This window comes from Vibrio rotiferianus CAIM 577 = LMG 21460, assembly GCF_002741985.1.
GTDB lineage: Bacteria > Pseudomonadota > Gammaproteobacteria > Enterobacterales > Vibrionaceae > Vibrio > Vibrio rotiferianus.
Genome location: NZ_APHW01000111.1, coordinates 57,672 through 115,342, shown reverse-complemented (window position 1 = coordinate 115,342; position 57,671 = coordinate 57,672). Strand labels below are relative to the sequence as shown.

At 45.1% G+C, this 57,671-nt stretch carries 45 protein-coding genes and 2 pseudogenes (2 of these 47 cut by a window edge); 16 read left to right on the top strand and 31 right to left on the bottom strand.

The genetic code is table 11. The features are described 5' to 3' along the window. From fusA to B853_RS25150, 5 genes and pseudogenes are all read right to left on the bottom strand, one after another. Window positions 1–107: the 5' end (the start) of an elongation factor G gene (fusA, locus tag B853_RS25175; protein ID WP_038882851.1), read on the bottom strand. 1,918 nt of this gene lie to the left of the window's left edge; 107 of the gene's 2,025 nt are visible here — the first part of the coding sequence; its start codon is at window positions 105–107; its stop codon lies beyond the left edge, outside the window. A gap of 306 nt (window positions 108–413) precedes the next feature. Continuing rightward, window positions 414–1,400 carry an N-acetyl-D-Glu racemase DgcA gene (gene dgcA, locus B853_RS25165; RefSeq protein ID WP_038882850.1) on the bottom strand — a complete coding sequence of 329 codons (987 nt, stop codon included), beginning with the start codon at window positions 1,398–1,400 and terminating at the stop codon, window positions 414–416. 14 nt (window positions 1,401–1,414) lie between these two features. Beyond that, window positions 1,415–2,418 (bottom strand): annotated as a pseudogene (gene dgcN, locus B853_RS25160) (N-acetyltransferase DgcN). A gap of 120 nt (window positions 2,419–2,538) precedes the next feature. Beyond that, window positions 2,539–3,423 (bottom strand): LysR family transcriptional regulator, encoded by an 885-nt coding sequence (locus B853_RS25155; protein ID WP_038882848.1) that lies wholly within the window; start codon window positions 3,421–3,423, stop codon window positions 2,539–2,541. Between the two features lie 37 nt (window positions 3,424–3,460). Continuing rightward, complete coding sequence (locus B853_RS25150) at window positions 3,461–4,684, bottom strand: MFS transporter (RefSeq protein ID WP_038882847.1); 1,224 nt, start codon at window positions 4,682–4,684, stop codon at window positions 3,461–3,463. A gap of 93 nt (window positions 4,685–4,777) precedes the next feature. Between B853_RS25150 and soxR the strand changes: the two genes are divergently transcribed. Continuing rightward, window positions 4,778–5,218, top strand: a complete 441-nt coding sequence (gene soxR / locus B853_RS25145; protein ID WP_010453044.1) for a redox-sensitive transcriptional activator SoxR — start codon at window positions 4,778–4,780, stop codon at window positions 5,216–5,218. 15 nt (window positions 5,219–5,233) lie between these two features. Here the strand turns inward: soxR and B853_RS25140 are convergent, their stop codons facing one another. Both B853_RS25140 and B853_RS25135 read right to left on the bottom strand, forming a co-directional pair. Continuing rightward, window positions 5,234–5,629, bottom strand: a complete 396-nt coding sequence (locus B853_RS25140; protein ID WP_038882846.1) for a DUF2391 family protein — start codon at window positions 5,627–5,629, stop codon at window positions 5,234–5,236. 2 nt (window positions 5,630–5,631) lie between these two features. Continuing rightward, window positions 5,632–6,483, bottom strand: a complete 852-nt coding sequence (locus B853_RS25135) for a tetratricopeptide repeat protein (protein WP_038882845.1) — start codon at window positions 6,481–6,483, stop codon at window positions 5,632–5,634. A gap of 179 nt (window positions 6,484–6,662) precedes the next feature. On the opposite strand from B853_RS25135, the gene B853_RS25130 reads away from it, so the two are divergent. Further along, window positions 6,663–7,136 carry an ASCH domain-containing protein gene (locus B853_RS25130; protein ID WP_038882853.1) on the top strand — a complete coding sequence of 158 codons (474 nt, stop codon included), beginning with the start codon at window positions 6,663–6,665 and terminating at the stop codon, window positions 7,134–7,136. Window positions 7,137–7,191: 55 nt separating this feature from the next. On the opposite strand, the gene B853_RS25125 is transcribed toward B853_RS25130, so the two are convergent. The 3 genes from B853_RS25125 to B853_RS25115 all read right to left on the bottom strand — a co-directional run bounded on the left by B853_RS25125 (window position 7,192) and on the right by B853_RS25115 (window position 9,999). Further along, window positions 7,192–7,755 carry a GNAT family N-acetyltransferase gene (locus tag B853_RS25125; RefSeq protein WP_038882844.1) on the bottom strand — a complete coding sequence of 188 codons (564 nt, stop codon included), beginning with the start codon at window positions 7,753–7,755 and terminating at the stop codon, window positions 7,192–7,194. Window positions 7,756–7,776: 21 nt separating this feature from the next. Then, a complete protein-coding gene (locus B853_RS25120) occupies window positions 7,777–8,364 on the bottom strand; it encodes a class I SAM-dependent methyltransferase (protein WP_038882843.1) in 588 nt (195 codons plus the stop codon). 117 nt (window positions 8,365–8,481) lie between these two features. Then, window positions 8,482–9,999, bottom strand: coding sequence for a phospholipase D family protein (locus B853_RS25115; RefSeq protein WP_038882842.1), 1,518 nt, complete (start codon window positions 9,997–9,999; stop codon window positions 8,482–8,484). Between the two features lie 585 nt (window positions 10,000–10,584). Here B853_RS25115 and B853_RS25110 point away from each other — a divergent pair. From B853_RS25110 to B853_RS26645, 4 genes are all read left to right on the top strand, one after another. Next, window positions 10,585–11,742, top strand: a complete 1,158-nt coding sequence (locus B853_RS25110; protein ID WP_038882841.1) for an efflux RND transporter periplasmic adaptor subunit — start codon at window positions 10,585–10,587, stop codon at window positions 11,740–11,742. Window positions 11,743–11,755: 13 nt separating this feature from the next. After that, on the top strand, window positions 11,756–14,914 hold the full coding sequence (locus tag B853_RS25105) for an efflux RND transporter permease subunit (protein WP_038882840.1): 3,159 nt from the start codon (window positions 11,756–11,758) through the stop codon (window positions 14,912–14,914). A gap of 281 nt (window positions 14,915–15,195) precedes the next feature. Next, window positions 15,196–15,462, top strand: a complete 267-nt coding sequence (locus tag B853_RS25100) for a hypothetical protein (RefSeq protein WP_010453008.1) — start codon at window positions 15,196–15,198, stop codon at window positions 15,460–15,462. Between the two features lie 198 nt (window positions 15,463–15,660). Further along, the gene (locus B853_RS26645) at window positions 15,661–16,032 is read left to right on the top strand and encodes a hypothetical protein (protein ID WP_227741870.1); all 372 of its coding nucleotides are present in this window, start codon (window positions 15,661–15,663) and stop codon (window positions 16,030–16,032) included. 121 nt (window positions 16,033–16,153) lie between these two features. Here B853_RS26645 and B853_RS25090 read toward each other — a convergent pair whose 3' ends face one another. The 3 genes from B853_RS25090 to B853_RS25080 are packed head-to-tail and all read right to left on the bottom strand — an operon-like array spanning window position 16,154 to window position 21,223. After that, window positions 16,154–19,255, bottom strand: a complete 3,102-nt coding sequence (locus B853_RS25090; RefSeq protein WP_038882839.1) for an efflux RND transporter permease subunit — start codon at window positions 19,253–19,255, stop codon at window positions 16,154–16,156. Beyond that, on the bottom strand, window positions 19,252–20,580 hold the full coding sequence (locus tag B853_RS25085) for an efflux RND transporter periplasmic adaptor subunit (RefSeq protein ID WP_038882838.1): 1,329 nt from the start codon (window positions 20,578–20,580) through the stop codon (window positions 19,252–19,254). The genes B853_RS25090 and B853_RS25085 overlap by 4 nt, the downstream gene beginning before the upstream one ends. Beyond that, entirely contained in the window at window positions 20,567–21,223 is a 657-nt protein-coding gene (locus B853_RS25080) for a TetR/AcrR family transcriptional regulator (protein ID WP_038882837.1), read from the bottom strand. The genes B853_RS25085 and B853_RS25080 overlap by 14 nt, the downstream gene beginning before the upstream one ends. A 300-nt stretch (window positions 21,224–21,523) precedes the next feature. On the opposite strand from B853_RS25080, the gene B853_RS25075 reads away from it, so the two are divergent. The 4 genes from B853_RS25075 (at window position 21,524) to B853_RS25060 (ending at window position 26,209) form a co-directional block, all read left to right on the top strand. After that, window positions 21,524–22,006 carry a DUF3015 family protein gene (locus tag B853_RS25075; RefSeq protein ID WP_038884464.1) on the top strand — a complete coding sequence of 161 codons (483 nt, stop codon included), beginning with the start codon at window positions 21,524–21,526 and terminating at the stop codon, window positions 22,004–22,006. Between the two features lie 74 nt (window positions 22,007–22,080). After that, window positions 22,081–23,955, top strand: coding sequence for an Lnb N-terminal periplasmic domain-containing protein (locus B853_RS25070; RefSeq protein ID WP_038884458.1), 1,875 nt, complete (start codon window positions 22,081–22,083; stop codon window positions 23,953–23,955). A 176-nt stretch (window positions 23,956–24,131) separates the two neighbouring features. After that, on the top strand, window positions 24,132–25,355 hold the full coding sequence (locus B853_RS25065; RefSeq protein WP_038884460.1) for a hypothetical protein: 1,224 nt from the start codon (window positions 24,132–24,134) through the stop codon (window positions 25,353–25,355). Next, window positions 25,355–26,209 carry a DNAase gene (locus B853_RS25060; protein WP_128827051.1) on the top strand — a complete coding sequence of 285 codons (855 nt, stop codon included), beginning with the start codon at window positions 25,355–25,357 and terminating at the stop codon, window positions 26,207–26,209. The genes B853_RS25065 and B853_RS25060 overlap by 1 nt, the downstream gene beginning before the upstream one ends. A gap of 158 nt (window positions 26,210–26,367) precedes the next feature. On the opposite strand, the gene B853_RS25055 is transcribed toward B853_RS25060, so the two are convergent. Then, a complete protein-coding gene (locus B853_RS25055; RefSeq protein ID WP_038886523.1) occupies window positions 26,368–27,027 on the bottom strand; it encodes an HAD family hydrolase in 660 nt (219 codons plus the stop codon). Between the two features lie 303 nt (window positions 27,028–27,330). Here B853_RS25055 and B853_RS25050 point away from each other — a divergent pair, with 303 nt between their 5' ends. Next, the gene (locus B853_RS25050) at window positions 27,331–28,932 is read left to right on the top strand and encodes a long-chain fatty acid--CoA ligase (protein ID WP_038886522.1); all 1,602 of its coding nucleotides are present in this window, start codon (window positions 27,331–27,333) and stop codon (window positions 28,930–28,932) included. 106 nt (window positions 28,933–29,038) lie between these two features. On the opposite strand, the pseudogene B853_RS25045 reads toward B853_RS25050, so the two are convergent. After that, a pseudogene (locus B853_RS25045) lies at window positions 29,039–30,623 on the bottom strand (BCCT family transporter). A gap of 292 nt (window positions 30,624–30,915) precedes the next feature. Between B853_RS25045 and B853_RS25040 the strand changes: the two are divergent. After that, window positions 30,916–33,324, top strand: a complete 2,409-nt coding sequence (locus tag B853_RS25040) for a beta-mannosidase (RefSeq protein WP_038886520.1) — start codon at window positions 30,916–30,918, stop codon at window positions 33,322–33,324. 54 nt (window positions 33,325–33,378) lie between these two features. On the opposite strand, the gene B853_RS25035 is transcribed toward B853_RS25040, so the two are convergent. The 8 genes from B853_RS25035 to B853_RS25000 all read right to left on the bottom strand — a co-directional run bounded on the left by B853_RS25035 (window position 33,379) and on the right by B853_RS25000 (window position 44,163). After that, entirely contained in the window at window positions 33,379–34,203 is an 825-nt protein-coding gene (locus B853_RS25035) for a helix-turn-helix transcriptional regulator (RefSeq protein WP_010452983.1), read from the bottom strand. A gap of 67 nt (window positions 34,204–34,270) precedes the next feature. Next, window positions 34,271–35,299: a GGDEF domain-containing protein gene (locus B853_RS25030; protein WP_010452981.1), complete on the bottom strand. Its 1,029-nt coding sequence runs from the start codon at window positions 35,297–35,299 to the stop codon at window positions 34,271–34,273. A gap of 400 nt (window positions 35,300–35,699) precedes the next feature. Beyond that, window positions 35,700–35,954, bottom strand: coding sequence for a hypothetical protein (locus B853_RS25025; protein ID WP_038886516.1), 255 nt, complete (start codon window positions 35,952–35,954; stop codon window positions 35,700–35,702). A gap of 148 nt (window positions 35,955–36,102) precedes the next feature. After that, window positions 36,103–37,329 carry a sodium/glutamate symporter gene (gltS, locus tag B853_RS25020; RefSeq protein WP_010452977.1) on the bottom strand — a complete coding sequence of 409 codons (1,227 nt, stop codon included), beginning with the start codon at window positions 37,327–37,329 and terminating at the stop codon, window positions 36,103–36,105. Window positions 37,330–37,536: 207 nt separating this feature from the next. Further along, window positions 37,537–39,027, bottom strand: a complete 1,491-nt coding sequence (locus B853_RS25015) for an efflux transporter outer membrane subunit (protein WP_038886515.1) — start codon at window positions 39,025–39,027, stop codon at window positions 37,537–37,539. A gap of 2 nt (window positions 39,028–39,029) precedes the next feature. Beyond that, entirely contained in the window at window positions 39,030–42,086 is a 3,057-nt protein-coding gene (locus B853_RS25010; RefSeq protein WP_038886513.1) for an efflux RND transporter permease subunit, read from the bottom strand. A 9-nt stretch (window positions 42,087–42,095) separates the two neighbouring features. Beyond that, window positions 42,096–43,178 (bottom strand): efflux RND transporter periplasmic adaptor subunit, encoded by a 1,083-nt coding sequence (locus B853_RS25005; RefSeq protein ID WP_038886512.1) that lies wholly within the window; start codon window positions 43,176–43,178, stop codon window positions 42,096–42,098. 103 nt (window positions 43,179–43,281) lie between these two features. Continuing rightward, on the bottom strand, window positions 43,282–44,163 hold the full coding sequence (locus B853_RS25000) for a LysR family transcriptional regulator (RefSeq protein ID WP_038886510.1): 882 nt from the start codon (window positions 44,161–44,163) through the stop codon (window positions 43,282–43,284). 113 nt (window positions 44,164–44,276) lie between these two features. On the opposite strand from B853_RS25000, the gene B853_RS24995 reads away from it, so the two are divergent. Both B853_RS24995 and B853_RS24990 read left to right on the top strand, forming a co-directional pair. Then, window positions 44,277–44,636 carry a DUF6559 family protein gene (locus B853_RS24995; RefSeq protein ID WP_038886509.1) on the top strand — a complete coding sequence of 120 codons (360 nt, stop codon included), beginning with the start codon at window positions 44,277–44,279 and terminating at the stop codon, window positions 44,634–44,636. A gap of 29 nt (window positions 44,637–44,665) precedes the next feature. Continuing rightward, window positions 44,666–45,592 carry a LysR family transcriptional regulator gene (locus B853_RS24990; RefSeq protein WP_038886507.1) on the top strand — a complete coding sequence of 309 codons (927 nt, stop codon included), beginning with the start codon at window positions 44,666–44,668 and terminating at the stop codon, window positions 45,590–45,592. Window positions 45,593–45,645: 53 nt separating this feature from the next. Here the strand turns inward: B853_RS24990 and B853_RS24985 are convergent, their stop codons facing one another. Both B853_RS24985 and B853_RS24980 read right to left on the bottom strand, forming a co-directional pair. Beyond that, on the bottom strand, window positions 45,646–46,650 hold the full coding sequence (locus tag B853_RS24985) for a DUF1214 domain-containing protein (RefSeq protein WP_050568992.1): 1,005 nt from the start codon (window positions 46,648–46,650) through the stop codon (window positions 45,646–45,648). Between the two features lie 125 nt (window positions 46,651–46,775). After that, window positions 46,776–47,801: an AraC family transcriptional regulator gene (locus B853_RS24980; RefSeq protein ID WP_038886502.1), complete on the bottom strand. Its 1,026-nt coding sequence runs from the start codon at window positions 47,799–47,801 to the stop codon at window positions 46,776–46,778. Between the two features lie 129 nt (window positions 47,802–47,930). Here B853_RS24980 and B853_RS24975 point away from each other — a divergent pair, with 129 nt between their 5' ends. After that, window positions 47,931–49,403 (top strand): DUF1214 domain-containing protein, encoded by a 1,473-nt coding sequence (locus B853_RS24975; RefSeq protein WP_038886500.1) that lies wholly within the window; start codon window positions 47,931–47,933, stop codon window positions 49,401–49,403. 69 nt (window positions 49,404–49,472) lie between these two features. On the opposite strand, the gene B853_RS24970 is transcribed toward B853_RS24975, so the two are convergent. The 5 genes from B853_RS24970 to ppsA all read right to left on the bottom strand — a co-directional run bounded on the left by B853_RS24970 (window position 49,473) and on the right by ppsA (window position 55,550). Beyond that, the gene (locus tag B853_RS24970) at window positions 49,473–49,769 is read right to left on the bottom strand and encodes a Dabb family protein (protein ID WP_038886499.1); all 297 of its coding nucleotides are present in this window, start codon (window positions 49,767–49,769) and stop codon (window positions 49,473–49,475) included. Window positions 49,770–49,933: 164 nt separating this feature from the next. Further along, window positions 49,934–51,190 (bottom strand): tyrosine--tRNA ligase, encoded by a 1,257-nt coding sequence (gene tyrS / locus B853_RS24965; RefSeq protein ID WP_038886497.1) that lies wholly within the window; start codon window positions 51,188–51,190, stop codon window positions 49,934–49,936. Between the two features lie 81 nt (window positions 51,191–51,271). Beyond that, on the bottom strand, window positions 51,272–52,093 hold the full coding sequence (locus B853_RS24960; protein ID WP_038886496.1) for a LuxR family transcriptional regulator: 822 nt from the start codon (window positions 52,091–52,093) through the stop codon (window positions 51,272–51,274). 121 nt (window positions 52,094–52,214) lie between these two features. Next, entirely contained in the window at window positions 52,215–52,994 is a 780-nt protein-coding gene (locus B853_RS24955) for a lipid-binding SYLF domain-containing protein (protein ID WP_038886495.1), read from the bottom strand. A 186-nt stretch (window positions 52,995–53,180) separates the two neighbouring features. After that, window positions 53,181–55,550, bottom strand: coding sequence for a phosphoenolpyruvate synthase (gene ppsA / locus B853_RS24950; protein WP_038886527.1), 2,370 nt, complete (start codon window positions 55,548–55,550; stop codon window positions 53,181–53,183). A gap of 349 nt (window positions 55,551–55,899) precedes the next feature. Here ppsA and ppsR point away from each other — a divergent pair, with 349 nt between their 5' ends. Beyond that, on the top strand, window positions 55,900–56,736 hold the full coding sequence (ppsR, locus tag B853_RS24945; protein ID WP_038886493.1) for a posphoenolpyruvate synthetase regulatory kinase/phosphorylase PpsR: 837 nt from the start codon (window positions 55,900–55,902) through the stop codon (window positions 56,734–56,736). Between the two features lie 40 nt (window positions 56,737–56,776). Here ppsR and B853_RS24940 read toward each other — a convergent pair whose 3' ends face one another. Next, window positions 56,777–57,671, bottom strand: partial view of an EAL domain-containing protein gene (locus tag B853_RS24940; RefSeq protein ID WP_428843304.1) — the 3' portion only. 236 nt of this gene lie beyond the right edge of the window; 895 of the gene's 1,131 nt are visible here — the last part of the coding sequence; the start codon falls outside the window, past its right edge; it ends in the stop codon at window positions 56,777–56,779.

Genomic DNA, 57,671 nt, shown 5'->3' with positions numbered 1-57,671 from the left:
AAATGGTTGGTGGCTTGGCAGGTGTAGAGCAGTTTTTCTATCAGAGTGGTTTTGCCGGTACCCGTTTGACCGACAAAAGCGACGTTGCGGATCTTATTGATAGGCATAGAGCCTCCTTGCAAATGACTTGCGAAACCGAACATGTCTTTGTAGACATCAACGATTCCAAAGCAAACCTGATATCAGGCCATGAACTGCATTGGAGTAGGGCGGGTTTACCGCCTTTTCGTCTTCCATGTCATTTTTCGGATGACTCTATACATACAACCACCACCTTGCTGAAATAAGATAAGGGGTTACTACAACACTAGCATGCCGTAATAGCAGTATAATTTATGTGACTTATTTCATGCTGGAAGTGATTGTTTTTTAATCTGGATCATGAAATGGGGAATGCGATGATCGCCTACTCATTAGAGAATAATTTTACCCTGTTCATAAACCAGAGCTGAGTCGACGTCTTGACCAAGTAAGACTGGGCCATCTAAGTCGACCACTTTCGATTGTGCCGCTATGGGTAGCGCTGCACGCATTGCTAATGAAGTGCCTAGCATGCAGCCAGACATCAAGGTAAAGCCAAGGCGTTTCGCCTCTTCTGCAAGCAGCAGGGCTTCAGTCAAGCCTCCGGTTTTGTCGAGCTTGATGTTCACCATTTCGTATTTACCCACTAACTCATGCAATTGCTGACGTGTATGACAACTTTCGTCAGCACAAAGTGGAATAGGATGCAAAATGTCTTTCAGCTTATCATCGTCACTCGAGGGCAAAGGTTGCTCAATCATTGCAATATTCAGTGGCGCTAGCGCAGCAAAAGTGGCGCCTAAGTCGAGATCTTGCCACGCTTCGTTTGCATCCAGCACTATCATCGCCTCGCCAACTGCTTCGCGAACAGCGCTCACACGCTCAATCACTTGTTCGCCATCAAGCTTTACTTTAAGCAATTTAGCGCCCTGTTCTATGTAACTGCGGGTCTGGTTTGCCATCGCCTCTGGTGTGTTAATCGACACGGTCATCGCCGTGACAATCGACGTCGGTAACTCAAACAATTCTTGAGCATGTTGCTTGCCAGCTAGCTTGGCCTGTAAGTTCCACATCGCGCAGTCGAGTGCATTGCGCGCAGCGCCACCAGGGAGAAGGGTTTGCAGCTTTTCTCTTAGGGAGGCAATGTTAATGCCCCCTTGGGTAAACAGAGCTTGTAGTTCATTAGCCGTTTGAGAAATGGCTTTAAGAACCGATTCCACTGACTCTCCGTAACGTGGGTATGGCGTACATTCACCTTGGGCACTGATGCCACTCTGCTCTATGGTCACTCGCACCACATGACATTCTGTTCGACTGCCACGGGAGATACGGAAAGGTGTCGCCATCGCAATGGTGACGGGCTCTACATGAATTTTCATTGCGTCTACAACCCTTAAATCGCAATAATGTGTTGAGCAATTTGCTCTACGCCAAAACGCACAGGGTCGGTGACAGGTACTTGGTATTTCTCAGCCCAGTAGCGGCAAAGCTGTGCGGCACCACCTTCATCGATTGCCGAGGTATTCAAGCAGATCCCAACAAGTTGTGCGTTAGGGTTTGTTAAACGTGCTGCTTGCAAATTTGCCTCGATGGTTTGCTCAATCGTTGGCAATTTAGCATGAGGAAGGTTGCGAATGTGCGGGCGCCCGATCTCGTGACACAATACCAAAGCGTCAGCTTGTGCACCGTGAAGCAAACCTAAACTCACGCCCGCAAAAGAGGGGTTAAACAGCGAACCTTGTCCTTCAATGATGTCCCATTCGTGGTTAGTAAACTCAGGCTGATAGTTTCAACCGCGCCAGAGATAAAGTCCGCGACGACCGCATCAATGGAAATACCGCTGCCAGCGACTAAGATGCCAGTTTGACCTGTGGCTTTGAATTCGGCTCTACAGCCAGATTGTTGCAGTGCTTTCTCGATCGCGAGGGCTGAGAACATCTTGCCAACCGAGCAGTCAGTACCCACAGTAAGCAGGCGTTTACCCGAGCGCGCTTTACCATTGCCTACTTTCAGCGGTTCATCATAATGGCGTACATCGTGCAATTCGGTTAGGCCACGTTGCTGTAAGTCATTCAAAGGCGCAAATTCAGAAAGACGTTGATGCATACCTGAGGCAATTTCAAACCCCATTTCCGCCGCTTCTAGTAACGTCGCCTGCCATGATTCAGGAATAACACCGCCAGGGTTTGCTGTACCGATGATGAGCGTTTTCGCGCCTAGCTGCTGAGCCTGCTGCAGCGTCATGTCGGTTAAACCTAAGGAAACGGTTTCTGATGTTAGACGGAGCTGGCCTAAACAAATCTCTGGGCGCCATTGATGAATACCACGCGCGGTTTTTGCTGCGAGTGGGTCGGTGACGTCGCCAAGAAAAAGTAGGTACGGCTGAGCGATTTGCATGATGGTTCCCTTATTCATTCAATACGTTTTCAGACAATGTAGTCAGTTTGAAGAGGGAAGCCGAATGCCTATTTGTTGTACGCCTATAACTTGAAGTTATAGGTGAGCATGAGTGCTAACTTACTGATTCACATGCTGCTTTAGCGACGCTATAAGCAGCTTGGTAGAAATGGATTGCGGCGTGTGTTCAGCAAACATGATAGAGATAGAAAATGACAGCGCTGGAGAAAGTGAGCGCACGCTTACTGATGTATCATTTTGATATTGTTTTGCTGTCCATGGATCGACAATCGCAAAGCCGGAGTGGTGCTTGACGAGTTCAGCGGCGGCGGCGTAACTGCGTACTGTGATCCCATGGTGATAATGCTCATTACGTGCAGAGAGTGTTTGATGAAGCAATAAACCGAGCGGATCACGACTGTCCAAGCCGATGATTGGCAACTCGTGCTGAATCAAATCATCAAACGAAATTGTGTCGTCATTCGAATTGAGCGCCTCTTTTGGCGCAATCAGGACAAGTTGCTGCTTGAGTAAAACCTCACTCAAGATTGCGGGTGGAGCTTCTTCACCAAAGGCAATCGCCACATCTAATTCGTGCTTAAGTAAGCCTGAACACAGCTCATCACGGTTTGCAGTTAACAGTTCAAATGAGATGCCTTGCTGCTTAGACAGTTTCGCAACCGTCGGAACAAGCAACTGGGAAGCCAATACTGGTGGAGCTCCGACTCTCAAGTGCTGAGTGCCTTGTTTCACCTTATTGGTGAGAGAGCGAAATTGCCCAAGTTGTTGATAGACTTTCTCTGCTTCTGGAAGCAGGGCTTTGGCTTCTTGGGTCGGTACTAAGCGGCCTTTGATGCGCTCAAATAGGGCGAAGCTAAGTTGCTGTTCCGTATGAGCAAGTACCCGAGTGACATTGGGTTGCGAGACATGCAGTAGACGTGCGGCACCAGAAACAGTTCCGGTTTGCATGATTGCGTAAAAGACTTCCAACTGCCTTAAATTCACTGCGGTTTCCTTCGCTGTTTGAGGTTGAGGGGAGCCTCTAATTTACTTCATTGCAGTCTCTAACTCTATACCCATATATGTTGTCGTGTTGGTTTAGTTTTCCTTGCAAATGCCACATAAAGAAGACTGCTAACAGTACGGTGGCAGCCGCGAGCGTGAAACCGTACTGAGTCAAGCCATAGTGACTTAGCATCGCAATGAGGACATAGCTAAGAGACTGTACTGTCGCTGCAAACATACTGATGCCACCATCCACTCGTCCTCTTTGGTGTACAGATACGGAATGGTGCATCCAATTGATTCTTGCTATTCGATTGAGCGCATTAAAGGTGCCAAATAGTGCCGTAAACATCAGGATGGTGACTGGACTTGCGGATAAGCTCATACCAATCAGGGCAAATGCTAAAACACTCATCGATACGACAATGATGTTGGTATGAGAAAACTGACGCAGTATCTTGGTGACAACAAGCCCAGTAAGTAGGGAGCCTAATCCAAAGCTGATGTTAAACCCTGCGTACCAATCGCCGGAGATACCTTGTTGTGAGAACCAAATCGGCACCAGTTTTCCAAGATAAGTTAAGATCGGATACGACAAGCAAGATAGCAGAATAAAGGCGTAAAACGTCGGTTCTCTTGCAAAGATCTGTTTGCTCTCTTTCAATTGAGTCATGAATGCAATTGAGTGGGATTCTCTGATTTGCTGTACGTAAGGCGTTACCATGTAGAAAAGTGCTGCGATGGAAGATGCTGAGGCAGCAAATAAGGCGAACTCCAACATTCCCCACATCTCTAGCAATATGATACCCAACGCCCCTGCGCCTAAAGTGGTTGATTGCATGATGATTTCTTGCTGACCTGAAATCTTAGCGTATTCATGAGGTTGGTAGTTTTCTTGGGTGAATGCGTTGTTGGTTGTCCATGCGAAATTACTGGATACCCAATAAACCATTTGCGCAAAAGCTAAAAGCCAATGTGAGCCAAGTTCAAGCCAGTAAGCGATAAAAATGATAAATGCCATGCCCGCTTGTAGCCATTGATTGAGTACCAGGAGCTGCTTTCTTGAATGGCGGTCGATAAAAGTGGAAAAGAAAGGGGTCGCCAAGAAGGAAATAGCGGTACAAGAGAGAGCGACCAATGCGACGAAGGTCCCCATGTCTGGTTCAGCCAACATAACCCATGGCAGCGCCATCATAAATAATCCGGAAGAAATGCCATCAAAGAAGCGTCCAGCCAAGTAGGGAATTGTTTTATTTTTCATCGTTTTTATCTGCTTAATTTGTTAACGTGGTGTAACTTTAAAACCTCAAGTAAACTTGAGGTAAAGCACTTTGTTGGATAAAAGAGGCTAGAAATGGAAATCAGCGTAGGCGAGGTAGCAAAGCGTTCTGGAGTGAAGGTATCAGCGCTGCACTTTTATGAGCAAAAGGGATTGATTTCAAGTTGGAGAAATCAAGGTAATCAACGTCGCTACCATCGCAGCGTGCTTCGCCGCGTGGCCGTCATCAAAGCAGCACAGCAAGTTGGATTATCGTTAGAAGAGATCAAAGTGGCATTAGAAGAACTGCCCAAGCATCAAGCGCCAAACAAGCAGCAATGGGAAACCATGGCCAGTCATTGGCATGAGCAGTTAGAACAAAAGATTCAAAAGCTCAAAGCGCTACAAAACGATTTGGGTAGTTGCATTGGTTGCGGGTGTCTCTCACTAGAAACTTGTGCATTAAGAAACCCTGAAGATGTGCTTGGTAAAGATCATGCAGGTTCGAATCTGACTCTCGACGAACAAGAGTCATAGCAACTGCTGAGCCAGTTATTCCTTATCGAAGCTATCCACCACAATCGCGCCCATTGAAGCGGGCATGGTAATCACAACCACCCGTTTTAGGGCGATTAGTGGGTCGGTGAATAAAGGAAGTTTGTTGATGCAGAAAAGTACTAAAGCAACCACCACTGCGGCAATGAAGTAAGCAATCACAACACGAAAGATGAACACGGCAACCCGCGTTTTTATGTTACTTTGAAATACGCTTTGGTAAGCGAAAAAACCCAAGAAGAGCACCGACAGGCTGAATAGCATCAGCAAATTCACCATTGGTAAGCTTTCACCTAAGCGCCAAGCTTCTTCCGAGAAAGAAATTGGGACTGCGAGAGCAAAAGCGCCAACCAAAACTTGGCTGGCATCTTCGAGGTTAAAGTGGCTGCTCATGCTTAAGACTCAGACGTGCTGCTTGCTAAGAGCTGCTCAAAGCGCTCATTGCCGTGAAGCAGTTCGAGATCTTGTTCTTCCGCTAACAGATCGCGAATGGAAGGGCTGGTATCAATCGCACGCTCTAAGTCTTCAATTGCTTGTTCTTCAATCCCTAAACGAGAGTATGCACAAGCTCGTTGATACAAGGCTGGACCGTTGGTGTCATCCACTTCAAGTACGCGGTTACAGAGGCTCAATGCCCAGTGATACTCTTTGATCTCCATGGCCGCATCCGCTTTGTAAGTTAGCGCTTCTAAATCACCTGGACGAACGAGCAAAATTTCATCGTAAATATCGATACGCTGCTCAGGCGTTTGTGAACTCTGTGCACGTAACCATAAGTTGTGGATTTCGTTGATCTTCTCAATCTCTTTATTGTTTTCGCTGATAATGCGAGTCTTACGCTTTAAGTCGCGTTCTAATGCTAAAAATTTCTTCTCGTACTCTTGGGCTATTTTTTCTAATCGCTTGTCTGCCATCTCTTTGGTGTTGTGTTTAAATTCTCGTAGTGATTGCCAACCTACAAAGGCGATGAGCGAGGCAACACCAGCAATGATGTAGAAGAAGTACGTGACGGTGACATTCGCGTAGTTTAATGATTTGTCGGCCACTGTTAACTCGCGATCAGTGATCTCGACAATCATACGTCGTTCTAGATCTTGTTGTTCCTGACGCAGTGACTTCAGCTCATCGAGGATATAACGCTCCATCAGAGGTCGATCTAAAAGGTCGGACTCTGAGTACGTTTCTTCTGATGCTAAAGTTGGAAAAGAGAGCAGAGCAGCGAAGAAGATGCCGATGATTAAGCGCATAAAACGTCCTTTTGCGTCGAGAATGGATGAATCTCTGAAACCATAGCAAATAGAGGTAAGGTTTAGCAAAAAACTCATGAAAAATGATTGTTTTATAAAGTGTTCTGATGTGCTTTTGCGTTGCTCTTTTTGTGGTGAATAGATACTCTCTTCTCCACTGGAAACCAATGGCAAGCAATATGGACGCAAAATCACAAGCCTACCTCGAACAATACCTTCAAACACTGTCTCAGCAAGAAAAAGACGCAATCCCGTCAGTGAGTGCGGATTACTACTGTGCAGATGAGTACAACGCTAACAATTGTGCTGAGTTGGTAAGAATTGGTCAGAAAACCGCATCTTGCAGCATGGAACTTTGGTATAGCGAACAGGGAGAAGTAACGCCGCGAGTAGGTCATTTACAAGTTGTGACAAACTGGGATGGTGAACCTGTGTGCATCATTCGAATCACGGATGTTAGTTCTTGTCGATATGCAGACGTGAGTGAGGAGTTTGGTCACGCAGAAGGGGAAGGTGACCGCACCATGGCTTGGTGGCGAGACGCACACACTCGGTTTTTCAAAGCCGAGTGTGATGAGTTAGGCATTGAGTGGCACGAGCAGCGATTATTGCTGCTAGAGCGGTTTGAAGTGGTTTATCCGAAATTGACATGAACCTGATAAAAAAGGCTTGGAGCATTGCCAAGCCTTTTCTTTTATGCACAATGACTTAAGCTAACTGTTCTTGACTATACAGTTGCTGGATAAGAGTTTGCCACTCTTCTCTTAATACACCGTATTTGATCGAGTCGTAGTATTCGCCTTGGTAATAGCGTACCTTACGAATGCGAGCTTCTTGCTGCATGCCAAGCTTTTCAGCACAGCGCATCATTCTTGGATTACCCGACCAGGTTGTTAACCCGACTCGTTCGATTTCTTGAGTATCAAATATGTGGCTTATCCAAGGCACTAGCGCGCAAAAGCCCAGCCCTTTGTTCCAGTAGTTGGAATCGTAGATGACGATGCCTGCTTCTAACCAACGTGTGCTTTCACATTCCCAATACCAACTGACAGAGCCGACGGGTTTGCCCTCGAACTCAATCAACAACATGTCTTCGCCTTTCATCAGTCGTTGTAAGGTGTTGTTGCGAAAGCCCTCTAGTGTTGGTGTCTGATATGGAAAGTAAGGGCCATTGAACTCAGCCCATCGTTCATCTTCAGTGATCAACTGATAAAGTGCCTTTGCTTCTTCCGGAATCGCTCTTCTTAATGTGACACCTTGAAAATGGTACATAACGCTCCTTGTTATAATGCACTAACGTTTAATTGCAGTGATGCTGAACATATGCCAATGCTTTGTACTACCAACGGCTGTGCTGCCATCTTCATCCCTCTCATAAAAGTGGACGATCTCGTAATCCTCAAATAATGCTTCGACTTCTTCCTTAGAAAAGGCACTGATATTTGGATGCGTGTTTGCGCCAACCCAAGAATCGCGAATCCCCAGCAAATCCCCGCAAAATACACCACCCGGCGGTAATGTTTCGTTGATTCTCTGCCACACGCTTTCGAAGCGTTCGCTAGGGCAAAAGAACAAGCTGGCACTGGCAATGAACAAGCTGCATTGCGGGTAATGAAAATCACTAAAGCAAGACTGCGATATGGAAAAGTTAGGATTGCCTTCGAAACGCGTCAAGCAAGTTTCCACCGCATCTTGATGAGTGTCAAACGCGTAAACGGTAAAGCCTTGTTTGAGAAGATAGTTGGAATCTCGACCGATACCGCATCCTGCATCAATGGCGATTTTGTTGTTGAGCGTAAGCAGATTGGCGGCTCGTTCTACGTTTGGTCGGTGAGGTTGGCTCGCAACCTTCTGATAGTATTCGTTCCATGTTACTGACATTGCGATTCCTTTCTAGTTATAAAAAACGCTACTCAACCATGAATAGCGCTTTGATTTTTCAAAGGTTAACCAATTTCTTCGAGTAAAGAACTTTTAATTTACCATAGTGTGAGTGACTTAAAGTTGGTCTTCGATTGGAAGAATTCCCGAAAACCAAGCGCCCATTTTTCGCCACACACTCGCTTCTGGTTCTGAATTGAATTCTTCGCCAGTCTCTTTATCTAGCCATGCGATATCACCATCTTTAATGGCTATTTGATAAGCACTTTCTTTGAGTTGCTCAGGCAATAGTGCTAGAGATTTCTGTACGTACTCTGGTTGCTCTATAACCACAGCCATTTCGGTGTTGAGCTCTGCAGAGCGAGGATCCCAGTTCATCGAACCGACAAATAAGGTTTTACCATCGATCATCATGGCTTTGGCGTGTAGACTTGCTCGACTGCTACCCGTTAAGCTCCACTTACTTTTGATGTTCGCACTTGCTTTGACCTCCCACAGTTTAATGCCTGCTTTGACGAGATCTTCACGATATTTTGCATACCAACCATGAACGGCAAAGACATCGTTAGATGCTAAGCTGTTTGTCACAATAGTGATATCAATGCCGCGCTTCGCTGCTTTGACAAGTGCTTTGGTTCCCGATTCTGTTGGTACAAAGTAAGGGGAAATCAGTACAAACGAATCTTCAACGCTTTCTAATAGCTCACTTAAGTTGGCAACAAGTTGGCTTTCTTGAGTTTCGATTTTATCGGGTAAGTCAAACCAGACATCACCTTGACCCCAATACAATTTCAGTTGACCCTGTTGTAGTTTTTCGTACAGATCCAACTTTTTGAAGTTATACCGACCGGTTGAGAACTTCGCTTCTAACCCCAGCTTTTTAACTTGGGTTTGAATTTCGTCATCATCGACTTTGTTGGAGTTTGGGACAATCCATTCCATTGGAACGGCGTAAAGGCTATTCCAGTAAAGGTCAAATTGGTCTGCTGTTTGTGTGACTACTTCACCAAATAGCATCACATCAAAATCCCCAAACTCTACATTGGATTCAAAAGAGAAGTACTCATTACCAATGTTTCTGCCGCCCACTATGGCAGAGACGCTATCTGAAATTAGAGATTTGTTATGCATGCGTCGATTTAATCGACCGAAATCGCTTGCGAAGGCAAAGACTCGGGCATCGCGATAATGATGGGGATTGAATAGACGAATCTCTATGTTTGGATGAGCGTTCAGCTCCGCCATACCTGCATCATTACGTTTTTGCATGTCATCTAATAATAAACGAACTCGGACACCACGCTGAGCGGCTTCATATAAACGCCAAGTGATAAGTTGGCTAGTCTCGTCACTGCGATAAATATAGTACTGCAGATCTATGCTTTTCTCTGCAGATTCAATCAGTGCGATTCTAGCCAAAAGCGCATCATTCCCTTGATTGAGAGGATAGAAAGCAGTGTCTGAATCAGGATCTTTATCGTAGCTTTCAAAAAATTCAGCCAGTGCGGAGTCTGCTTGGTAGCCAAACTGAAAGCTGGTGGACTTCTCACTGGGATCTCTTGGCTGGATCGACGAACATGCTGAGATCAGGACAAGCATAGAGACAAGTAAGGCTTTAGAGAGATAACGTAGCAATACACACTTCCTTGTTAATACACGACGCAACCCTTTGATTATATATCAAGCTTCAAAGACTAGTAACGTGCATGCTTGTCGCAAAGTCGCAGATTTTTCAATAGACCACTGAGTCCGGTTTGGATGATAGCCATTTTGGAAGCGATATTATTCGGGCGGACAATATCATGTTTTTGGGTGATGTTTTCGGTGTAATTGGTCAATATCACTAATATCTGGTGGTTATTGCCAACACTGAACTGTGAAAAATAACACTTTTAAAGTAAGTTATTGATATTTAATGGTTAATGCTTTGGCATGCTCATTGCGTATAAAGAGTGAGCGAGAGAGGCTGTAACTTGCGAAGATGGTTAACTTTTTGTTAATTTTATTAACTTGCCATGGATAGTTTACTTGTGATGGATATTTGCAAAAACAACGCAAGCACGGCTCTCTTATAAAGTTGTCTATTTCAGATGCAAAACCTCACTGTTTGTCCGCGGGGAGTAGGTAGCAAAGTTATTGAGCAATTGGCTTTTTAACTTGGCTTTAAGGCAAGGCCTAATGGGGACAAATGGAAGAATACAAAAATAAAAAGGATTTTCGATGTTAGCAAAACCAGTATTACGTTGGCTTTTACCTTTCGCTGTCATTGGTGGCTCTTATGCGGGTTATGCCGCAATCGCTGCAACGGCGCCGGAAAAAGAGTCAATCAAAGACACCATCAGTGAACCGACAGTACAAATATCTTCACTCTTTCCTACCGATCATAAAGTTGTCATTACTAGCCATGGCGAAATGGTTCCGTTTGAAAAGACACACCTAGCTGCTCAAGTTAGCGGTGAGGTGGTGAGTTGGCATCCAAACTTCGTAACGGGTGGTATTGTTAAGCGTGGTGAGGTTCTTTTCACGATAGAGAGTGATAACTACGAGGCGGCTGTTCTACAAGCTGAAGCGGGACTAGCGAGTGCGCGTGCTTCGCTGATTGAAGAACAGGCAAAAGCGGAAGTGGCAAAGCGTCAGGCGAAGAAACTAAGCGACAAGCAAGTGACCGATCTTTACCTACGTAAGCCGCAAGTACTTAGTGCGCAAGCGCAAGTTAAATCGGCTCAAGCTGCGTTGAAACGAGCCAAACGCGATCTAGAAAACTGCAAGGTAGTGGCGCCTTATGATGCGCTAGTGGTTGAGCGTGAAATTGGGGTCGGGCAGTTTGTCTCTTCAGGTTCTCGCGTTGCAACGTTGAACAATATCGAAGTGGCAGAGATTCATGTGCCTATCGCGGGCTTTGACAGTGCGTTCTTACCTGAATCATTGAAAGAGCTGCATGCTACGGTGACCCAACAAGGGATTCTCTCTACTACTCGTGAAGGTAAGGTTGTCCGAGATCTTGGCATGATCGATAGTGCGACGCGCATGATCAACATGGTGATCCAAGTTAGAGACCCATATGGCCTAGACAACAATCAGCCACCGATTAAGTTTGGTTCGTATGTTGAAGTGAGCTTTACCGGTAAAGAGCTCAAACACATTTACCGTCTTCCTCAAGAACTGGTGAAGAACCGCACAGTTTGGGTTGTGAACGGTGAAAATGAACTGCAACCGAGAACGGTAAATGTGCTCCGTGCTGAAGGGGAGTTCTTACTCGTGGGTGAAGGTTTGGAACAATCCGATAAGCTTGTACTGACTCTGCCTGAGTATCCGCAAAAAGGCATGGCTGTCCAAGTCGCAAAAAAGAATGACGACTCCGAAACCGTCGTACAGTAAGTAGGGGTCGATCATGGAAGATAATCAACAAAAGGGCATTATTGCCTATTTTGCCAATAACTCTGTTGCTGCGAACCTAATGATGATGTTCATCATCGTCATGGGTATCGTGAGTTTTATGTTTATTCAACGTCAGATGTTTCCGAACGTTGAAATTAACTACATCAATATCCGGGCTGCTTACCCTGGTGCGTCTCCTCAAGAGATTGAAGAGAGTATTCTGGTCAAAGTCGAAGAATCGATCAAAGACGTTACTGGTATTAAAAAGACCGTTGCACGAGCCTCCCGGGGCAGTGCTTATGTGTCAATTGAAATTGACGTGAATGCAGACATAAAGCGCGTTCTGGATGATGTTAAGCAGCGGGTAGACACTTTATCCAATCTACCAGCGGGCATGGAGCCAATTAATGTCTATCAGGTGGAATGGCGACAAGAAGTAATCGAGATGGGACTGGTGGGTGACAGACCACTAGAAGAGCTCAAGCCCATCGCCAAGCAAGTTGAAGATGAGTTACTACAGCTGAAAAACGTCATGCTGGTGGATCTAAACGCGCCTGAAGAAGAGATTGCGATTGAAGTTGATCCACTCGTTTTACGTAAATATGACCTGACTCTAAATGATGTGAGTAATGCGATTCGTCGTTATTCTGCGAACTATTCTGCTGGTGAAGTAAAAACCAACGCAGGTATGATCGCGGTACGTATTGAGAACCAGTACTACCATGGTGATGAGTTCCGCAATATCCCAGTCAAGCTTGGGGCGAATGGCGCGAAGGTACTCCTACAAGACATAGCAACGATTAAAGACGGCTTCACAGAAGAAGATCGTTACTTCGAATACTCGGGCCAAAACGCAATCTACATGGCGGTTCAAGCCACGCGTGATCAAAACATCATTCCAGTTGCCGAATCGGTTCGCAACTTCATCGAAGCGAAGAACAAAACCCTACCTGACGACATTCAGCTCAAGGTGTTGGTTGATATGACCTATTACCTCAATGGTCGTCTCGACATGATGCTGAAAAACCTGCTTCAAGGTGCTGCGCTAGTTGCTATCATGTTGACGGTGTTCCTTCGTTTCCGATTGGCAATGTGGGTAATGCTGGGGCTGCCAGTGTGTTTCTTAGGTGCTGTGATGATGATGCCAATGCTGGGTATCACAGTGAACATTGTTTCCTTATTCGCCTTTATTATGGTGCTCGGTATCGTGGTGGATGACGCCATCGTGACCGGAGAAAGTGCCTACAGTGAGATTGAAGAAAAGGGCGGTGGTGTTGAGAACGTTGTGACGGGTGTTAAGCGCGTTGCGACACCTGCTACCTTTGGTGTGTTAACCACGATTGCGGTATTTGCCCCATTCCTACTCTCAAGCGGTATTGATAGTGCATTTTTCTATGGCATTGCGGGTGTGGTAATTCTGTGTCTTATCTTTAGCCTGATTGAATCTAAGCTGATTCTTCCGGCGCACTTGGCACACACCAATTTCACACCTATCAAGCCAGGTGGTTGGCGTGATGGCTTCAACAAGCGTTTCTTTGGTTTTGTAAATGGTCCATACCGTAGCTTTGTCAAAGCTTGTACACATTGGCGCTGGACGGTGTTCGCCTTCTTCTGTGGCCTACTATTGATCAGCGCTTCTTTAGTGAGTTCGAACTACGTGCGCGTAATTCCAAACCCGAAAGTACCAACGGATTACCCTGCGATCACGATTGAGATGAATGACACGGTATCGAGTGAGCAAACCATCAATGCGTTAAAAACCATTGAAGGAGTAATGCAAGACATCGAAAACCAGATCATTGATGAACATGGTCAGGGGATGATTCGTGACGTGCTTTCTTATAACCGTAGCCGTACTGAAGGTCGTATTCTCGTGCCACTCGTGGATGAAGAGCTACGCCCATTCAATACCTTTGAGCTTGCTCGCCGTTGGCGTGAAGCCATGCCTGTGATTCCGGGCATGAAGAGCTTTAAGATCCGTGAGCAAAGTGCGGGAGGCGGTGACCGTGATGAGTTTGGTTACCTACTATTTGGTTCGGACATTAACGAACTAAATGAAGCGGGTCGCTACTTGATTGGTCGCTTACAGCAAGAAGAAGGTCTGTACGATATCTCCTCTTCTATCGATTCTGGTAGTAAAGAAGTGTTGTTATCCCTTGCTCCTGTCGCTTATGACTTGGGCTTGGATCTCACCATGGTCGCAGAGCAAGTGGGTGATAGCTTCTATGGTGGTGAAGCGCAGCGTATTATCCGTGACGGTGAAGAAATCAAAGTTATGGTGCGTTACCCGCAACTTACTCGTGAAGCGTTCTCTTCTTTACGCTATGCAGTGATCACGACGCCAGCAGGCAAAAAGGTCATGCTTGGTGATGTGGTGAAGATTAGTGAGCAACCAGGGGTAAGCAGCATTCGTCGAGAGGGTGGTTATCAAACTGTGTATGTGTATGGTTCAATTGATGAGGAGTTGGTTGAGCCGCAAGAAGTAGTGAAGGTTATCGACGATAACATTCTGCCGGATATGAAGAAAGCCTTCCCAAGTGTGAAAACGGAATTGGGTGGTGACATCGAAGAGCAGGCAGCGCAACGTAATGAGCAAATCATGTTCTTTATTGCAGGCATGATCATCGTATACATCTTGCTCGCTGTGCCGCTGAAGAGTTACACACAACCGCTGATCGTTATGTCGGTGATTCCGTTTAGCTTAACGGGTGCGATTTGGGGGCATTTCTGGCTGGATATGGACATCAGTATGATGTCGACGTTTGGTTTGATCGCGGCAGCGGGTGTTGTTATCAATGATTCGTTGGTGATGACGGATTACGTTAACCAAGTGCGAGAAAAAGGCATGAGTATTAAGCAGGCGGTCGTTGAAGCTGGTTGCGCACGTTTTCGAGCGATAACGTTGACGTCGATTACCACCTTCGCAGGTGTTCTACCTATCATGTTTGAAACCAGTTTGCAGGCTCGTTTTGTTATCCCTATGGCAGTAGCACTTGGTTTTGCCGTTCTATTTGCAACTGTCCTTACCTTGATTTTGGTACCGTGTTTGTACCTGATGTTAGAAGACATTAAAAACATCTTCCGCATTGTGAAGCGATTCTTTGGTCGTTTGATTGGTAAGTTCAAATCACAGTCATCAAATACTGTCGGTAACGAAAGTGCGCAAAGCTAGTTTCACCTAAAGTGAAAATCTAAAGCAGCCTTCGGGCTGCTTTTTTTATGCCTTAAGCGAACTGGAATAGACTCTCTATACTATAGGTTGAGTGAATGATTAAATATTCATAAATTTACTTGGTTAATTTAACACTGTGTGTGTGAAATTCACCATGTAGCAGTTGGTGGGAAAATTAACCAAAACATAAGTTGTTGATATTTAAGGTTTAAAAAGTTGGCATCCTATGTGCAATGTATAAAGTGCAACCCAATGAACTGCTAATCCTTAAGGAGCTTATTATGCAAAGCGTATTTCTATCTACTCTAGGTCTTATTGCTGTAATGTCATCACCAATCGCTGCTGCTAACACTCTAGACAAAGAAGAGTGGAGTGCGGATCTACGTCAAGAATTTACAACAATGAAGCATGAGGCAGTAGCGGACATCGAACAAATGAACATGGACGCAATTGATGAACGCGATGACCGTATTGTTAAACACATCAAAGAACAACAAGCTCAACTGGTAAAGATCAAATGCCAGAAGACAGGGGCAACCAAGTCATAACCTCTGACCACAACGATTCCGTGTTAGTCACAAGGATGAGTGATTAACCAGAGTGCATCCGATACAAGTGTGGCGCTAGTGAGCAGTCTGCGTCAACCTTGTTGCTCTGTTTGCCAACCTATCAATTGGGTTGGCTTTTTTATGCCTGCTAATTGAAGAAGTTTAGCTAGAAGCTGGGGGTAAAGGTTAAGAGAAAATATGGCAGATAGAAAAAAGCCCGCGAAGAATACCTTCACGGGCGAAAAAAGGGCACCAAATTGGTGTCTATTCATTTTGGAGGTGGTCGAACGTCCATATCATACTGACAATAGGCTTGGTGAGAGGCTTACCACCAGTGCGACCAACGGGGCTAAAGTTAACATTGTTGTAATCATTGTTAAAATGTTAATTCTTCAATCAATGATTTCATTATCGTTAGTCCAGATTGTGAATGTGTTGTTTGTGTGTATTTTTACTGTGCTAAATGCCGCTTTTGATAATAAAACTTATCATGAGCCCCATGCCTATCATTTGAATTGGTTATATAAAACTCGACATACTGCATTCTCAACTGTTCATATTTGCACTTAATTCCACATAATAACCATGCTTTTGTTAAGTGTTTGTGTTGCTTTTAACGCTATTTGCCGAAAACAAAAAGAGCGGCCGAAGCCGCTCTTGTCCATATTGATAAGTTTACTTATCAGCCGTTTTAGATTTCTTCGTGTTTATGGACTAATCCGAAGTCGGCCAAAATGGCATACGCCGCTGGGATCATAAACAGAACTAACAGAGTAGAAGCAAAGATACCAAACACGATGGAGATCACCAGAGGTTGGATAACCTGTGCCTGCAAACTGGTTTCGGTGAGTAATGGGAGCAAACCAGCTGCAGTAGTCATCGATGTAAGGAATACGGCGCGAAAACGCTCTCGACTTGCTTTGACTACTGAGTCATGCACATTATCCCCTTCATCTACATGGTGGCGTATGTACTGAACCAACAGAATTGAATCGTTCACCACAATTCCTGCCAATGACACAAAGCCCATCATACTCGGCATGCTCAAAGAGTGGCCAAGCAGAATGTGTCCCCACACTACGCCAATAAAGGCAAGCGGGATTGCGAGCATCACCACGAATGGTTCTAGGTAGCTGCGGAATTGGTAACTCAGAATCGCAAACACGCCAAACAAACCAAGTAAGAAGCCTTTACCCATTGATGCGCCAGTTTCGGCGGTGTCTTTGGCTTCGCCTTCAAAATCAAAGCGAAGGCCAGGATACTTTTGCATAAGCTTTGGCGCTTCATCCTGTTGGAACTGACGAATGATGGCGGTCGAGTTGGCTTTTGTGTTGTCGATATCACCGAATACGCTCACAGTGCGCAAGCCATCAATGCGCTGGATTCTTACGTAGTTACGTTGGAAATCCAAAGTCGCAATGGTTGCGAGTGGAATTTGACTGCCATCGGACAAGATAATTGGGAAGTTTGCCAATTGCTGTAAGTCACCCGCTTGTGCTTTATCGAGGCGAACTTCGATGGAAATGTTTTCTACCCCAACTTGGATCTCGTCTGCGGTTTGGCCAAAGAAAGCCGCACGCAATTGATTGGCGATGAGCTGGCCGTTAATCCCATAAGCTTCCGCCCCCGGACGCAGTTTAACCAAGACTTCTTCTTTACCCATACGCATGTCATCCAACACGCCATGCACACCGTCAAACTCATTCAAGTATTGCTGAATGTCGATAGAGGCTGCTTTGAGCGCATCCAGATCATCATGCTTCGCTCGAATTTCAATAGCTCGTCCACCCGGGCCCATGGTCGGTTGTTTAAATACCAACGAGATAGGATCGGCAAGTTCACCAATGTCTTCGCGCCATGCATCGATAAATTCATCGATGAGTGTGTTACGACTCTCTGCGCCAAGCAAATCCAGACGTACCGTGGCAATATGAGGACCGGACTCATTTGCGTCGGCGTTAGCGTTAAATTGACTGGTGATATGTAGAACCAATGGGTTGCCGTCTTCCACTTTCTCTGTCCATTCTTTATCTAGCTTTTGAGCGGAAGCGACGATCTTATCGACGACAGCTTCCGTTTGAGATAGAGAAGAACCCGGAGGAAGAATAATGCGCGCTTCTGCAATGTCGCCATCCAACTCAGGGAAAGGTTGGAACTTGAGCAAACCACCTACTAACGTTGCGGCGGAGATAAGAAGCAAGGTAATTACACCTCCCATAAAGGCATAGCGATATTCAACTACTTTATCTACCGAATTGACCAATGTGGTGTTGCGGAAGTTTTCAAAAGAAGCGAGCAGCTTTTGTTTGAACTTTGGTGTCGTCTTCTCTTGTTTTTGCTTATGCAGTGAGTGAGAAAGGTGGTTAGGTAAGATCAAGAAGGCTTCCACCAAACTTAAACTCAATACGAGGATCAGAACTTGAGGAACCGCTTTAAGTACCGCCCCCATTTCACCTTGCAAGAATAACAAGCTACCGAAAATACACACCGTAGTTAAAAAGGAAGAGATAACCCCCGGCAGTACCTTTTTCACCCCTTTAATCACGGCATCATCGATCTCTTCTCCTCGGTCGAGGTGAGCGGCAATCGATTCGGCAATAACGATGGCATCATCCATCATGATACCGATGGCCATGAGTAACCCAACCAAAGACATGATGTTGATGGATAGGCCAAGTTGCGCCATCAAAAATAACCCACCCAAGAAGGCAACAGGCAAACCAGCCGCGACCCAAAAAGAGTAGCGAAAACTAAAGAACAACCACATGGTGGCGAAGACCAAAATGATACCCTGCCAACCGTTTTTGACCATCATGGTCAGGCGATCCCAAAGCACGGATGAAAGGTCATTGGTCATTTGTAGCATCACACCGTCTGGCGCGATGGCTTGTTGTTCTTCGACAAATTGAGCAACACGTTCTTTAATGCGCAGTGCATCGTCTTCTTTGTTTTTGCTGACTTTTAGTAGGGCAGACGGGTGGCCATCGAAGAGGACTTTTTGTTCGTCCAATTCAAATCGATCGGTAATCGTCGCAATGTCTCTTAAGCGGATGATCGAGCCATTTGGACCAGAGCCCACGACGATGGTCTCAAGTTCCTCTGGCGTCACACGGCGCTCGTCAAAGCGGATCAGAAAGTTCTTATCTGGCGTTTCAACATTACCACTTGGTAACTTGACGTTTTGACGACCAATTTGTTCCGCTATATCACCAACACTCAAGCCAAGTTGGCGAATGGCTTGGGTATCTAACTCTACTCTGAATTGGTGGTCTGAGAAACCGGCAACATCGACTAAAGATACATCATAGTCGAGCTTTAACGTGCGCTTAAGCTGTTCAGCATACGCTTTTAACTCCGGCCATGTGGTATCTGCGGTGATGGCGACATCCACAACAGGCTCATTCCAGTCGAGCTCTTGAACCACCGGAGACTCAATTTCTTGTGGGAAATCGTTTATCGAGTTGATCTGCGTTTGAACGTCGACCAGCATACGGCCGATGTCGGCTTCTTCATTCAGTTTTAAGATAAGACGTGCTGAGCCCTCAATTGCTTCACACTGAGTTTCTTCAATGTTGGCAAGTCCATCAACAGCATCTTCCATTCGGACACAGATGCTTTCTTCGACTTCTTGAGGGGAAGCGCCAGGGTATACCACACCAGCTAGGATGTAGGGCGGATCAAACTCAGGAAAGGTTTCACGCTTAATCGTGGAAAGTGAAGAAATCCCCAATATCAGCAGCGTTAGCATTAGCAAATTGGCTGCTGTAGGGTGCTTGGCGAAGAATCGGATCATGAATCAGACTCCTCAATAGTGGCTTCTGAATGTTCAGGTGATTCTTTCAACAGCATGCCGTTAATCGCAGGTAGCAAATCGTTGATGATCAGCTTCTGGCCTTGCTCAAGTTCACCATCAATCACCACTTGGTTATTGCGGCGGTATAGCACTTCAACCGTCATGACTTGCAGACGATTATCATCGCCCATCAGGTAAATCTTATCGCCATGAAGCGCACGCTCCGGTATGACCCAACTCGGGTTTTCTTGTCCCTCAATTAAGGCTCGAACAAACATGCCGTTAACCAATGGGGGAACAGAGGTTGGGTTCAGTGCACGGTAGTCTTGTTCAATCTCTAGAATCACACCAGCAGTTGCTTGGCTTGGATCGACGGTTTCACTGATGCGCGCAACTTTAGCAGACCAGCTTGCAGAAAGATTACCGCTGTTGAGTTCAATGTTGGCATGAATCGCATTCATATCAGGTTGTGGAATACCAGATTCATCACGAACAAACTCACCGATACTCGCCGCCAAAGTTTGCATGTCATGAATGGACAGTTGAGCTTCCACTTCCATGACATCAATACCATGCCCGGTTACCATGGTCTGTTGTAGGTTAACTACTTGGTTTTGTTCAATTTCAACTTCTGCAATACGCAAGTCGTAAGGAAGGGTGATAATGGTTTTATCAAGCGAACGTTTCGCTTCATCCACTTTTGAAGCATTGACCTTCACTAAGGCTTCTGCGACACGCTTTTCGTCTGGCATTAATCCGATTTGGTTTTCAATATCCAGTACTACCTTGCGTTGAGAGAGTGCGCTTTGTTCTTGTTGGTCCACATCCGATTGGGAGGTTAGGCCTTTCTTGCGTAGGTTTTGTTTTCGTTCCAACTCTTTATTGGCGATAACAAGACGATTAGCCTCTATTTTTAGTGTACTTTTGAGATTCGCTTCTTCTTGGTTCAGCTTAGCCAGAGAGGTTTGTGCAGACTTGAGGTCAGCTTGAGCTTGAACCAGTTTTAACTCGTAATCGAGTGGATCGATGCGCAAGATTTCCGTTCCTGCTTGCAGCACTTGTCCTTTTTCCAGTTGCGGGTAGCGGTAAACTACCTTGCCGGATACTTCTGCTATCGCTTTCCACTCGACTTTCGGTGCAATTTTGCCAAAACCGATAGCGATAGGAGCAATGGCTTTAAGTTCCAGTGGGATGGTTTCAACCAATCTTGCACGATCACTCGCTGGTTTTACGGGCAAGTCAGGCTTAAGGCTAATAGCCAAAAACAGAATGACGACCCCAACAGCAAGGGCAGGAAAGAAAAGCAATTTTTTATTCATTTTCATATTGGTCGCCCGAGTCTAAAAATCCATGTTTCATCAGTTGTATGTTGTGTTCGAATAATCGGTTCAAGAAGGCTTCTGAGAGTTCGATACCGTGAATGGCTAGGAGTGCAGGTGGTGCCATAAAAGGAAATACCATTAAGCTGATATAAGAGACGCGACAAAGTTGAGGGTCTGCGTCTTTTCGTAAAACGCCGCTTTCGACCAACTTATCAAAGAGAACGCCTTGCATTGGCTGGCTGATATCAGCGAAGACTTTCTCGAGTAATTTGCGTTGAGTCTCGGAGGGGGGCATGTGCATGACTTGGGCAATCAAGCGTGGAAACTGTGGCACCTTGATCATTTCGCGGTAGTAAGTACGCATTAAATCGAAGAAGTTTCGCTCGTTGCTGTCAGCTACCAGTGCTTGCATCTGTTTTTGCATTGGCGACAGGGTTTCGCGCAACATGGTCTCAAACAAGCCTTCTTTGTTGCCGAAGTAGTAGCGAATCATCGCTACATTCACGCCAGCTTTCTGTGCGACTAGGCGAGTTGACACCTTGTCATAAGCCATAATGGTGAAGAGTTCGCGCGCATGGAAAATGAGTTTTTCCCGCGCATCGATTTTGTCTGTAGGTCTTCCCGCCCTGCGATGAGCTTCCGTCACAATCTTCTCTCAAGATATTCAACATTTGATTAATTATAAGACGCTGATTTCTCATGCGACATACGAAAAATTAATCAGTATTTAATCAAGTGATTAATTTTTTTCTAAGAAAGTAAACGATACATTACGACTGATACTTTCTATATGAGATTACTTGCAATTAGGAGTGTATTTGGGGCTTGTTGTCACATATATCACTGAATATGTTATTCGTTGTACAAATAAATTGACTGTATCTTATTGATTCAATAGAGTTCATTACTCAAAATTTTTTATAAAAATCATACGGTAGTGGATAATATGAAGAAAATTTTTCTTGCAGTGGTATTAATTGCATTCGCAACGCCCTCTCTTGCTTCAAACCTCTGGAAAGACTGTGGTATAGGTCACTGGATTGCAGGCCCAACTCTGAAAGGATTTCCTGCACTAACAACCAACATTGTTTGGGATTTAGGAACGACGGCGACGACTTCACATGTTTCTACGCCTGAAATCTGTGCTGGCCCATTTTGGGCTGCAGCAAAATTTATTAATGATACTTACCCGCTAATCGAGCAGGATACAGTTCAGGGAAGTGGTGAACATATGATGGCGATGCTAGATATCTTTGAGTGTGATAACTCAGTACGCCCAGAAATCGTTAATGGAATTCGTCAGGATTTCGGCAAAATGATTCAAGATGCAAACTATGTAGGCTCTACTCAAACTGAGAAAGCGCAAAACTACTACAACGTTGTAGTGAAAGAAGTTAGCCAGTTTGCAAATCAATGTAACGTTGCATAGCGTTTACTTTCTTTTTTAAAGGAGCGCCACGAAAGCGCTCCTTTTCTTTTTATAATTGCAGTTTACTAGACCCCATGCTCAAACCTTTGTCATCTATTGCCTACTTATCTTTTGTTGCTTTTCTCCCTGTTAACGCTAGCGCTTCACCTATCGATAGCCAAAAGGCTGCAATTGTCGAACAGCTAGGAAACCACCCTCAATGGTTAAAGCTCCTACACTTTCAAAGGGGCGAAAGTTTGATTGAGTCGGATGCGTTTTTCTTTGCGCCTGAAGGTCGCGTGAACCCAAAAGCGGAGTTGCTTGCAACATTAGGAGAATTTGAAAACGACGCCAATCGAACAAATCAGGAGCTTGCTCAATGCCGTTTCCCTGCACGATATCTATGGTTGAAAAAGCAATTAGGAACTCAATTCTCTGCGCCAAAAGTGCGCTGCGAAAAGCTCGAAGGTTGGCAGGAAGAGAATCAACTAGATTCGATTAGCTTGATTTTTGTGACGGGGTATATGGGAAACCCTGCGTCTTTCTTTGGTCATTTATTGATGAAGTTGAACAAAGAAGGACAATATTACAGCTCAAAAACACCTCTACTCGATAGTAGCGTTAACTTTGGTGCAAATACGGGGCATAGAGACAATCCAATCAAGTATGTGACCTATGGACTTTTGGGAGGCTACAGTGCGAGTTTTAGCCAAGAGGATTATTATCGGTATGAGTTTGGGTATGCTGAAGGAGAGCAGCGTGAGCTTTGGGAATATGAACTAAACCTAACGGAAGATGAGCTCAAATTACTGGAATCTCACCTTTGGGAGTTGCAAGGCAAAGAGTTTCGCTATTACTTCTTAGATGGGAACTGCGCGACTTATATGGCTAGTTTCATTAGCATTGTTCTGGAAGAACCTTTACTCAAAAATGTTCAACCTTGGGACATGCCTCTAGATATCTTCAAGGCGCTGCCAAATAAGCAACATAACAACCAACCTTTAGTGAAATCGATCGACAAAAGAGAGTCGAAGTACTCTCGCATTAAAGATAAATATTTAGCACTCACGGGGCGTGAGCAAGAAGCTGCTAAAAGTTTGACGATTGATAAAGTGCTCTTTGCTAACAATTCATACGCCCAGCTCTCATCTTATGAGAAGAGCCGAGTGCTAAACGTGATGTTTGACTATTATGAGCTAACGATAGTTGATGGCAGTGAAAGTGAAGCGAATCTTGCCAAAAGTCGAAAAGTTAAGCTGATGCAAGAAAGGCTTAAACTGCCAGCTTTAGATTTGGAATGGGAAATGTCCAAATCTGCACCGCCACATCTCGCACAAAACCCGATGAAAATAGGTTTATCTACAGGCTACAACTCAGAATTGGGTGGATTTGGTCAACTCAATTTTAGGGCCGCATATTACGATTATCTTTATCTCGAGACTTCTCGTTTTAATGATTCAAATGCCACATTTTTTGATGGAAATGTAAGGTTTTCGAATCAAGACATTTGGTTAGATAAATTTGATGTATTCAATGTTTCGACATTGAATATCCGACAAGTTGACTTGTTTGAAGACAGTCAATTTGCATGGAGTACGCGTTTCACGATTGAACAGAAAGACTTAAGTTGCAATGACTGCGAGCGTGCTCGTTGGTTTGGCTCGCTAGGAAAGGCAGCCAAACTCAATGGCGCCATTTCTTTTTACGCCATGCCAGGAGTGAATGTCGACCTATCAAACTATAAAGACTCAGAGCTAAACATAACCTTTGGTGCGTTGTATACCGCTAGTGAATATTGGAAAACACATTTGAAGTTGATGCCTGCTTCCAGTTTAGGGGCTGATTCAAAACAGAAATTATTGATAGATTGGGAAAGCAGGTTAGGGAATGCAATGGACTGGGATTTGAGATTAAATGTTAAGCATAATAAGGGCAGTGAACTTAGCATGAGTTATACTCACTACTTTTGATAGAAGTGAGTATTTAAAAATACAACCTCAGTTGAGTTATAATGAAACTGATTTGTCTATCATTAGTCTACTTTATTATAGTAAACCGAAGAAATAACACTATCACCATTTAGAAAACTCTAATTCGACTCTATATCAATTACCATTCTGTATTATCGTATTCATGAGATAACAAAATGACTTGGGAATTTATAGAAAGAAAAGATGGCTTCGATTACATAACAGTAAATAATAAATCAGCTAACGAACTGGAAAAGTTTCTTAGTAAAAGAATTAGTTTCCCTGTTTCGTTATTTAATACAAAAAAGATAAATATCTCGAGACAGACACTTGTTATGCTCTCCTCTCTAAACGAGTATGATCAAAAGCAAGTAGTAAAAGAAATATATTTTGTCTCAGCCAATCCAAACGCTAAATCTGTTGTTAGACACAAGCGAAATCCATTGCTAAGGATTTTTCGTACGACCTATCCATTCAAAAACTACCACTATCTAATAACGTGCGTCCTAAAGGATGGAAAGGTTGTTATTCATGATATTGCGTTCGATGAAACGTTGCATGGGGCAAACGTTAGTGTGCATTCAAAGCAAAGAACTCAAATGTACCACGTTCAGAAGAAATTCGGTGCAAATGGGAAATATGACGGAACTCAAAACGTAAATGAGGCTGAAGCACTTATGGCTGAGTGGGATAGCGCGGGTTCGAGGTTTACTCAAAACATAAATACTCTACATGCCACTGTAAATGGAATGCTCAACCAATATGATAAAGCTGCCAGATTAATGGGGATTCATACTCAAGTCGCCTATAACGAAGATAACCCTAGAGAGTATACACTCTTTCACAACCCTACTGATGGCTCTAAACTAGATCTTATAGAGTGTACATTCGATAAGACTTGGAAAACTTCCCATAATGCACAACATCTTGCAGCAGTGATGAAACAGTGTGCTAAAAATGGTCAACCAGTAAAGTGGACTGTACATAGTCAAGGTGCGATTATATTCAACTCAGCGTTGGTTCATGTGAGGAAAAACAATCCTAGTTTGAAGCTAAGCAATCAAGAGCTTGTTGTTCATGCTGGAGGAACAAATACCAAGACGTTGGGACGAAACGCGGAGCGTATAGGCTTAAGAATCAACAGCGCTAAAACACGTACAAATCCATTTGATATCGTCCCAAATATTGCTGCAAGAGAGAATAAATTGACATGTAGTAGTTTGGTAAGGTGTTGTAAGTTTCTAGGGTTAGTTATGAATGGGGAGATTACAGAAAGTCCTCATACGTTGCCTTACTTTGGTGTTGAATCTTACCGAAAGCAGTTAATAATGTCTGGAAACAAAAATACCTTAAAAAGGTTAAAATGTGTCAATGAATATATGAAAATTCGGAGCGTTTAATGAGTTTTTATCAGTTGCTCAAGGATGGATTTCGGGGTAAACCTGATTTTTCTAAATCTCTACCAATACACTTTAGCATTGACGATATGGTAGTTTCATTTGAATGCCCGAGTAATGTTAAAGAATATGAGATATTTTATAACTCTTTTATTTTATCTAATTTTCCTAAGGTTTTATCTATAGAAGAGCACGAGAAATTAGTTCAAATTGCTTATTTTTACTTTTCATTTGGTAACATTTTTCCTAAATTTATAATAAGCAATCTAACAAATGAAGGCGTTTTTATTAGACTAAAGATTAAAAACTTTGATAATAACGTAGAAAATATAGAAATTTTATCTGAAGAATTGGAAAAGAACTACATAAACTATTATCATGATCCCAGTCCAAGTGAAACTTCATTGAGGGGCAAGCATACATCGATTATGAGTGAAGCTATAGATTATGCCAATAGTCGATGGGGAAATAATCCAAAAGATATAGATTTTAAGAAAAAAAGAGACGATTATTTATTAGTAAGACTACTAAGAGGATTTCCTCCGATTAAATGTGAACTTGTAAATATAGGTCAGCATACTTACTCTAAATACTCAGAAGGTGATCTTGAAAGAAAGCTGAGATATATGAGGTCTTATAATACTCCAATTAGGGATGGTTATTTTTTAAGTATAGAATTCATATATATTTCTGAAGGTAGTCTTTCAAAAAGAAAATTGTTAGATTGGATCAATCAATCAGATAATGGTTTTGAAAAAGACTTTCTAGAGAAGCTTGAAATCTCTGGTTTTATTGAATCTTGTTCTGAAGATAAGTTGAAAATTGTATTTGAAAATAGTGAGATAATTAAAAATTAATTTATATTCACTACTGATAACTTTAAACATATACTGCTTGGGTTAATTATATTTAGCCTCAATGCTAATTTTGTGTTTAGTTGTTGTGAAATTTCACAAATCAAGTGTTAAATAAATACTATGGTATTATTTAGCACGAGCAACAGTCTTTTGACATATTAACCCCAGCTCAACACTCGCCAATTCGGTCTATCAGCGTGCTCTTTCAGGCGAAGGCATGGATTAACCAGGTAAGCGTAATCCGCATACTCGCACAGTGGTAAGTCGTTGACCGAATCCGTGTAGAAATGGATTTCTGAGTAGTTGTCAGGCTGAGTTTCTAACCACTGTTTTAAGCGCGTTACTTTGCCTTCTCGGTAACTAGGGATTCCGTCGATTTCTGCGCTATAACGGTTATCAGCCACTACTAAGTCAATCCCGAGAGCGTTAGGAATACCGATGCGTTGACCAACCGCTTCTACCAAAAAAGTGACGCTGGCCGAGATGATGACCATATCTATCTCATCACCAGACAGTTGTTCAATCAGTGTCTTGGCTTGAGGGAACTGTTTAGCCAGAATATGGTTTTCAACGCACTCTTCTACCAAGGCGTTTACCTGTTCAATAGGCATGTTTTCTAGCGGCTTGATGGAGAACGTGAGGTAATCTTCCATGTCCATTTTGCCTTCGGCGTACAAGCCCATTAGGCGCAGATCTTCCTCAATAAAGTTAGGCTCAGTTGCGATGCCTTTCTCGACCAAAAATTCATTCCAAATCATTGCACAATCAGCGTTGATTAAGGTCTCATCCATATCAAAAACATACAAAGGCTTGGACATATTTGGCTTCTCACAGTTTGGGTTGAGGTCGATGTAACTTGTTGCTCAGTATAGAGCGAGGCTTATGAGTGTGTGAGGTATGCTAACGATAAACTGTGACGGTTTCGTTGCATTTTCTCGGACTATCACAAAACTTAGTTTCAATGATTAGGGGTGAAGCATTTCTGAGTTGGGGTTAGAGAGCTACAATAGAACTTTCGAATCTAATCTCATTCTTGTGTACTGAATACAGTAACGCTTTTGAGCGATAATAGAGTCACTCGCAAAGCGAACGTTAAGAAAAATACAAAAAGAAACCCCGATATGAACCAGTATGTAAATGATCCATCCAATTATCAGTTGTTAATTAAAAACTTGCTGTTTTCCCCAGTTGCTTTCAACCCCAAGCAAGAAATCGTCTATGCGAACCACCGTCGTCACAGCTACAAAACGTTTCATGACCGTGTGAAACAGTTTGCTAACGCGCTGACCAAAATGGGTGTGAAGAAAGGTGATACGGTTGCGGTAATGGATTATGACTCGCACCGTTATCTGGAATGTTACTTTGCCATCCCAATGATTGGTGCCAAGCTGCACATGATCAACGTGCGCTTGTCTCCAGAGCAGATCCTCTACACCATCGACCATGCAGAAGACGATATTATCCTGATCAACGAAGAGTTTCTGCCAATTCTAGATCAGATCAAAGGCCGCATTGACACGGTCACGCGTTACGTGGTTTTGCGCGATAACGATGAATGTGAATACGAGCGCCTTCTGGAGCAAGAAAGCACCGAATACAACTTCCCAGATTTTGATGAAAACACCGTGGCCACGACCTTCTATACAACGGGAACGACAGGCTTCCCGAAAGGTGTGTTCTTTACTCATCGCCAGCTAGTTCTGCATACACTTGGCATACTGAGCACAATCGGCACCAATGCGTCGCAAGGTCGATTGCATCAAGGCGATATTTATATGCCGATTACGCCGATGTTCCACGTGCACGCCTGGGGACTTCCTTACATGGCGACCATGCTTGGCGTTAAGCAGGTCTACCCTGGCAAGTATGTACCTGATGTTCTGCTTAACTTGATTGAGCAGGAGAAGGTGACATTCTCGCACTGTGTGCCAACCATCCTGCATCTGCTGTTGAGCTCGCCAAAATCCAAGTCTATTGATTTCTCGGGTTGGAAAGTTGTGATTGGTGGGGCTGCCCTGCCAAAAGCATTGTGTAAATCGGCACTCGAGCGCGATATTGATGTGTTTGCGGGTTACGGCATGAGCGAAACAGGACCCATTTTGTCTATTGTTCAATTGACTCCAGAGCAGCTTGAACTCGACCTCGATCAGCAAGCGGAATATCGCTCGAAAACCGGTAAGAAAGTCGCGATGGTAGAAGCTCATATTGTCGATGATGAAATGAACAAACTTCCTCACGACGGTGAAACTGCAGGGGAAATTGTTGTTCGTGCACCTTGGCTAACGCCGAACTATTACAAGGACAACAAGAACTCTAAAGCGCTTTGGCGTGGGGGCTATCTGCATACGGGCGATGTCGCGCATATCGACGATGAAGGTTTTATCAAGATCACTGACCGTGTAAAAGACATGATTAAGATTTCTGGTGAGTGGGTAAGCTCTCTAGAACTAGAAGACATTCTGCATCAACACCAAGCGGTTTCCGAAGTTGCAGTCATAGGTATGCCACACGATAAATGGGGCGAGGTGCCACTAGCGTTGGTGACGTTGAAAGAAGATGCTGAAGTGACAGAGAAAGAGTTGTTAGGCTTTGCGAAAGACTTTATCACGAAAGGTATTCTTGCCAGAGAAGCGCTACTACTCAAAGTGAAGCTGGTGGAGGAGATTGCCAAGACCAGTGTAGGTAAAGTGGATAAGAAAGAGTTGCGTAAACTTCATCTGTAAAGTAGTGACGCTGTTTGAGTCCAACCCATAATATTCGGCCCCGACACAGGTTATCTGTCGGGGCCGTTTTCTTATCTAATTGGAGAGAAGGGCTTGGGTTATGTAGTTAAACCAAACCTTGCTCTTTCGCCATGTGGTTGGCGATGCTCGGCGCTTTCCAAATGCTTGGCAGCAGTATGAAAGACACGGGCACGGCAGTAATCACGATGAAAGATTGCAATGCGGAGATACCGCCTGAGCCCATCGAGATAAGCGCGATAGCCACGACACCCATCATTAAGCCCCAGAATGAGCGAATCACGGCATTGGGTTCAGTAGAGCCTGTCATTACCACACTGATGGTGTACGTCATCGAGTCACCGGTTGTCACGATGAAGGTCGTAGTCAAGATCAAGAACAATACCGAAATCACCATTGGGAAAGGCAGCTCAGAAGTAATAGCAAGCAGAACCGCAGGCAGGTTGAAGCCTTCAAATGCGGATGAAATCAAACCTGGGTTTTCTAGCTCGAATGCCAAACCACTGCCGCCAACAATGCTGAACCAGAAGCAGGTGATTAAAGGCGCAGCGATGCTGATAGACAGGATCAACTGACGGATGGTACGGCCACGTGAGATACGCGCGATGAAGATTGCCATCATCGGGCCGTAACCAATGAACCAGCCCCAGAAGAACACGGTCCACCAACTTAGCCACTCCGTGTCGCCACGATATAGTGCCATTGGGAAGAAGTTATCGACCATGCGGCCAATACCCTGTACATAACCATCAACAATAAAGCTAGTTGGGCCGAAGAACAATATGTATCCAATCAAAGCCACAGACAACACGATGTTGTAACGGCTCACAAGCTGAATGCCTTTACTCACACCGCTTAGCGCTGACAAGGTGTACATAAGGATTGCAGCCACAATCACCATGCTTTGGGTGATAAAGGTATCAGGTAAACCGAACAGAGAGTTCAATGCGTAACTGATTTGCAAACCAAGGAAGCCGATAGGGCCAATAGTACCTGCCGCAACGGCAATGATGCTGCATGCATCTGCTACATCACCAATCCAACCATTAATGGCCTTGTCGCCAAATACAGGGTAAAGCAGAGTACGCGGTTTAAGTGGCAAGCCCTTATCGTAGTGAAGGTGCATCAAAACCACAGAAGAAAGACAGCCTAAGATTGCCCAAGCAAGGAAGCCCCAGTGCATGAAAGACTGAGAAAGTGCATTGATTGCAGAAGCTTTTGGTGATGCATCACCGTATAGCGGTGGCGCAGAAACAAAGTGAGCGATTGGCTCAGCTGCGGCCCAGAAAACACCGCCCCCCCGCGAGTAGGGTACAAAGTACGATCGACAACCATTTAAAGGTATCGATATCTGGTCTCGCTAAACCACCCAAGCGCACGTAACCCGTACGACCTAGCGCAATAGCCAAACCAATAAGGAAATTCAGAAGGAGTAATACTTGCCAGAAGGCACCGAAGTATTGAGTCGCAAACCCGAAGCCTGCGTTAACCATTGCGGTCAGAGAGTCTGTATTCGTCAGAGCAAGCAATACAAACACGGTGAGGAAGCTACCACTTAACCAGAATACAGGGTTAGTGAGTTCAAGGCGCTTTAGAAGGGAAGGAGGATGGATCGCAGAATAGTCTGCCTCCTGAATAGGAGCATGAGAGGCGGCGTTCGTCATATTTGACATAATTACTTCGCTTTTTAGGGCTCGGAAGCCGTGCATTTCCCTCACACCAATAGCTCGAAAAGTGTGAGGATGATCAAAAAGCCGCTGATACTAGCACGTTGAGAAGCTCAATATAACCGCAGAGCGCGATTAATTGTCGATCTCTAAAGTAAATAACTGATTTATGGAATGAGATTATTTGCGTGAAGTGCGCCGCATTTCATACGTAAATGACATTTCCCTTATTTTTGTAAGGACACCTCAGGATTACATTGAGCCAACCTGTTCTAATAAAAATTAAAGGTCTTACCCTATGGCTCAAATTGAACTCAACGGGACGTGGCAGCTTACCTCGCCACATCGTCCAGATATCGATATTCCTATGACTCTGCCCGGTGACAATGTGTCTGCATTGTTACAAGCAGAGCTCATCCCGAATCCTTATTTTGCTGATAATGAAGCGAAAGTTCGCTGGATTGAAACGTGTGATTGGCACATTTCGCGTCAGTTTGATGTTGACGACCCCTTACTTTCTGCCAAACAAGTGTGGATGACGCTCACCCGTGTAGACACCTTAGCGACCTTTTATATCAATGGTGAGCAAGCACTAACTTGCAGCAACATGTTTGCCCAGCAACGCATTAATATCAAACCTTACTTAAAACAAGGCACTAATACGATTCGAGTTGAGTTTGCCCGTGTGGATTTAGAAGGGCTAGAACGTGCGAAGAAATTGCCGTTCCCTATTCCTTCGGCGATGGGGAACAACCAGATCCCGCACATGAATTTGATTCGCAAAACCCAATGTCACTCGGGGTGGGACTGGGGCATTTGTCTGATGGTGTCTGGCATTTATGACCCGATTCAAATTGATGTAGTGAACGATTTGTGGCTCAAAGCATTCTCTACAGAGCAACAATGGCAAGCTGACGGTAGTGTGCTGGTTGATGTATTGGTTGAAGTAGAAACCGATACTCAACCTCATGATATTTCGATTGAATTTGACGGTCAGCGCCAATCGATTCAAACCGAAGGAAGTGGTCACTATCACTGCCAGTTCCATATTACCGAGCCAAAACGCTGGTGGCCTGCGGGCTATGGTGAAGCTTACCTTTACCCAATGACAGTATCTTGTGGTGATCAATCTCTATCACGCAAGATTGGTCTGAGAGAGTTGAGCTTAAACAACCAAGCTGATGAACATGGCTCGGCGATGGAGTTTGTTGTCAACGGCACACCAATCAATGCCAAAGGCGCAAACTGGATTCCGGTGGATGCAATGCCGGGTCGTGAGTGTGAAAACCGCTATCGTGCGTTATTGCAAAGTGCTGTCGATGCCAATATGAACATGATTCGAGTCTGGGGTGGCGGCCAATATGAGAGCGAAATTTTCTACAACCTGTGTGATGAATTGGGTCTGTTGGTCTGGCAAGACATGATGTTCGCTTGCTCGCTGTATCCATCTGATGATGATTTCTTAAAAGACGTGGAACAAGAGCTGCTGTTCCAAATCCCGCGTTTGAAAGAACATCCTTCCATTGCGCTTTGGTGTGGTGACAACGAAGTGATTGGTGCAATTGGTTGGTACGACGAATCCAAGCACAACAAAGTCAAATACACGGTGAACTACGATCGTTTGAATCGAATGATCGAACAAGTCATTGGTCAGCAAGACGATTCACGTCGATTTTGGCCAAGCTCGCCTTGTAACGGCGAGCTGGATTTTGGCGATGCGTGGCACGATGACAGTAAAGGCGACATGCATTTCTGGGACGTTTGGCACTCAGGAAAATCGTTTAATGCTTATCTAAACATCAATCCACGATTCTGTTCCGAGTTTGGTTTCCAATCTTGGCCTTCGTTTGCTGAAGCAAAACAGTTCGTACCAGAGCAGGACTGGAATGTTACCTCACCAACGTTTGAGCAGCACCAAAAGAACCCGCGCGGTAACAGCATCATCACTGAGATGTTTACTCGCTACTTCCGTTTCCCTTCCGGCTTCGAGCAAATGTTGTACCTCAGTCAAGTGCAACAGGCGATAGCAATCAAAACCGCTTGTGACCATTGGCGCGCGATCTCTCCAGTATGTCGTGGCATGTTGTACTGGCAATTAAACGATAACTGGCCAGTGAGTTCATGGTCCAGTTTGGAGTACAGCGGCCGTTGGAAGCAATTACATTACCATGCGAAACGCTTCTTTGCGCCACAGTACTTGGTGTTCTCGGAGCATACTGGCAAATTGAGTCTTCACTTGTTAAATGACGCCAAAGAATCAGTTGATGTGAGTGCGCAATTGCATTGGGTGAACTGGCAAGGTGAAGTGAAACAAACTTGGTCGTTAGAGCGCACCGTTTCCAATGACAGCAACACCATTGTTTGGCAGTTGGATGAGCAGTTTGATGCGTCTGAGTTGGCATCGGGTTTCTTCTACGTAGACGGGCAAGTAAGGCAAGAGAGAATCACCAACACTTGGTTTAGTACTCACGAGCTAAAAACATTGCCAATGGAAAGAGCGAATATTGAAGTAACGATTGAAGCCAATAAAGTCACGCTCGTTGCCGATAAGCCAGCGTTCTTTGTTCATCTTGAATGTGATACAGCTGGACGCTTTGACGACTCAAGCATCACGCTATTGGCGAACCAACCTGTCACCGTGGAGTTCTTTGGTGAAGATTTAGCAATGATGGCGGAATCGCTACGCGTCTACCATCTAATGCAATAGCGTTGATTCAGAACCAAATAAGGGGCGCAGTGTCGCGCCCCTTATCATACATTTTTAAATATATTCACGGTTTCGAATTCTAGGCTGCATGAACTCATTGCCGACTTGATGGAATCGATATAGAACCAAATCGAGTAGCCCATCAAAACAGTATTCCACCATTGGATTTTTAAATATTATTGTCGCTGGCGCTTTGAAGAAAGTGACTTTTCTATGGTGATAGAAATCTCTAATGAATATATCTATTAACAGTTGTTTGATTACTGGTTCATGTACCGGGAGGTGAATGATAGCATTCCCGGTAAGTTGGATAATGTCTTGAACGAGAAACTTTAAAATCGAGCGGCCTAGTTGCCATAAGCTAAGAATTCGAAACTCCCCGCCTAACTCTTGGTAAATAAGATGCCCAACTAACATTCCTTCACAGTAATAAAGACGAGCTTTACTTGTCTCTGCATTAAACTGTTTGATGGTGTCTTGTAACCCACCCGGAGTAATGAGCTGTTTATGCACAGTATTGATTTGCTCATACTCTGATGGGCTAACTTGGCTAAGAAAACAGCTCTTTACATCGGTAACTTGGTACTGATACACAATGTCTTTAAAGCTCAGATAGATGTTTTTACTTTGAGATGCCTTAACTTGTTTATATTCATTTGAAGTGTATTGATATTTTTCACCAAGGTAATGAGCAAAGGCTAACCGCTTTAGAAGGCTAGGAGTGACTTTTCCACTTTCCCACTGGCTAAGCGTCGACTGATTTAAGCTCTCAAAAAGGCTATAACTTCTTGCTAGTTCATCTGCTAATTGTCCTTGTGTTATTTCCCTCTCTCGTCGAATCGCAGTCACAGCATGCGAAAATTCTAATTTACTGATCATACACCTATGTCCTGAACTCATTATATTTGTACTTGTTATAGGGGCTGCTCCTTGATGAGCCTAAGCCTTATGTTCTTGATTTTTTGGTGAGATACATCATTTCATCGGCACGATGAATTAAGCTTTGGTGGTTATCGCCATCGTGTGGATAACGCGCAATACCAATGCTCAGACCAATTTCAACTTCGTGGAAGTCAAGCAAAATGGGTGCACTACAAACCTGAAGAAGTAGAGCTTTGAAACGTTCTATCTCTTCAAAGTTATCTATGTTTGGTAGGCAGAGAATAAATTCGTCCCCTCCGTTTCTAATTGCAAACTGCGTGTCTGATAACAGGCCTAAGATACGATGAGCCGTGATTTTAAGAACTTCATCGCCATAGACGTGCCCATATGAGTCATTAATTTGTTTAAAGCCGTCTAGGTCGATATAGAGCAGTGCGAAAGTCTCATTGTGTAGCTTCGCTTGTTCAAACTGTTGATCGAGAAGTTGATTCCCTTTAAATCGAGATAAACAGTCGGTGAGTTCATCTATCTCTAGTAGCCTAAGGAGCCTCTGTTGAACTTCATTTTGTTGGCTTCGGTAGTTGTTGAATGCTTTTTCTATGGCTTTGAGCCCCTGAAACACGAAGAAGTTAAAAAGGTATAGCATGCTGTATTGAAAAACAAATGAATAGGTATCTATTTCTCTCGATGGATTTTTAACTATCGCGGATAGGTCTATGTGAAAATAGATAAGTGATGCCAGACCATAAATGAATAAGGACCAAATGAAGCCTAGCTCCATCAGGACAAACAACAAATTTACGGTTAACAAAGAAGAGAAGACGAGTTGGCTGCCCCAAAAATAATAGACATAGAAGCTAAGCGAGAAGCCAAAAATTAGAGCTATGATGATTAGCTTTTGATTCGGGGAGGTGTTTAAGGCTTGTCCAAACCAAATATACAAGCTGCAGATAAATGCCGATAGCAGGTAAGGAATGTAAGTGATAGTCGGTTCATTCCTGTACACACTCACCACTAAGGTAACAGCAATCCCCAAGCTCGTTAAGCAAACATAGTAAAACGCAAATACCCTATCTAAGGAAGTTCTTTCCATACAAACATCTCTGAGGAGCAACGAAGGCGAAGTAGAGGTCGATTTTTATCTAGTATCGATGTTTGTTTTTTTCCAATGAAACAAGGAAATACGCTGGTAATTCTATCTTTAAGGGTAGCCAAAGGTTTGTATTAACACTTCATTTTCCCAAGCACACTACACCGACCTTTATAGAATTACTCGATACAAACCGCCGTTTTTATAAACCATTTTATTGTTCGAAGTTGCATAACACTATTCGGTTTTCGGGAAAATGGCTCGATCTCAATATGCTTATAGAAAAAGTGAGCGGCTATACTGGTGCCAATGTAACCTTGAGCTCGGCCCGAGTGCCTTTAGGAAGGAGATGGCGGCTGTTTTAAAGCCACTATCTTTAGTTAGGTATATATGGGGGAGGTGCTTATCTTATCTTGTTGAAAATGCGAGAGCCGATTGCGTATCCAATGTAAAAGAGCGCTGCTAGCGTGATGAATGCTGAGACGTAAGCAAAGAAGTGATTCAAACCCAACCCAAAAGCTAGGGTGAAGGCAATGCCATTCACAGCTTCCAACGGAATTTTGTACCATGCTGAGTGCACGGTAGAACCGAATAGAATAAGAGTGCCGATTAAAAAGAGGGTGCCAACCATAAGGCCTGCCCATCTGCTGCTGTTCATGTGTTTTCTCAAGGGTGAACGAGTACGTAACAAAATATTTCAGAGATGTCATTATACAACTGAGTACGGGGAAAGGTGGTAGCGATATTTATGCAAATAAAGTAAGAGGCCACCGAAGTGACCTCTTTTTAACCGTTTGGCGTTTTAATTAGCCAATCCATTTAATGAAGTAGGGGATGATGAGCGCGTTCGCTAAATCGATAAAGAAAGCGCACACCAGTGGCACGATGATAAAGGCTTGGTGTGAATTACCGTACTTTTGCGCTACCGCCGACATATTGGCCATCGCAGTTGGCGTCGAGCCTAAAGATATTCCACCAAAACCAGAACACACTACCGCCGCATCGTAGTTTTTCCCCATCAATGGGAACACAACGAAGATTGCGATGCAGATTGCCACCAAAAATTGCGCGCCAAGAATAATAAAGATCGGTCCCGCCAAATCAACCAGAGCCCAAAGTTGCATGCTCATTAATGACATTGCCAGGAATGCTCCAAGCGCCATATCGGCAATTAATGCAACAGCAGGCTTCCTTGCTGGCCAACGTGTGCCTGTAATACGAGGGTACGATGCTGGAATAACGTTAGAAATCAAAATACCGGCGAACAAACAGGTTACAAACAGCGGAAGTTCGAGACCTAAGCTACTGACCCCTTCATTCAAAATCGCACCCAATATGATACAAACATGAATCGCGAGCATCGCATCTAAGAAGTCGTAAGCATTGATGGATGGCTGAGGTTCATTTTTCGCGGTGCCAACGTCCATCTCTTCCACTGTGGTGGGTTTGAGGTTGTGCTTGTTTATGAGGTATTTCGCAATTGGGCCACCCATCAAACTTGCTAAAATTAGACCAAATGTTGCGCTGGCAATACCGATTTCCATTGCAGTATTAAGATCGAAGATCTCAGCAATTCTTGGTGACCAAGCTATGGCTGTTCCATGGCCACCAATTAACGATACAGTACCACTTAACAAGCCGACTGCTTCTGGTTGTCCAAGCATGGTAGCAATACCAATCCCTGTTAGGTTCTGAACTAGCATATAGCCGATGGTCACTGAAAGAAGAATCAGTAGAGGCTTACCGCCTTTGAACAAGTCTTGCAGGCTGGCGTTGATGCCGATAGTGGTAAAGAAGTAAACCAAAAGTAAGTCACGAGTTGCTAGATCGAACTGTACATCTATCTGAGTGACGTAGTGGAGAATAGTGAATAGCACAGAGACCAAAATGCCTCCGGACACAGGTTCTGGAATGCTAAACTCTTTGAGAAATGAGCTTGCCTGAGTTAAGCGCCTGCCCAAAAATAAAACGACGATCCCAAGGGTCACCGCGAGAAAAGATTCGACTTGTAATACGCCGTCGACAAAATTCATAATCACTCCTGTTGAGGTGAATACACACGATATGAGAATCAATCCGTATGCTCATCTTTTAAACATACTGACATGTTTACATTTCATCCAGTTACATAGCGACGAATTTGAACTTAGTCGGATTGCTATGGATAAAAAAGGGGAGCGGTTGAATTCTTGGTCCCCTATGAATTCGTAACTCGCTCCCCAAAATCAAATACTGTTCATTTAATTTTGTTGAATTGTTGTTTTTTCCAACTCCCAATCACCACCTAGCGACTTGTAGAGCGCGACAGTGACCTGAGCCGTTTGTAACTTGGCCGCGACTTGTCTGTCTTGCATCATGCGTTGTTGGCGCTGAGCATCGAGCACTGACAAGTGATCAATCAACCCAGCACGGTAGAGCGACTTGGCTTTCCCCACGGCTTTATCTGTCGCAACCAGAGCATCATCAATACGGCGCTGATTCTCTTGGCTTCTGCCATATGCAAATAGTGTGGAATCTACTTCAGCAAAAGCCGAATCTACGGCGTGTTGGTAAGTCAGTGTTGCTGTATCAAAACGAGCTTGGTTGATGTCCTCTAAAGCATCGCCACGACCACCATCAAAGACATTCCAACTGATGCCAGCCGAGCCAACCCAGCCGAAAGAATCACTGTTAAACAGATCATCAAAGCTAGAGGCGGACACACCAGGAGCACCGGTTAAGAAGAACTTCGGATATTGATTGGCAATACTTGCCGCGAGTTCTTCATTGATGGCTGCCATTTCTCGCTCCGCTAAGCGGATATCAGGGCGTCGTTGCAGTAAGTCGGAAGGTAATCCGATTGGCACGACATTCTGCATTGCTGGTACACCTTGAGTTTCTGCAAGTCGCACTTCGACTTTCGATAAAGGCTCACCAAGCAGTACTGCGATACGATGTTTGTGTACCTGTTGTGCGATTTCCAACTGAGGAATGATTGACTCCATTGCAGCAAGCGTCGCTTTGGTTTGGGCTAAATCGAGATCCGAGCCATAACCGCTACGAACCACTTTCTCGACCAAGTCCATGGTTTTCCTTTGGTCTTCAAGGTTTGATTTAGCTAAGTCGAGACGCTCGCTTGCCCCTTGATACTGCAAGTAGTTATGAATCAAGTCTGCGGTGAGCAAGGTTGTAAGCCCGCTTTGATAGATCTCTGCTTGCTCAACTCGAATTTTTGCAGCATTGGACTGGCGGTCAATACGACCAAATAAGTCCAATTCCCATGCGATACTTGCTCCGGCAAACACACCATCATGCTGGTTATCCAACAGTGTCGTGTTACCAATCTGTGGTGGTAAGCCTGCTGCCGAGTCGCCAATAGGATTGAGCGCAGGACCAAGCAGCGAGTCGTTCTTACTCAGCTGATAATTGACGTATCCGGCACCAACACTGATGGTTGGCACCTTGAATGACTCAACAACGCTCTTATAGCTGTCAGCCATCTTGATACGCTCTGCCGCTACCTTGAGCGGGATGTTTTGGCTTTGCATATCAAGCACCAAATCGTTCAACGTTGGGTCGTTAAACTCTGTCCACCAAAACGCTTCTCTCTCAGCACTGCGGCTGACGCCATTTTGGTCGGCATACAAATAAGTCTCTGCCATGCTGGTGGTTGGCGTTTGATAGTCTGGCCCAACGGCACAACCAGATAAACTCATTGCCAATACCAGTGGCGCGATAACGAACTTTCTCATGATTACGCCTCCTTCAATTCAGCGTCAGTTTGCGTGGTTGGTGATTTTTCTTTGTACGCCAAGCGGTACAGTGCCGGCATGATGAATAGTGACAACACGGTCGCCGCTGCCAGACCGCCGATGATGGTCGCTGCCATTTGGTCGAACAAGAGATCCGATAGCAGCGGGATCATGCCGAGTGCGGTTGTCAGTGCACCCATCGAAATCGCCATGGTGCGGTTAACAGTGGCTTCTTTGATGGCATCCGACAATGGGCGGCCGTTCGCACGTTCCAGCTCAATTTGGTCCATCAACACAATGCCGTTTTTAATGATCATGCCCGTCAGGGTGATGGCACCAATCAACGCCATAAAGCCGAATGGTTTGTCAAAACCAAGCAGAGCAAAGGTGGCACCTGTTGCCGCTAATGGGAGTGTGGCTAGAATGATGATCGGTTGCTTAAAGCCGTTAAACATCGCGACCAGAATGATCACCATGATCAGCATGGCTTTTGGTAGCTGTTTAAAGATGTCAGTAACCGCTTTGTGTTCATCGTAATATTCGCCGCCCCATTCCAAGCTGTAGCCGGCTGGCAAAGGAATCGCTTCGATTTGATCTTTCACCGCGTTGCGCACTCTTGCTGGTGTGGTTGAACGCTCAACACCTGCTTGCGCAGTGATAGTTTTGACGCGATTGCGGCGCCAGATCATGCTCTCTTCTGGCACTAGCTCAAAGCCATCGACCACTTGGCCGAGGGGCACACTGTGCATGCCAAGCAGCGAACGCACGGGCAATGTTTCTAGTGACGCCATGTTTTGAGACGTGCCACGCAGCTGGATTGGAATCAACTCGTCATTAAGGTTCATCTGACCTAATGGCATGCCATCAGAAGCGCGTTTCAGAGCAAAAGCGATGTCCGCACGGTTAATGCCAGCTTGACGCATCTTGTCTTGATTGATGATGGGTTTGAGCACCTTGCTTTCTTGACGCCAGTCATCACGAACGTACTTTGCATCTGGGTGAGTAGCTAAGATGGCTTTAGCTTGATCCGCCAACTGGTGCAATACCACTTCATCTGGACCCGAGAAGCGAGCTTCTACCGCGTACTTGTCTGACGTCGCCAGTTTTAGTGCTCTAAAGCGTGGCTCTGCATCTGGGAACTGGTTTTGCAGCCATTTGTCTCCACGTTCAACGAGCTTATTGATGCCTGCGTAATCTTTGGTATTAATCAAGATCTGCCCGTATGCAGGATCAAACGGTTCTGGCTCTACGGTGACTGAGAATCGAGGTGCACTTGCGCCCATGTAACTAGAAATACTTTCTACTTCAGGTTGCTTTATCAGCCATTCTTCAACTTTGCGCATGTCAGCCGAGGTCTTTTCAATCTTGGCGCCATTCGGTAGCCAGTAATCAAGGAATACAATAGGGCGGTCCGATTGTGGGATAAAGTTCACCGCTACATAAGGCACGGCAAATGCAGTCACCAAAATCAGCGGAATCAGTGTTGTCAGTGCTTTCATCGGATTGTCGACTGTCCAAAACACTAATTGCTTGTATCGACTTGGTTTGGCATCTTCATCCGCGGGTGTTGGTTTGATGAACATCCAACACATCAATATGGTGAAGGTCATGGCTACTAGCCAAGACAATAGTAGCGATGAAGCAACAATGTAGAATACTGAACCCGCAAACTCGGCGGAGTCTGTTTTGGAGAACAATACAGGGCTTGCACCCATGATGGCGATGATGGTCGCACCAAGCAGTGGTACCGCCGTTTCCTTGACTGAATCAATAGCTGCACGAGTGCGCTCGATGCCTTTGCTCAGCTTTACAATCATCATGTCAGTGATCACGATGGCATTGTCCACCAACATACCCAGAGCAAGGATGAAGGTTCCTAATGAGACGCGATGTAAGTCAATGCCTGCGATGTTCATGTAAATCAGCGTGAGCAAGATAGTTAGAAGTAAGCTAGAACCAACAATCGTCGCACTCTTAAAGCCCATGAAGACCAATAGCACTACAAATACAATAGCGACACTTTCCAGCAGGTTGCCGACAAAGTTATCAATCGCTTTTTGTACTTCTTCAGGCTGATAAGCCACGGTAGAAATATCGACACCAAGCGGAAGCGTCTGCTCGTAGCTATGGATAATGTCACGAATGGTATCGCCCAATGACACTACGTTAATGCCTTCTACTGGACTTACAGCTAGCGTCACCGCAGCGTCACCGTTAAATCGGCTTTCTGTCAGCGCTGGCGTTTGGTAACCCATGGTGACGTCAGCAATATCACCTAAGCGAATCAAACCAGTTCCTAGTTCACTTACGCCACCTTTGATCACCAAGTTTCGAATATCGTCTAATGATTGAAACTCACTGGTTTGTGTGACGCGAATGCGCTCTGTCCCAGCATCGAATTTGCCTGCTTCAAAGGTCATGTTTTGTGTGCTGAGCTGGTTCCATACTTGCGCAACAGACAAGCCGTATTGTGCTAAACGCTCATCGGGCATATCGATATGTACGACACGTGGCTGTACACCGTGAAGTTCGATCTTTTTGATGCCTTTTACTGCTTTAATTTGGCGTTGAAGCTCTTCTGCATAGCGGCGCAGTTCTTCTGGAGCAGCATCGTTACTGTGGATAGAGAAAAGCATGCCGTACACTTCAGAGAATTCATCTTGCACAATACTGATTTGTGCAGTGGACGGCAGTTGTAGCTTCACATCATCGACTTTGCGGCGCAGCAAATCCCACTGCTGAGGCAATGCCTTGGAGTTGAGGCTTTCCTTTAAGTCGACAAATACCATCGACATGCCTGGGCGAGACAATGAACGCAAGCGGTTCAGCTCTGCCATTTCCTGCAGTTTGGTTTCAATAGTATCCGTAACTTGGTGTTCAACCTCTTGGGCTGACGCCCCCGGATACAATGTGACGACGACTGCTGTTTTTACGGTGAAACTTGGATCTTCTAACTTACCCAAATCGAAGTAAGAGTAGATACCCGCCACCACACTTAAGGCGATGAAAAACAGCACGAAAGTACGCTGCCTAATCGCGAATTCAGCTAAATTGAGCATGGTTCAGACCTATAGCGTTTTGATGGTTAGGTTTGGCGTGTTGTCGCCAGGTTTGAGGTAATGCGTTCCGCTGATCACGACATAGTCACCTGGGCGGAAAGTGCCTGAAACGCAAGCTTGATGAGCATCGATAGATTCCAAACTCACTGGCTCGGTATGGACAACCGCATCGCGCACGACGTTAACGTGAAGCGTTTTCTTCTCGCCCAAAATTGCAAAGTACGGGAAGCAATGGCTAGATTGGCTAGGCTGGAATGAAGTCGTCACTGTCACTGCTTTGCCATTGAACAACTCAGTAGAAAGCGAGTCGATCGCTAGGGTGACAGGATATGTTTGCTTGAGTAGATGCTTTTTCGGCGCAATTTCAGTCACTTTCGCGTCATAAGCGTGTTCTGAAGCATACCAAGAAAGTGCCGCAGACTGACCAAGACTGAACTGGCGAATCATGTTTTCAGGCACGTCGATATCGACCTCCCATTGACCGTCTTGTTGGATGGTAGCAACACTCACTCCTGGCAGAGTTTGTTCAAATGCATCAATGCGAATTTCACCAATGGTGCCAGTGAATGGTGCCCGTAGTTTGGTGTATGCCAGAGCGTCTTCCGCGCGTTGGATATTTTTCTCGACCACTTTCACAGCGGACAAGCTGCGTTCATAACCGCTGATGGTACGATCTAAATTAACGCTGGCAATCGCGTCGTCTGCCGTCGCTTGCTTCACGCGTTTTAGCTCAGCCTTTGCGAGTTTATGCGCGGACTTGGCTTCTAACATACGTGCTTGGAGTTCCTCCAAAGAAACTTGGTAATCGTGAGGATCAAGCGTAGCAATGATCTCTCCCTTCTCGACATGATCGCCTTTCTTTACCAAAACACTCTCAACGGTGCCAGGGACACGGAAAGAAAGAGATGCGCTCTCTTTAGCTTGAACAATGCCGCTGAAAGATTTGTTCAATGCAGCGTTTTCAGCAGAAACCTCGACCACTTGAATAGGGCGTGAAGATTTTGGCTTTTCTAGAGTGGCTTGACTTTGATTGCAACCCAATAGGGCAAGTGTCGCAGCACTCAAAGTGGTGATTTTGAATAGACGATTCATACGTTGGCTCCATAAATTTGGTGCCATCATACAATCGAACAGTGTTCAGATAATCACTCAACGCTGTGACTCACTGTCTCATAAAATGAGACAATTATTTGAACTAAACAAGTTTTGGTATTTCTTGAATTAGGTGTTCAATAAGTAGTCTACTTGCCTGGCTAAGGGTTTTTGGTTGAGGGTAGAGCAGCCAGCCCGACTCTTCTGTTACTGAATACTGTGACAATAGCTGCACTAAACTGCCAGCTTCCAGTTCTCTTTGCACTAATAGCTTAGGCATAAAGGTAATGCCACGATCTAAGATAGTGGCATTCTTAATAAAGCCGATGTTGTTGGAGATAAGCTTCGGATTAAGCCGTACGCTTTGTTCTTGAAAGTGCCATACATTATCGACGTCACCATTTGGCCAGCGAAAACACACGCATTTATGCTCGGTTAGTTGTTCGAGAGTCTCCGGCGTACCATGAGTTTTGAGGTAGTTCGGGGAAGCGACCAAGCAGCGGTCGAGCGTCAGTAACTTGCGCGCGACGATATCGGAATCAAACAAAGCACCGCCATGAAAGGCGATGTCTAGCCCTTGCTGGAACATGTCATGAAACCCGTTGTTGATGTTGCGAATATCTAACTCAACATGAGGGTATTGGTCGTGGAAATCGAACAAAATTGGACGAACCAGTTCGTCAGTTTCTGGTAGCAATCCAAGCTTGATACGACCACGAACTTCGTTGGTGTCGTTGCTGACTTGTTCGTTCGCCGAGTCGAGCATCGTCAGCGCTTTTTGTAGGTTCTCATAATAGGCTTCGCCGTTGTTGGTCAGCGATAAACTGCGCGTGGTGCGATGAAACAGCTGGGCTCCAAGGGACTGCTCTAATTCACCGATCCGTCGACTCACATTTGCGCGCGGCAGATCTAATGCGTTTGCCGCGGCGGTAAAGCTTCCTAGCTCTACCACTTTAATGAAGAGTTTAAGATCGTCGATTTTCACAATGGCGCTCCATGCTTATTGAACACTGTATTAAACCGTGACACTCTAAAGCATCATAACGTTATGCACAAAATATAACGTCAATTTTGCTATAAGAAGAATAGGGTATTAATGTGCTTAGAGTCATTCAACGTCGTCGAATTAAGAAGGTCATCAAGCTGCTCTCCGCCCGATTGATTAAGGGCTATGGTAGCCGCGAGTATTTCTCTATCGGACAAGTGCAAAGCAGCACAAGCGAGTTGAGCAAGCGCCAACAACAAATCGCTTTAGCGCTTTATGCTAATCCTGAAGAACTTAACTCAGGAGAAGCAGCTCAAATTCAGTGTCTGCGTGCTGATGTTGCCAACGATTTCTTCGAAGGTGGTGATTACACCGCACAAGATGTATTGAATCTACTGGGTTCTGGCGGCTGGAAAGGTGGACGTATGGACGACGATATGTCCCACCGATTCGGAATGAACAGTCGATACTAAACAGGGTTGTATTAGGGAAACGAACCACAATGAAGCAACTGGATCTCAACTTACTTCGTATCTTTCTGGTGTTACTTGAAACTAAGAACACGCGTATTGCTGGGGACCGACTGGCTCTTAGCCAACCTGCAGTCAGTAAAGCGTTGGGAAGGTTGCGTGATTACTTTGGTGATGAGTTGTTTACTCGCGTTCACTCTGGTTTAAAACCAACGCCTCGTGCACTTGAGTTGGGTGACAAGTTGCCGATGATCATGGAAAGCTTGGATGAGGTCATTCTGGATTCCCCAAGCTTTAATCCTTCTGATTATCAAGGCAATATTACTATTGCAATCAACGGCTTTATTTCTAGCTGGCTCGGTGCACGTTTGTGTCTTGCGGTGATTGAAGAGGCACCAAGCGCACAAGTAAACATAGTGAATTGGGGTTCTCAAACACTCAAAAAGCTACTCGATGGCGAGATTCAAGCGGCCATCAACTATTCGCCAATTGAAACCAATAAGCAGTTTACCCACCAAGTCATTGGTGAAGATGATTTTGTTGGTTTAGTTAAAACTAACCATTCATTGGCGGGAAAGACTCTGTCTCAATCTGAAATCAATCAAGCAGAATACGCCAGTTTGGTGGTGCCGGGATGGAACGATACCCAGCCCTTTATTGCCAAGCACCTTTCAAGTGAAACGTTAAAGGTAAAAGCACGAAGCTCCTATCTGCATACGTTGCTCGATGTGATCAAGCAGAGCGATATTATTTTGCCTTGCTCTAAACAGCTTGCCCGTTATCTTAGCGGTGAGTTTGACTATGTCACGTTCCCAAACCGCGCACCGGATGAGCTAAAAAATATTGTGTTGGTGGAATCGCACAATAAGCGTATGCACCCTATGCACCAGTGGCTCAAGCGAAAAATCATCACAACTTCTCAAGCCATCATCAAAGAAAAAAATAAGCCTCTCGGTTGAGAGGCTTATTTCTTGAGGCTGTACCGTCCTAAATAGACTCAGCCTGTTCTGCGTTATTTTGCTGTCACGTTTGGAAAGTTATGCATCTCTTTGATAACTTTTGCTTTGTTATTTGGGCGATAAGCTCGTGTTACAAATTTCCATTCAGCGTCATTAACCTCAATGACATTGTTAGCATCACCACATGTCTCGCCTTGTGGCGCGAATTGAATGGTATAAGAGCCATCTTTATTTGGCACGGCGGAGGTTGAATTCATACTGTTATTGTTGGTCATCAACCAGCCTTCACCAGAGTATGCGGTAATAGACCAGTAACCACCTTTCTCGTAGCTTAGCGATGGTTTGTCAAAGGTAACGCTGGCACATTGGACTTTACCTGAGCCTGCTCGTGAAGAGTACACGGCGTAGTCTGCCGGTAAACCCGCCCAGCCGGATGCAGTGCCAATCATAAAGTCTTTATTTTTTGAAGTTGCAGTAATGCCAGTAGTGAAGGCCTCTTCAGTCTTAATCGTGTTGACTTGCTTTTCCCATTTCGCACGCACCGCATCGCGAGAGGCGCTGTCCCAATCTTGCGCTGGCTTAAATGGTTTTGCGGATTTTGCATCAATCACTGCGGCATCTTGTAAGCGATGCGCTTCTTCCATGCCTGCCGTTGTAGCGGTACGCATTAAGATGTAAATGTAATCCGAGCCTGCAATTTTCGAATCAATGTAAATCTCGTCACCACCATAAATCGCCATGTGGTTGTCATGATTGTTGTTGAAGAAATGCATGATTTGGTAAGCATCACCTTTCGCTAAACGGAAAGTGGCACCTTTCGACACATCTACCACGGCTGTCGAGTAGAGTAAGTCGGTGTTTGAGCGAATGATCATCTGATTATCAACGGTGACGCTGTCTCGGTTGTGGTCAAACACATTGATTGGTTGGCGCTCTAGTTGTTGAGTGAAGTACAGGTCAGTTTCTGCACGGGCGAAGTTTTCGTCGGTCACTTTAACGGCTGCCATGGTCTGCATAGAGGTGATGGCAATAAGAGTCGCTAAGATGGTCTTTTTCATGTCGCTTACCTTGAGGTCGTCATTAAGAGATGACCTCACTTTATCGATATGCCTGTGATGACGGAAATGAATTGATGTAATTCAGATAATAACCAAATCGAATTGCAAGTTCGGATTGCCAGCCGTCACACGCGATGCTGTTTTCGATATTGCAAAGGTGTGGTGCCATTGGTGCGTTTGAACTGGCGGATAAAAGAATCGGCAGAAGCGTAGCAAAGCATGTCAGCAATGGTGCGGATTGGATATTCGCTGTTGGTGAGCAGCTTCTTACTCTCGGTGTCGCGGACTGAATTCACGATATCTCTGTAGGTGAGGTTATTTTTGTTCAACAAGTTCTGCAATGTTCTCGGGTGGATGCCGAGCATTTTGCTGACCAAGGTTTTGCTGATATCACCGAGAGGAAGCAATAACAGAATCGAGTTGGTGGTAATTTCCAATAGCGTGTTGTGATGTTGAAGGCCGTGAGAGACTTTGCGTCGCATTTGATTGGTGATGGTCATCTCCAAATCGGGCTTTTCTGCGAGTAGGGCTTTGGGGAACTCAAAACCGTCGAACTGACCACCCAATATCACTTTGCATCCAAAGAAGCGTTCAAGACGTTCTATTTGTGTTTGCTGCTGTACTCCTGATTCACCTTGGTAGCGCGCTTTAAAATGAACTTGATGCAACTTCAACCGTTCGCCCAAGACCATCTTGAACGTCGTAATAATGCCTCCAATGGAAAGCAAAGCGTGTTGGCTTGTATCGACATTGGGTTCGAATAAGAACTGAGTAAAGTGGCGAGCAATGTCGTCACGAATATCAAGTTGATGGCGAGAAGCACGTTGCTGATAGCTGTATAGACCAAACAAAACCGGATAGATGTTTGCGAGAGATTCCTGACTGGCAATCAGCAACATAGCGATGTCCAAAGACTGGTAGTCAATCAAGGTACTGAGCTCTAGGGCGAACAGCGGGTCTTGGGTCTCTTTGGCGGCCAAGTTCAGCAGTTCTGCAAATTGCTGATGGCTAAGCTCTTGGTTTTCATCGTGTAAGGTTGAGATTTGAATATTGAGCTTTGAGGTTAAGGTTTGAGGCTCAACACCATATCGTCTGCACAATCTAGGAAAGGCAGAGAGATATAACGCACTCAATCGATATTCGTTTTTCACTCAAATATTCTCAAAATGTCAATTTTCAGTCTTGGCTTGTTTTTATACTGCGCCACATTGAGTTGGTCAAGAAATGACTGATTTCAACTTCATCCCGATACCGCCTGAAACGACGAGTAGAGAATAGACATGAAAAAAGTAACGAAAAACCTTATCTCTGGTTTGATATTTGCTGCTTTAACCAGTAGCGCATACGCAGACAACATCAAGATTGAGACCATGCACACCCGCTCTGGTGATTTTGCTTTTGAAACCAGCGTGCTCAACGGCATTCCAACAGAGGAAAGTTCAAAGAAACTGTTTAATCTGATGGATTTTCAGCGTGCGACACAAGCTTACATTTGGTCTATTCCGCTGACATCTAACTACGCGTGGAAGGCGGCGTATGAAAAAATGGGCTCAGAAGATGGCCAAATCACTTATGTGGCATCCCATCAATCCAAATTGGGCGGCTTAACTTACAACACCTCAACGCCTTACGCGATTACATGGTTTAACGTAGAGAAAGAGCCCGTAGTGGTGAACATCCCGACCGATGAACTGCGTGGCGCGGTGCATACCATGTGGCAGATTGGCATTGCACAAATGACCAAACCAGGCACATACGTGATAAAAGCTAAGGGCAGCGAAACACCAAAGAACCTACCAAAAGATGCGGTGGTACTTGAATCGGATACTAACTATGTCTTCTTTGGTGTGCGCTTAATGGCCAAAACAGAGAAACAGCGCATGACGGACTTGGAGTCGATGTCTATCACGCATCTGGATGGCAAACCACTCAGTGACCGAGGCGTTAACTTCCCGAAAAAAGGTCTCGACGCGAAACACCCACGTGGTATGGAGTTTTGGCAGGTGCTCAACGAAGCCATTCAAACAGAACCTGTTGCAGAACGCGATCGCATGATGCATGACATGTTGCGTCCATTGGGTATTGAGAAGGGTAAACCTTTCGAACCAAATGCCGAGCAAGTGAAGATCATGAAAGAAGCGGTAGTGCTTGGTGAGGCCATGACTAAGAATATCGACTTCAACAAAACAGAGCGCTTACCTCAGTCTGTATATGGCCCTGAGGGAAATCGCTGGGAAGTGGCAACAGCATCAACACCAAACCAAGATCGCGCTTATGGCATGGATCTCGATGGTCGCGCGGCATGGTTTTATGAAGCGGTGACGAACGATATTGCGATGCATGGCTTTGAAAATGGTGGCTGGGGTCAGATTTACCTTGATAACTATCGTGACGGCGAAGGCTATGGCCTAAACGGCAGTAATCACTACACGCTAACTTTAGATGGCGATGTGAATTACGCCGACCTGTTCTGGACTATTACTGTGTACAACGTGGAAAACCGCGCCATCATCGATAACGACATTCAACGTGCGGATGTGGGATCTAACGTTCCGGGCACAGTGAAAGACGCCAACGGTAACTACACGTTCCATTTCTCACCCACTAAGCCAGAAGGTGTGAATGAAACAAACTGGGTACAAACTCGACCGGATGAAAACTGGTTTGTGTACTTCCGCGCCTATTCACCAAGCAAAGCGTTTGTTGAGCAGAAGCCAGAAACGATTCTGCCAAACTTTAAACACGTGAAGTAGCCTCAAAAGCCACTATGATGCAAATTGTCGTGGTGGCTTTTTATTTGTCCGGATACTTACCTGAGAGATTCAGATTTCGTAATCAAACACGATGACGTCTTTAAGCAGTGGTCTAAACACCTCTTTCAACGCATCGTGCTCTGGGTGAGGCAGATAATTCTGACGACCCGCTTCATCGGCAAACGTCATCATCACAGCGTGTGTGTAGTCTTTGTTTTTACCTTCTGGGCTGTTGTTTAAGCCCCATTCAACGTCGGTTACGCCTTCCACTTTCTTTGGCATGGCTTTGAATAGCTCTCGCAGGTGTTGGATTTTGTTGCTGGTGGCTGATGCTTTAAATTTGATGAGTAGAATGTGTCTGATCATGGCTTTGTGTTGTTATATTTTGTTGTGTTTGAAGAACAACACTATAACGGGCATCCGCTCTAAAGTTAGCTTTTGGCTTCACAAAATAGGGAATCAAGAACGCGAGCACTTTGGCTCGCGTTTTAGTTGGTCTAGCTAGGTCGTAGGTCGTTAGATGGGAACCGTTAACCCGCGATGCGTTTCACCAAGTAGAAATGCTTTTTACCGCGTTGAAGCAACCAGTATTGATCGAACAACGGGAAGTTCAAACTTGGGTTTTGTGCATCCACTTTCTCTCCGTTCACACTGATGGCGTTGTTGCCAATCAGCTCACGAGCAATGCGCTTTGAGTTGGCTAAGCCCGATTCAACCAGTAGTTCAACCAAGTCTTGCTCAGCACTTTGCATGCTCGGCAAGCCATCGAGTTCCAACTGTTTTAGCTCGCTCAAACTGAGTTGCTGCACATTGCCGCTAAATAGCGCTTGAGTGATTCGCTCCGCACTTGCTAAGCCTTCTTCACCATGGACAAAGCGCGTCATTTGCTCTGCTAAGATACGCTGTGCTTGCGGTTTGCCTTTGCTCTCTTTGTCTTGTGCTTCAATCGCGGCAATCTCATCGCAACTCAAGAAGGTGTAGTAGCGTAGGAAGTGGTAAACATCGGCATCTTCTGCGGATAACCAGAATTGGTAGAAAGCGTAAGGCGAGGTCTTACTTGGATCTAACCACACAGCGCCACCTTCGGTTTTACCAAATTTAGTGCCGTCAGATTTGGTGATCAAAGGTAGGGTTAGACCGAAGACCTGCTCACTATTTTGACGGCGAGTAAGGTCAATGCCGCTAACAATGTTGCCCCATTGGTCATTGCCACCGATTTGTAGGCGGCAGCCGTACTGACGGTTTAATTCTGCGAAGTCGTAAGATTGCAGCAGTGCGTAACTGAACTCGGTGAATGAGATGCCTTGGTCTGGACGTTGCAAGCGTTGCTTCACCGACTCTCGGCTGATCATGGTATTCACGGAAAAATGCTTACCTACATCACGGAAGAAGTCGATCACGTTAATCTGCTTCACCCAATCCGCATTGTTTACCATGATCATTGGCTTGCTGACTTGGTTATTCATTAACTGTTGAATTTGATTCGACAGATCTTGTACCCAACCCTTTACGGTCTCTTCTGAGTTTAAGCTTCGCTCTGTAGCTTTAAAGCTCGGGTCACCAATCATACCTGTCGCACCGCCTATCAGGGCGATGGCTTGGTGTCCTGCATCTTGAAAACGTTTGAGCATAATCAGTGGCACAAGGTGGCCAATGTGCAAGCTACCTGCGGTTGGATCGAAACCGCAGTACAAGGTTTGTGGCTCAGATAGCAGTTGTTGAACTTGGTCTAAATCGCTCGCTTGGGCAATCAAACCGCGAGCTTGTAAATCTTCAATCAGTGTCATCGTCTTATCTTTATCTGGTTTGGTTGTATTCAGATTAAAAGGCGATGCGGAATCGAGATATATCCCTAAAGGGACAGTTTGTTATCTTGATTGAGTGATCAGGTGGTTGAGAAACAACTGAAAGAACTCGCTTAAAGACGCCACATTCAGCTGTGCGTAGATGCGTTTACGGTGGTTCTTGACTGTGCCTTCTGCAACATCTAGCTGCGTTGCAATCTCTTTGCTGTCATAGCCTTGCGCGATCAATGCCGCGATTTCCTGTTCTCGTTTGGTGAGGACAGTTTCACCAAAAGATGCCAGTGCGGATTCAATCGCTGCACGCATTTGCCCTGAATATGCGTTAGGGCTAAACACTGGTTCGGCGAGTGTAAACTCAGTCTGCTTCCAGTGCTGTTGGCACAAAGACTGAATAATCGCGAAGTAAGATTTAAGCTTGGTGACTTGAGGCTTGGTGAAGCGCTTATCGTCCTGCATAAAACCGAAGTAGAGCATCACCCAACGCGTCGGTTCGATTTCGATCAGCATGCTGAGTTCATCCTTCCAGCCCGTTTGATGGTAAAACTGCTCACAATAGGCTTGGTAATCGAGATCGTTACGGGCGACGTCTTTGCCTACCACATCTTTGAGCGTAAAGATGCCTTGCTCTTTGCTCGTGTTAAGCTTCTGGTAAAACGGGTCGTTTTGAAAAGAGGTGGTGAGATAACGCTGGAACAAAAGCTCACGTTCATTCTCAATCGAATCATACAGATAGATAGGGTGTTTGCCTTCGCGGTAGCCGAGGATCACCGCGCAATCAAAACTCAATAACGAAGCAATAACGCGCATGAGTTTAGGCGTAAAGCTTGGTGAGTTAAGCGCAGAAATTGTCTCTGCAAGTTGAGTGTTGAATGCGTCGTTAGGCATGGGGATTCGAGAGTCCGGTAAAGGGTGAGATAAGCATAACGCAACAGACCGCTATCCCAAAGTGATCAAAAAGGGGGGGGAGCCCTGTGCTCCCCTTAAATAAATCGATGCGTTCTTGAGATTACTGCGAATCGGTCAGCTCTTTGTTGACCCAGTATTTCGAGCCAGAAACGTTCGCATCAACCAACAAGCCTGTGGTGTTTAACTGATATACTGCTACGCCGCTGTTGAACTGTGCTGTCATTTCTTCGCCATCTTCACCAGCGACTAAAGAAGCTTCGCTCGATGCTTCCCAGCCTTCCTCGACAAAGGTGTTGAAGTCTTTTTCTTTCTCAAAAAGTACGACTTGTTGGTAGAACTTACCGCCAACACCAAGGGCGACGCCAGCACCAAACATGTTCATGTAAGTGCGCTTGTCGGTCGATTTGTTGACCGCAACACCGGAGCCTGAGTTGGTGTGGAACATCAACGACAGTTTGCGTGAATCAAACACTGCATAACCGTAAGCTTTGTCGTAGAGTATTTTGGCTTCAGGTTTCTCATTAAACAGTTTGAGCAAGGTGCTATCCGCCATCAAATCAATCGCTTGGCGAGCTTCTTCTGGCGTATCACCTTCCATCAGCTCATCAATTTTCTTGTCGGCTTCATCGATCCACTCTTTACTGGTTTCAATACTTGCATCCGTCCATTCGCCAGCGGTGTTAATCGCATCTTTTGACCAATTAGTAAAATCTTCCCATGCTTGTTTTGAGAATTCTTTGGTGCTGTCCCACGTCTCCTTCGCCGTATCCGAAACAGCCTCCCCTAGGTCTGAAAGGCTGTTAGAAATGTCGTCCCAGTCGGCATAAGCCGGAGAAGTGAGCATGACTAAGGCAGTGATAAGAGCAAGAGGCTTTTTCATATATCCATTCTTCTATGAAATAGGTGTGCTTTAATTTTAGGTGAAAAAGGGAAGGGGGAGAATATAAGGAAGACATAGCTTGGGATTGCGGTCACGAACTCACATAGCTTTGACATGGCAGGCAAATAAAAAGCCCTCAAACTCAGGAGCTTGAGGGCTTTGTATTACAAGTTAGGAAGGCTCGTTTTACTTGCTCACTTTACCTAGCTTCAACCATGTATCGATAACTGTATCTGGGTTGAGTGAAACAGAGCTAATGCCTTGTTCCATCAACCATTCCGCAAGGTCATCGTGGTCTGATGGACCTTGACCACAGATACCGACGTATTTGCCTGCCTTGGTTGCCGCATCGATCGCCATTTGTAGCATGGCTTTTACTGCTGGGTTACGTTCATCGAATAGGTGGGCAACATCGCCAGAGTCACGGTCAAGACCAAGCGTAAGCTGAGTCATGTCGTTCGAACCGATAGAGAAGCCGTCGAAGTACTTCAAGAACTCTTCAGCAAGTACTGCGTTTGACGGTAGTTCACACATCATGATGACTTTCAAACCTTGGTCGCCACGACGTAGGTCGAACTTAGCCAGTAGGTCTATAACCGAAGCTGCTTCGCTTGGTGTACGAACGAATGGGATCATGATTTCAACGTTCTTCAGACCCATCTCGTTACGAACGCGTTTGATTGCTTGAGTTTCTAGCTCGAAACAGTCTTCAAACACTGGAGAAATGTAGCGAGACGCACCACGGAAGCCCAGCATTGGGTTCTCTTCGTGCGGCTCGTAACCTTTACCACCAACCAAGTTGCTGTACTCGTTGGATTTGAAATCAGACATACGAACGATCACGCGCTTTGGCCAGAATGCAGACGCGATAGTCGCGATGCCTTCGGTTAGCTTGCTAACGTAGAAATCGATTGGATCTTTGTAACCACGGATACGCTCAGTGATTTCAGCTTTTAGCTCATCGCTTTGTGCGTCGAAGTTCAGCAACGCTTTCGGGTGAATACCAATCATCTTGTTGATGATGAATTCAAGACGCGCAAGACCCACACCTTCGTTTGGAATCTGAGCGAAGTCAAATGCTCGCTCAGGGTTGCCGACGTTCATCATTACCTTAGTTGACAGGAGTGGAAGCTCGTCAACCGCAGAACGTTTGATTTCGAACTCCAATTCACCTTGGTAAACGTAACCAGTCTCGCCTTCTGCACAAGACACGGTCACTGTCTCACCGTCAGTCAGTTTGCTGGTGGCGTCACCACAACCTACGATAGCTGGAATACCAAGCTCACGTGCGATGATGGCTGCGTGACAAGTACGGCCGCCACGGTTGGTGACAATCGCAGACGCCTTCTTCATCACTGGCTCCCAATCTGGGTCGGTCATGTCTGTAACCAGCACATCACCGTCTTGGACTAATGACATTTGGTCTAGAGAGTCCACCAAACGCACTGGACCTTTACCGATACGCTGACCAATTGCACGACCTTCAACCAAAACGTCTGCTTTGTTGCTGAGCTCGTAACGTTCAATCACGTTTTGCTCGCTTTGAGAACATACTGTCTCTGGGCGCGCCTGTACGATGTATAGCTTGCCGTCGATACCATCTTTTGCCCACTCAATGTCCATCGGACGTTTGTAGTGCTTCTCGATGATCATCGCTTGTTTTGCTAGCTCTTTGATCTCTTCATCATTCAGAGAGAAGGCGTTGCGCTCTTCTACTGAGGTATCGATGATCTCAACTTGCTTACCGATCTCTTGACGGTCTGAGTAGATCATTTTGATCTGCTTAGAACCAAAGGTTTTTTTGACAATTGGGTGTTGACCCGCTTCTAGCATTGGCTTGTGAACATGGAATTCATCAGGGTTAACAGCGCCCTGAACTACCATTTCACCCAAGCCCCAAGAAGAGGTTATGAACACGACTTGGTCGAAGCCAGATTCGGTATCTAGGGTGAACATAACGCCAGAAGAGGCTTTGTCCGAGCGCACCATGCGTTGAATACCTGCCGATAGCGAAATGCCGCGGTGGTTAAAGCCTTGGTGTACACGGTATGAAATTGCGCGGTCATTGAACAGAGAAGCGTAAACGTGCTTGGTCGCTTCTAGTACTGCATCAATGCCTTTTACGTTTAGGAACGTCTCTTGCTGACCAGCAAATGACGCATCCGGTAGATCCTCTGCAGTTGCAGAAGAGCGAACGGCAACAGAAATCTCAGGATGATTGTCTGTCAGTTCTTTATAGTTATCACGGATATCTTGTTCAAGATCCGCAGGGAACGGGGCTTCTAATACCCATTGACGAATGGTGGCACCTGTCTTGCGCAGGGCTTCTACATCCTCAACGTCTAGTTCATCAAGTAGTTGGTGAATACGCTCATCCAAACCTTCGTGGTCAAGGAATTGGTTAAACGCATATGAGGTTGTCGCAAAACCGTTTGGTACCGATACACCAACATTGGCTAGGTTAGAAACCATTTCGCCAAGTGAAGCATTTTTACCGCCGACTTTGTCGACATCATCCATGGATAGGCCATTGAACCAGAGGGTGTTCTTTTGCATGTCTTTCTCCAGAAACATTGCAGCTTTGTAGGGATTTATACCAACCTCGAGCAGCAGTTGAGCATCCTTGCAGGTCAATGTCATTGAAGACGCAGTATCGAGCTGACTAGCAGCCATTGTAGATAAGGGGCATTAACTACAACTTCCCAACTAGGGCTTAAACGAATTTTCCAACGCAAACATCTATCAACACTTTTCGTGGTTGATATGAAAGGCAAACGATTACGTCTTGGCTTAAAAAAACTCAGAAGAATTTCCAAAGCTGTGGGGCACGCAATTGCAAGCCAAACTCATTTATTAATATTATGTAAACCATCCTACTCAAATGAATTTGAAAAATTAAACTAAAATGCAAATAAAGAACCAAAGTCGTGATGTATTCTATGTTTCTGACGGAACGGCGATAACATGTGAGACATTAGGCCATGTTGTTCTGGGTCAGTTTTCCTTTATTCCTAACGAAAAAACCTTTCCTTTTGTTGAAAGTGAAGACAAAGTGGCCGACGTCATCAAAGAAATCGAGATTTCCTACCAACGTAATGGCGTGAAGCCTTTGGTTTTCTTTTCGATTGTTGTACCAGAAATCCGTGAGATGCTTGTACAAGCTCCAGCCTATAGCTATGACGTGCTAGAAAGCATTGTGCAGAAGGTGCAAGATGACATTCAGATGGCGCCACAACCAAAGATGCAGCGCTCACGTAGCGTAAGCAAAGATTCGGACACCTATTTCGACCGTATTGCGGCGATTGAATACACCTTGGCTCACGATGACGGCATAACGCTTAAAGGCTTAGATGAAGCCGATATTATCCTCCTTGGCGTGTCACGCAGTGGCAAAACACCGACCAGTCTGTACATGGCGATGCAATTTGGCTTACGTGTGGTGAATTACCCGTTTATTGCAGAAGACGTCAAGATGATGCGTTTATTGCCGGAGTTTGAAATCCATCGCCATAAACTGTTTGGTTTAACCATCAACCCAGAACGGTTGAATGAAATCCGCGAGAACCGTTTGTCAGGTAGCGAATACGCCAGCACTGAGCAATGTAAGTTGGAGCTTGATACGGTAGAAGCGCTGTTTAGAAGAGAAGCCATTCCTTACATCAACACGTCATCGCTGTCGGTAGAAGAAATCACCACGCGAATTCTGGAAAGGGCAGGTATGAAGCGTCGCTTGTTTGGTTAATCAGACCCATAGCAAAAGAGCGCGCAGTGCGCTCTTTTGTCTAACAGGTTAAGCTTTTAAGTGAGCCTGCGGCTTTGTCGCTTTGCTCAACAAATGTCATAAACTTATCGTGAGGGATAGGTTTCGAGAAATAGAAACCTTGGATGTTGTAAAAGCCTAATTGGCGTAAAACCATTAGTTGTGATTCTTCCTCAACCCCTTCTACTACAACAGACATATTGAGTGTTGTTGCTAGTGTGCGCATAGATTCGAGTAAAGGTCTTATGGTTTGACTGTCATTCAAGTTATTGACAAAGACGCGATCGATTTTGATGATGTCAAAAGAATACTGAGTGATAAAATCTAGTCCTGAGTATCCAGTTCCAAAATCGTCAATCGCGATTCGTATCCCTAGCTGAGATAAGCTATTGAGGTGTTTTTTTAGTGTTGATAGTTCAGACTCAGAAAATATCGCCTCTTCCGTTATTTCGAATACCAATCTCTCACAAATAAAGTGTCTGAATCTCAGCCGAGCCTCAATTTCATTGATAAAGTCGGCTCGTAAAATAAGGGAGCGGCTAATATTCACGCTGATGTAGCGGTCTTGGAAATGGGATTTGTTTTTCTCTATCAACAAGGCCGCCCTCTCTAGCACTAAGTAGGTGATCTTGTCGATCAGGCCGACTTTTTCTGCTAAGGGTATGAAGATTCCAGGCGAAATAAACCCTTGAACTGGATCAATCCATCTTACCAGTGACTCACCACCGATAACTCTGTTGTCTCTTTGATCAACAATAGGCTGAAAGTGGACCGTTAGGTTTTTATTTTTTATCGCTTTAGCCAAAGAAAACTCTAAGCTGTTTTGTTCCACTTTTCTCGCGGAATACATCAGGTAAGCAAGCATGCAAAATGTCATTGCCAATAACCCAATCCAAAGCTTACTCAGGAGGTAGGTA

Excerpts from the sequence above, each read along its gene's own strand:
- dgcA (WP_038882850.1), bottom strand. The coding sequence starts at position 1,400 with ATGAAAATTCATGTAGAGCCCGTCACCATTGCGATGGCGACACCTTTC.
- B853_RS25150 (WP_038882847.1), bottom strand. The coding sequence starts at position 4,684 with ATGAAAAATAAAACAATTCCCTACTTGGCTGGACGCTTCTTTGATGGC.
- soxR (WP_010453044.1), top strand. The coding sequence starts at position 4,778 with ATGGAAATCAGCGTAGGCGAGGTAGCAAAGCGTTCTGGAGTGAAGGTA.
- B853_RS25140 (WP_038882846.1), bottom strand. The coding sequence starts at position 5,629 with ATGAGCAGCCACTTTAACCTCGAAGATGCCAGCCAAGTTTTGGTTGGC.
- B853_RS25135 (WP_038882845.1), bottom strand. The coding sequence starts at position 6,483 with ATGCGCTTAATCATCGGCATCTTCTTCGCTGCTCTGCTCTCTTTTCCA.
- B853_RS25130 (WP_038882853.1), top strand. The coding sequence starts at position 6,663 with ATGGACGCAAAATCACAAGCCTACCTCGAACAATACCTTCAAACACTG.
- B853_RS25125 (WP_038882844.1), bottom strand. The coding sequence starts at position 7,755 with ATGTACCATTTTCAAGGTGTCACATTAAGAAGAGCGATTCCGGAAGAA.
- B853_RS25120 (WP_038882843.1), bottom strand. The coding sequence starts at position 8,364 with ATGTCAGTAACATGGAACGAATACTATCAGAAGGTTGCGAGCCAACCT.
- B853_RS25110 (WP_038882841.1), top strand. The coding sequence starts at position 10,585 with ATGTTAGCAAAACCAGTATTACGTTGGCTTTTACCTTTCGCTGTCATT.
- B853_RS25105 (WP_038882840.1), top strand. The coding sequence starts at position 11,756 with ATGGAAGATAATCAACAAAAGGGCATTATTGCCTATTTTGCCAATAAC.
- B853_RS25100 (WP_010453008.1), top strand. The coding sequence starts at position 15,196 with ATGCAAAGCGTATTTCTATCTACTCTAGGTCTTATTGCTGTAATGTCA.
- B853_RS26645 (WP_227741870.1), top strand. The coding sequence starts at position 15,661 with ATGGCAGATAGAAAAAAGCCCGCGAAGAATACCTTCACGGGCGAAAAA.
- B853_RS25090 (WP_038882839.1), bottom strand. The coding sequence starts at position 19,255 with ATGATCCGATTCTTCGCCAAGCACCCTACAGCAGCCAATTTGCTAATG.
- B853_RS25085 (WP_038882838.1), bottom strand. The coding sequence starts at position 20,580 with ATGAAAATGAATAAAAAATTGCTTTTCTTTCCTGCCCTTGCTGTTGGG.
- B853_RS25075 (WP_038884464.1), top strand. The coding sequence starts at position 21,524 with ATGAAGAAAATTTTTCTTGCAGTGGTATTAATTGCATTCGCAACGCCC.
- B853_RS25070 (WP_038884458.1), top strand. The coding sequence starts at position 22,081 with ATGCTCAAACCTTTGTCATCTATTGCCTACTTATCTTTTGTTGCTTTT.
- B853_RS25065 (WP_038884460.1), top strand. The coding sequence starts at position 24,132 with ATGACTTGGGAATTTATAGAAAGAAAAGATGGCTTCGATTACATAACA.
- B853_RS25060 (WP_128827051.1), top strand. The coding sequence starts at position 25,355 with ATGAGTTTTTATCAGTTGCTCAAGGATGGATTTCGGGGTAAACCTGAT.
- B853_RS25055 (WP_038886523.1), bottom strand. The coding sequence starts at position 27,027 with ATGTCCAAGCCTTTGTATGTTTTTGATATGGATGAGACCTTAATCAAC.
- B853_RS25050 (WP_038886522.1), top strand. The coding sequence starts at position 27,331 with ATGAACCAGTATGTAAATGATCCATCCAATTATCAGTTGTTAATTAAA.
- B853_RS25040 (WP_038886520.1), top strand. The coding sequence starts at position 30,916 with ATGGCTCAAATTGAACTCAACGGGACGTGGCAGCTTACCTCGCCACAT.
- B853_RS25035 (WP_010452983.1), bottom strand. The coding sequence starts at position 34,203 with ATGATCAGTAAATTAGAATTTTCGCATGCTGTGACTGCGATTCGACGA.
- B853_RS25030 (WP_010452981.1), bottom strand. The coding sequence starts at position 35,299 with ATGGAAAGAACTTCCTTAGATAGGGTATTTGCGTTTTACTATGTTTGC.
- B853_RS25025 (WP_038886516.1), bottom strand. The coding sequence starts at position 35,954 with ATGAACAGCAGCAGATGGGCAGGCCTTATGGTTGGCACCCTCTTTTTA.
- gltS (WP_010452977.1), bottom strand. The coding sequence starts at position 37,329 with ATGAATTTTGTCGACGGCGTATTACAAGTCGAATCTTTTCTCGCGGTG.
- B853_RS25015 (WP_038886515.1), bottom strand. The coding sequence starts at position 39,027 with ATGAGAAAGTTCGTTATCGCGCCACTGGTATTGGCAATGAGTTTATCT.
- B853_RS25010 (WP_038886513.1), bottom strand. The coding sequence starts at position 42,086 with ATGCTCAATTTAGCTGAATTCGCGATTAGGCAGCGTACTTTCGTGCTG.
- B853_RS25005 (WP_038886512.1), bottom strand. The coding sequence starts at position 43,178 with ATGAATCGTCTATTCAAAATCACCACTTTGAGTGCTGCGACACTTGCC.
- B853_RS24990 (WP_038886507.1), top strand. The coding sequence starts at position 44,666 with ATGAAGCAACTGGATCTCAACTTACTTCGTATCTTTCTGGTGTTACTT.
- B853_RS24985 (WP_050568992.1), bottom strand. The coding sequence starts at position 46,650 with ATGAAAAAGACCATCTTAGCGACTCTTATTGCCATCACCTCTATGCAG.
- B853_RS24975 (WP_038886500.1), top strand. The coding sequence starts at position 47,931 with ATGAAAAAAGTAACGAAAAACCTTATCTCTGGTTTGATATTTGCTGCT.
- B853_RS24970 (WP_038886499.1), bottom strand. The coding sequence starts at position 49,769 with ATGATCAGACACATTCTACTCATCAAATTTAAAGCATCAGCCACCAGC.
- tyrS (WP_038886497.1), bottom strand. The coding sequence starts at position 51,190 with ATGACACTGATTGAAGATTTACAAGCTCGCGGTTTGATTGCCCAAGCG.
- B853_RS24960 (WP_038886496.1), bottom strand. The coding sequence starts at position 52,093 with ATGCCTAACGACGCATTCAACACTCAACTTGCAGAGACAATTTCTGCG.
- B853_RS24955 (WP_038886495.1), bottom strand. The coding sequence starts at position 52,994 with ATGAAAAAGCCTCTTGCTCTTATCACTGCCTTAGTCATGCTCACTTCT.
- ppsA (WP_038886527.1), bottom strand. The coding sequence starts at position 55,550 with ATGCAAAAGAACACCCTCTGGTTCAATGGCCTATCCATGGATGATGTC.
- ppsR (WP_038886493.1), top strand. The coding sequence starts at position 55,900 with ATGCAAATAAAGAACCAAAGTCGTGATGTATTCTATGTTTCTGACGGA.